The sequence below is a fragment of the Pseudomonas sp. TH43 genome, from assembly GCF_016650635.1.
Lineage (GTDB): Bacteria > Pseudomonadota > Gammaproteobacteria > Pseudomonadales > Pseudomonadaceae > Aquipseudomonas.
Genome location: NZ_JAEKFI010000004.1, coordinates 1,782,501 through 1,840,171, shown reverse-complemented (window position 1 = coordinate 1,840,171; position 57,671 = coordinate 1,782,501). Strand labels below are relative to the sequence as shown.

Annotated in this window: 32 protein-coding genes and 3 rRNA genes (2 of these 35 cut by a window edge); 11 read left to right on the top strand and 24 right to left on the bottom strand. The window is 60.4% G+C overall.

Features of this window, described 5'->3' with window-relative positions; genetic code table 11:
* The 3 genes from JFT81_RS24730 to JFT81_RS24720 form a co-directional block, all read right to left on the bottom strand.
* Positions 1-2,288, bottom strand: the 5' portion of a protein-coding gene (locus tag JFT81_RS24730) for an Ig-like domain-containing protein (protein ID WP_201229701.1). The gene continues 4,102 nt to the left of window position 1, outside the view; only the first 2,288 of its 6,390 coding nucleotides appear in the window; it begins with the start codon at positions 2,286-2,288; its stop codon lies off the left edge, out of view.
* Positions 2,289-2,344: 56 nt separating this feature from the next.
* Positions 2,345-3,190, bottom strand: coding sequence for a sulfotransferase (locus JFT81_RS24725; RefSeq protein ID WP_201229700.1), 846 nt, complete (start codon positions 3,188-3,190; stop codon positions 2,345-2,347).
* Between the two features lie 150 nt (positions 3,191-3,340).
* Positions 3,341-4,921, bottom strand: a complete 1,581-nt coding sequence (locus tag JFT81_RS24720) for a glycosyltransferase family 39 protein (protein ID WP_201229699.1) — start codon at positions 4,919-4,921, stop codon at positions 3,341-3,343.
* Between the two features lie 240 nt (positions 4,922-5,161).
* On the opposite strand from JFT81_RS24720, the gene JFT81_RS24715 reads away from it, so the two are divergent.
* The gene (locus tag JFT81_RS24715) at positions 5,162-5,749 is read left to right on the top strand and encodes a tail fiber protein (protein WP_201229698.1); all 588 of its coding nucleotides are present in this window, start codon (positions 5,162-5,164) and stop codon (positions 5,747-5,749) included.
* Between the two features lie 53 nt (positions 5,750-5,802).
* Positions 5,803-6,114, top strand: a complete 312-nt coding sequence (locus JFT81_RS24710; RefSeq protein WP_201229697.1) for a hypothetical protein — start codon at positions 5,803-5,805, stop codon at positions 6,112-6,114.
* Between the two features lie 100 nt (positions 6,115-6,214).
* On the opposite strand, the gene JFT81_RS24705 is transcribed toward JFT81_RS24710, so the two are convergent.
* Genes JFT81_RS24705 through JFT81_RS24690 form a run of 4 tightly spaced genes read right to left on the bottom strand, consistent with a single transcriptional unit; the run spans position 6,215 to position 10,912 of the window.
* Positions 6,215-6,709 (bottom strand): GNAT family N-acetyltransferase, encoded by a 495-nt coding sequence (locus JFT81_RS24705; protein WP_201229696.1) that lies wholly within the window; start codon positions 6,707-6,709, stop codon positions 6,215-6,217.
* Between the two features lie 10 nt (positions 6,710-6,719).
* Entirely contained in the window at positions 6,720-8,816 is a 2,097-nt protein-coding gene (locus JFT81_RS24700; protein WP_201229694.1) for an efflux RND transporter periplasmic adaptor subunit, read from the bottom strand.
* Complete coding sequence (locus tag JFT81_RS24695) at positions 8,817-10,136, bottom strand: HlyD family efflux transporter periplasmic adaptor subunit (RefSeq protein WP_201229692.1); 1,320 nt, start codon at positions 10,134-10,136, stop codon at positions 8,817-8,819.
* Positions 10,133-10,912, bottom strand: a complete 780-nt coding sequence (locus JFT81_RS24690) for an efflux RND transporter periplasmic adaptor subunit (RefSeq protein ID WP_201229690.1) — start codon at positions 10,910-10,912, stop codon at positions 10,133-10,135. The genes JFT81_RS24695 and JFT81_RS24690 overlap by 4 nt, the downstream gene beginning before the upstream one ends.
* A gap of 486 nt (positions 10,913-11,398) precedes the next feature.
* Here JFT81_RS24690 and JFT81_RS24685 point away from each other — a divergent pair, with 486 nt between their 5' ends.
* Positions 11,399-12,088 carry an NYN domain-containing protein gene (locus JFT81_RS24685; RefSeq protein ID WP_201229688.1) on the top strand — a complete coding sequence of 230 codons (690 nt, stop codon included), beginning with the start codon at positions 11,399-11,401 and terminating at the stop codon, positions 12,086-12,088.
* On the opposite strand, the gene JFT81_RS24680 is transcribed toward JFT81_RS24685, so the two are convergent.
* The 11 genes from JFT81_RS24680 to JFT81_RS24630 form a co-directional block, all read right to left on the bottom strand.
* The gene (locus tag JFT81_RS24680) at positions 12,069-13,625 is read right to left on the bottom strand and encodes an efflux transporter outer membrane subunit (RefSeq protein ID WP_201229687.1); all 1,557 of its coding nucleotides are present in this window, start codon (positions 13,623-13,625) and stop codon (positions 12,069-12,071) included. The genes JFT81_RS24685 and JFT81_RS24680 overlap by 20 nt on opposite strands.
* Positions 13,622-14,692: an HlyD family secretion protein gene (locus tag JFT81_RS24675; RefSeq protein ID WP_201229686.1), complete on the bottom strand. Its 1,071-nt coding sequence runs from the start codon at positions 14,690-14,692 to the stop codon at positions 13,622-13,624. The genes JFT81_RS24680 and JFT81_RS24675 overlap by 4 nt, the downstream gene beginning before the upstream one ends.
* A gap of 27 nt (positions 14,693-14,719) precedes the next feature.
* Entirely contained in the window at positions 14,720-16,258 is a 1,539-nt protein-coding gene (locus tag JFT81_RS24670; protein WP_201229685.1) for an MFS transporter, read from the bottom strand.
* 227 nt (positions 16,259-16,485) lie between these two features.
* Positions 16,486-17,403, bottom strand: coding sequence for a LysR family transcriptional regulator (locus JFT81_RS24665; protein WP_201229684.1), 918 nt, complete (start codon positions 17,401-17,403; stop codon positions 16,486-16,488).
* A 173-nt stretch (positions 17,404-17,576) separates the two neighbouring features.
* Positions 17,577-18,443, bottom strand: coding sequence for an ABC transporter permease (locus JFT81_RS24660; RefSeq protein ID WP_201229683.1), 867 nt, complete (start codon positions 18,441-18,443; stop codon positions 17,577-17,579).
* A 20-nt stretch (positions 18,444-18,463) separates the two neighbouring features.
* Complete coding sequence (locus JFT81_RS24655) at positions 18,464-19,324, bottom strand: ABC transporter ATP-binding protein (RefSeq protein WP_201229677.1); 861 nt, start codon at positions 19,322-19,324, stop codon at positions 18,464-18,466.
* A gap of 5 nt (positions 19,325-19,329) precedes the next feature.
* Positions 19,330-20,355 (bottom strand): ABC transporter substrate-binding protein, encoded by a 1,026-nt coding sequence (locus JFT81_RS24650; protein ID WP_201229676.1) that lies wholly within the window; start codon positions 20,353-20,355, stop codon positions 19,330-19,332.
* Positions 20,356-20,373: 18 nt separating this feature from the next.
* Positions 20,374-21,270 (bottom strand): TauD/TfdA family dioxygenase, encoded by an 897-nt coding sequence (locus tag JFT81_RS24645; protein ID WP_201229675.1) that lies wholly within the window; start codon positions 21,268-21,270, stop codon positions 20,374-20,376.
* Between the two features lie 369 nt (positions 21,271-21,639).
* On the bottom strand, positions 21,640-23,007 hold the full coding sequence (locus JFT81_RS24640) for an HlyD family type I secretion periplasmic adaptor subunit (protein WP_201147924.1): 1,368 nt from the start codon (positions 23,005-23,007) through the stop codon (positions 21,640-21,642).
* Positions 22,997-25,153: a type I secretion system permease/ATPase gene (locus tag JFT81_RS24635; RefSeq protein WP_201229674.1), complete on the bottom strand. Its 2,157-nt coding sequence runs from the start codon at positions 25,151-25,153 to the stop codon at positions 22,997-22,999. The genes JFT81_RS24640 and JFT81_RS24635 overlap by 11 nt, the downstream gene beginning before the upstream one ends.
* Before the next feature lie 34 nt (positions 25,154-25,187).
* Entirely contained in the window at positions 25,188-26,540 is a 1,353-nt protein-coding gene (locus JFT81_RS24630) for a TolC family outer membrane protein (protein ID WP_201229673.1), read from the bottom strand.
* 357 nt (positions 26,541-26,897) lie between these two features.
* On the opposite strand from JFT81_RS24630, the gene JFT81_RS24625 reads away from it, so the two are divergent.
* Both JFT81_RS24625 and JFT81_RS24620 read left to right on the top strand, forming a co-directional pair.
* Positions 26,898-43,136, top strand: coding sequence for a LapA family giant adhesin (locus JFT81_RS24625; protein WP_201229672.1), 16,239 nt, complete (start codon positions 26,898-26,900; stop codon positions 43,134-43,136).
* A gap of 148 nt (positions 43,137-43,284) precedes the next feature.
* The gene (locus tag JFT81_RS24620) at positions 43,285-43,623 is read left to right on the top strand and encodes a hypothetical protein (protein WP_008087037.1); all 339 of its coding nucleotides are present in this window, start codon (positions 43,285-43,287) and stop codon (positions 43,621-43,623) included.
* A gap of 210 nt (positions 43,624-43,833) precedes the next feature.
* On the opposite strand, the gene lapD is transcribed toward JFT81_RS24620, so the two are convergent.
* Positions 43,834-45,780 carry a cyclic di-GMP receptor LapD gene (lapD, locus tag JFT81_RS24615; protein ID WP_201229669.1) on the bottom strand — a complete coding sequence of 649 codons (1,947 nt, stop codon included), beginning with the start codon at positions 45,778-45,780 and terminating at the stop codon, positions 43,834-43,836.
* Between the two features lie 14 nt (positions 45,781-45,794).
* Positions 45,795-46,487 (bottom strand): cysteine protease LapG, encoded by a 693-nt coding sequence (gene lapG, locus JFT81_RS24610; protein WP_201148189.1) that lies wholly within the window; start codon positions 46,485-46,487, stop codon positions 45,795-45,797.
* Between the two features lie 194 nt (positions 46,488-46,681).
* Between lapG and JFT81_RS24605 the strand changes: the two genes are divergently transcribed.
* Positions 46,682-47,392: a GntR family transcriptional regulator gene (locus JFT81_RS24605; RefSeq protein WP_201199441.1), complete on the top strand. Its 711-nt coding sequence runs from the start codon at positions 46,682-46,684 to the stop codon at positions 47,390-47,392.
* Positions 47,393-47,493: 101 nt separating this feature from the next.
* Here the strand turns inward: JFT81_RS24605 and JFT81_RS24600 are convergent, their stop codons facing one another.
* Positions 47,494-49,374: a methyl-accepting chemotaxis protein gene (locus JFT81_RS24600; RefSeq protein ID WP_201229668.1), complete on the bottom strand. Its 1,881-nt coding sequence runs from the start codon at positions 49,372-49,374 to the stop codon at positions 47,494-47,496.
* Between JFT81_RS24600 and JFT81_RS24595 the strand changes: the two genes are divergently transcribed.
* From JFT81_RS24595 to JFT81_RS24575, 5 genes are all read left to right on the top strand, one after another.
* Positions 49,354-49,632, top strand: coding sequence for a hypothetical protein (locus JFT81_RS24595; protein WP_201229667.1), 279 nt, complete (start codon positions 49,354-49,356; stop codon positions 49,630-49,632). The two genes, JFT81_RS24600 and JFT81_RS24595, sit on opposite strands and share 21 nt — an antisense overlap.
* Positions 49,633-49,686: 54 nt before the next feature.
* Positions 49,687-50,187, top strand: a complete 501-nt coding sequence (locus tag JFT81_RS24590; RefSeq protein ID WP_201229666.1) for a sigma-70 family RNA polymerase sigma factor — start codon at positions 49,687-49,689, stop codon at positions 50,185-50,187.
* Positions 50,187-51,188, top strand: a complete 1,002-nt coding sequence (locus tag JFT81_RS24585) for a FecR family protein (protein ID WP_201199438.1) — start codon at positions 50,187-50,189, stop codon at positions 51,186-51,188. Before JFT81_RS24590 ends, JFT81_RS24585 begins: the two co-directional genes overlap by 1 nt.
* 88 nt (positions 51,189-51,276) lie before the next feature.
* Positions 51,277-53,781 (top strand): TonB-dependent siderophore receptor, encoded by a 2,505-nt coding sequence (locus JFT81_RS24580; RefSeq protein ID WP_201229665.1) that lies wholly within the window; start codon positions 51,277-51,279, stop codon positions 53,779-53,781.
* A gap of 76 nt (positions 53,782-53,857) precedes the next feature.
* The gene (locus tag JFT81_RS24575) at positions 53,858-55,036 is read left to right on the top strand and encodes a PepSY domain-containing protein (protein WP_201229664.1); all 1,179 of its coding nucleotides are present in this window, start codon (positions 53,858-53,860) and stop codon (positions 55,034-55,036) included.
* Between the two features lie 72 nt (positions 55,037-55,108).
* Here the strand turns inward: JFT81_RS24575 and rrf (JFT81_RS24570) are convergent.
* The 3 genes from rrf (JFT81_RS24570) to JFT81_RS24560 form a co-directional block, all read right to left on the bottom strand.
* Positions 55,109-55,224: ribosomal RNA gene (rrf, locus tag JFT81_RS24570) — 5S ribosomal RNA — on the bottom strand.
* A gap of 105 nt (positions 55,225-55,329) precedes the next feature.
* Positions 55,330-55,445, bottom strand: a 5S ribosomal RNA gene (gene rrf / locus JFT81_RS24565).
* 171 nt (positions 55,446-55,616) lie between these two features.
* A 23S ribosomal RNA gene (locus JFT81_RS24560) occupies positions 55,617-57,671 on the bottom strand (it continues 839 nt past the right edge of the window).

Below are 57,671 nucleotides of genomic sequence, written 5' to 3'. Positions count from 1 at the left end.
TCGGCGCTGCTGACGTTGGTCAGCGTACCGTTGGCAATCGTCAGGTCGGCGTTGGTGAAACCGCTCACTGCCTCGCTGAACGTGATGGTCACCAGCGAGGTGTCGCCGATTTTCAGGGCGGTGTCTGCCATCACGATGGTTGCGGTCGGTCGCTGGGTATCGATCGCGTAATTGTTGGAGTTGGTAGTGCCGACGCCTGCCACGCTGTCGGACACCGCCGTCACCCCGGTGTTGTCGAGGGTGATGAGGTTGGTGGTGTCGGTAATGTTGTTGGTCGGCGTAAAGGTTGCCGTCCAGGTGATACCGCCGTCGGCGCTGGACACATTGGTCAGCGTGCCGTTGGCAATGGTCAGGTCGGCGTTGGTAAAACCGTTTACGGCGCGGCTGAAGGTGATGGTCACCAGCGAGGTTTCGCCGATTTTCAGCGCGGTGTCGGCGACCACGATGGTGGCGGTCGGCGGCTCCACGTAAGCGGTGTTGAGCGTACCGCCGCTGGTGTAGATCGCCGCGTAGGCCAACGGAACAGTACCCGACACACCGCCACCGAGTTCCGTGCCGCCGGCGCCGCTGCCGGCAGCGTTGCCGCTGAGGGCGTTGAAGTTGGCGGCGGTGATCAATACCGTTCCGCCCTGGTTCCAGATCGCGCCGACGCCGCGCCCGCCATCGCCGCCGTTCAGATTGTTGCTGCCCAGACCGCTGCCGCCGCCACCACCGCCGCCTGCGCCGATGTTGTTGCTGATGACCGAGGTGCCGACGATTTTCAGGGTGCCGGTCGAGGCGTTGTAAATACCGCCGGCGGCATTGCCGCCGACGCCACCGACCTTGTCCCAGCCAGAACCGCCACCACCGCCGCCAATGGAAATGGTGCCGTTGCTGGCCGTGCCGCCATTGCCACCGTTGCTGTAATCGGCCGTGCCAACCCCGCCGACGCCGCCCGTCGTGGAGCCACCGCGACCGCCCATGTGCGTTGCGTCGTAACCGCCACCGTAACCGCCAACGCCGCCGCTGCCGGCCTGACCGCCCAGTGTGCCGGTGCCGGGCCCGGCAGTGCCGCCATGGCCGCCACCCTGACCGCCAAGGCCGCCGCCGCCGCCCCCACCGCCGCCATAGTTGGCGCCCGTGACACCACCGCCACCGCCACCGCCCGCCGCTGCGTTGCCGGTGACCGAGACGTTGTTCAGCGTGAGAATACCGGCGTTGAAAATCCCGCCGCCCATGGCGCCGGTCGCCCCGTAGCCGCCATTGCCGCCGTTGCCCGAAACCAGGCCGCGAGTGATCACCAGACCATCAAGTGTCACGGTGCTGCCAGACGTGACTTCCACCACGCGAGTCTTGTATTGACCATCGAGGGTCACATCGGCGACGCCGTCATTGTTCAGGTCGCCATCGACGGTGATGTTCTTGTTGATCAGCAATTCGGAAGTCAGCTGCACGGTCATGCCGGAACTGAAGGTGACGATATCGCCGTTCTGCGCCGAAGCCAGGGCTGCGCGCAGCGAGCCGACCCCGGTGTTCGCATTGTTGGTAGCGGTCCACGTGGCCAAGCCCCACTGATATTCACTCATGGCCTTGGTCGACAGCACGTTGGCACTTTCGATGTTGCCGGTGGCGATCTCCAGATCCCAGTCGCCACCGACGCCGGTACGGTTGTTCGAAGCCGCCACATCGCGACCGGTCAGTTGCGCCAGCGAATCAACGAAACTCAAACCGCGATCGCCTTCAGCGGTGTAGCAGCCGTAGATCAGGATGTCGCCGCCGACATTCATGTCCTTGCCGATCTCGCCGAGGATCGCGCTGCGTTGCGCGACGTTGTCGGCAGACAGATAGCTGTTGCCCAGCCACAGATCACCGGCATTGCCGTGAGCAATGATCTGCACCGAACTGACGCCCTGATGCTGACTGAGGTAATCGGCGATCTGCTGCAAACCGTCCTTGCTCGCATCGAGCTTGACCACTTGCGTGCCGGGCGCGACGCCTTTGAGCAGGCTGTCGGCATCCTTCACCCGGGAGTCGACGAACACCACGCTTTGGCCCGGCACGGCGACGGGGCTGGCGGCCGGGGTGGCGTCGGCCTGACCGTGGGTGTCCTTGCTCGCCGCCGGATGATCGGTTGCCGGTGCCTTGGCGGCATCGGCGGTCGGGTGACTATCCGCTTGGGCGGCCGTATCGGCGACGGTTGCGGCGACCGCGCCATCGAACAGCATGCGTGGTTCCAGCGACATGATCATTGGCGCAGCCAGCGTCCGTTGGCCCCCGGATACCCGCGACTTTTGCTTGCTCCACCACATGCTGCTCACCCGAAATCGAACGACTGTACGTAACGCATCAATGAAAAACGCCGCGATCAACTGAGCGCGGCGTCGGACTTCATACGAATGACATTGGCGGCGCTGGCTGAGCCATCGAGCCAAAAGGACAAATCCGCGTATTGCTTGAACAGGTCAGGCGGCAGGATAGTGCGGCGCGACTGCAGGGCGACCTTGGGTTTGACCTTGTGCAGGCCAGCCACGCCAAGGGCCTGATCGAATTCCGGGGCGTCATAAGCCAGGTGTTCGAAGTCGTGTTCGAACCACGGCTCGCCGATGAACTCGTAGACCAGCCGCAGCACCCGCTCCGGGGCCTGGGTCAGCAAGTCGTAGTCGATGATCAACAGCGAGTCGGCATGTTCGCCGTAATAGGCTTCCTTGAGCGCCGCCCAGGCAAAACCGACCAGCCGATTGCGCTGGGCCAGGGTTTCGCAGCGGCTATAGACCGTGTTGCGTTCAACGGCATCGCCGAACAACTTGGTGTTTTCATAGGGATTGGCGCGGTACAGCCGCTCGAGGCTGTCCATTACCCAAGCGACGTTGCGCACACAGGCAATGACCCTGGCCTTGGGAAACAGGTCGTTGATCGCCGGCAGTCGGGCGCTCCACTGCCGGTTGGTGTCGAACACCACCGGTTTGTCGACCTTGTCGGCGTAGAAGGAATCGAACAGACCGCGCAACAGACGACGGCGCATCTGGGTGTCGATGACGGCGCCGAATTCGCTGCCGGCACTGCATTGCTCGAGGACACTGGAGAACAGCGAACCGACCGGGCTGGTCATGCCGGCGTGAAAGCGCGGGTTCTGCAAAAGGATCGCAGAAAGCAGGGTCGAGCCTGAGCGCGGCAAGCCGGAGATAAAGTGGAACTGTTGCAATCCCTTCACCGTAATCGGAAGTCCTTTTGTCCGACAAAGCGTAGTTCAACGGCAACCCTGCGACTAGTAGTGTTTTGACATCAAATCAGAGCAAAAAGAACTAAAAGGTTAATTTTTAATCGCGAATTTTTAGGTGAAACGTTTTTGTTTCGGCATACCTCATTCGCCGCTCGAATTCGCCGTGAATAATCGCGCCTGCACGCCCCCGGCGTGGACTTCTGCGCGAACCTTCCACGCCGCGGGCAATGGCAGAAACTCTGCCGGCTCGTCGAGCGCGCCGATCAGCCAGACCCGAGGACTGCCAGCCACTTCGGCAAGGCTGTCGAGATAGACGTCGGCGGTTACCAGCGTGCCAAATCCATAATCGTTCGGCCGCGTCGAGTGACCATCGGCGGCGGGTGGCGTGAAGAGGCGCACGTGCGCGCCGGTGCGGTCGTAGTAGACGTAACTGAGGTACCAGAGCATGTCGCTGGTGATGATTTGATCGCCAGGCTGAAAATGCAGATTGACGTAATTCACCACCCGATCTAGCTGATCATTGCTGTCGACCGTGGCGTTGTTGCTGACTCCCACCCACTCGACCCCGACCAGCGACATCAGCACCGCCAACGCCAACACCCGCACGCGGCTGTACAAACGGTCGATGGCCAGCGCCGCCAGCAACGGCAGGCCCAGCGCATAGGCGGTCAGATAACGCTCGATGAACACTGGCGTGATGAACGACACCGCAAACACCAGCACCAGCGGCAGGCCGGTGTACAACGCCAACAAAACGCTGCCACGTGACACGCTGCGATCGCGGATCACCGCCACCGCCGCCAAGGCCAGCAGCGCCAACGGTAATGCGGCGAAAACCGCCACGGGCAAATTCTCGCCATCGTCCTGAATCAGCCAGGACCAGATCATTGACGGCAGCGAACTCAACGTCACCGGCGGTTCCCAGCCCACATCGCCGCCAACTTTGAGCTGCTCCATGTGCTGCGTCAGATCGAGCAGGTTGGGTAACCAGGGCAGGTACAACACGACAATCGCCAGATTCGCCAGCCACCAGGCCGGACGTTGGATGTGGCGGAATCGATAACCGCGCTGCACGCGGATCACGCCCAGATAAATCCAGTGACACAGCGCCGCCAGCACGGCGAAGTAATGGGTGTAAAACGCGGCGCCCATCAACAGCGCATAAAACACCAGGTAACGATGCCGTTGCGGACGCCGGATCCAGTAGACCAACGCCAGTGTCGCGGCGAGCAGCAGCAAGCCCAGCAGCGAGTACATGCGCACTTCCTGGCTGTAGCGCACCGCCGTCGGCAACAGCGCCAGCAGTAAACCGGCGAGCATCGCCGCGCGGCGAGTGGCCAGTCGATCCACCAGCCAGATGCCCAGCCCGACGGCCGCAATGCCTGCCAGTGCGCTGAGGCTGCGGATCGCGAGAATGCCGTCGCCGAACAGCTCGATCCAGCCGTGCAGCAACATGAAGTACAGCGGCGGATGCACGTCGAACGCCGCGTGGTGCCAGATCTCGCCCAGCGAATATTGCGCCAGCAACAGGCTCGAACCCTCATCGCCCCACACCGCGGCGGCCGTCAGATCGTAAAAGCGTACGGCCGCCGCCAGTAGCAGGATCGGCAACAGCCAGTGTTCTCTGACCCAACGAATCACGCGCAAGCTGCCAAACCACGACCCTGGCGTCGCGTGTGGATCCTGGGTGTCGCCCACCGGCGTTACTCTGTTTACCGCCATTGCTGCCTCTCGCCGCGCCACGACACTACGACCGTATGAATCCGTAAACCTGCCAGTCACTTTAGGTCAGTCGCACAAGAATCGTCGATGCCGGTTTGCGCTTTCACGACATCCGGCAACCTTGCCGATCCGCGTCTACGCTCTGGCGTGGCGTGACCTGGCCACGGAGTGCCAAGGCAACAGCAGCAGCCTGAACCCACTAGCGGCCCGCCAACAACCAATCAGAAGGATGAGGACTTTATGGACGTTTACATGGGCACTGTTCTGACGTTTGCCTTCAACTATGCGCCCAGCGGCTGGGCCTTGTGCAACGGTCAGATCATCGGAATCAACCAGAACCAGGCGCTGTTTGCATTGCTGGGGACGGTGTATGGAGGCAACGGCCAGCAAACGTTCGGGTTGCCCAACCTGCAAAGCCGCCTGCCGATCTGCCAAGGCAACGGCCCCGGCCTGACACCGAGGGTGATGGGGGAAATTTCTGGCGCCGAGCAAGTCACCGCCACCCTCAGCAACTTGCCGACCCACACCCACACCCTGGCCGGGCTCACGGCCACCACCACCGTGCAACTGGCCAACCCGGCCAGTAACCCGGCGGGCGCGCCGACTGCGACCAACGCCTACATCGGCGCTTCTGGTACCGGGCCGGGCCTGGCGAATATTTTTTCCGACGCTCAGGGCGCATCTCCGGTACCGCTCAAAGGCGCAGCCACCACCATCAGCGGGACCATCACGCCGACCGGCAATGGCCTGCCCCTGCCGATCATGAACCCGTATCTGGTGCTCAACTTCAGCATCGCCCTGCAGGGCATATTTCCTTCGCGCAACTGACCGATCGCCGGGGGATCTTCTCCCCCGGCCTCCCAACTGGCTGGAGCGAGACCATGCTGCAAACGGTTCAAAGCCAACATTTCCAGGCATTGCTCGGACGGATCGGCACCCTGCACCTGCCCGACGGCACTGCGTTGCAATTTCACATCGAACACCTTGAAGAAAAGCCCTTGGCGAAAATGCGCTACAGCGAGCGCATGCCGTTCAGCGTCGAACTGAGCAGTCTGGAACCGACTGAGTTTGTCGACGGCTTGTGTGCCCTGGAGTTACCGGAACTGGGGCGAATGCAGGACATCTTCGTCTCGCGCGTCCCCCCGATGGGCCGGGACCCCGCGCTGGGTTACTTCCACATCACCTTTAACTGACTCGTTTCGTGTAGGAGCTGCCGAAGGCTGCGATCTTTTGATTCTGTTTTTTTAACAACAAGATCAAAAGATCGCAGCCTTCGGCAGCTCCTACAGGGGATTATTGGGGGTACCAGACGAGGCGTTCGGCGGCGGGGTTGCGCTCTTCGACGGCGAAACCCAGCGCCAGGTAATGTCGGCGCGCGTGGGGGTTGCTGGTCCAGACCACGGTCGCTACCGGGCAGCGGATCTGTTGCGCGGCCTTTTGTACGCCTTGCAGCACCGCTCGGCCGAAGCCCTGGCCGCGCGCCTGCGGGATGAACGCCAGGTACAACACGCGAATCTCGTTGGCGCCGAAATCGGTGCTCAGCGCGCCGATGGCGGTGCCGAGTTTTTCCACCACGTAGTGCATGGCGTTGGGGTAGTTGTCGCCCATGCCCTGCTCTTGCACCTGAAACTGCTGGACGACGACTTGCTGCACGTGTTCCGGCTCGCCGTCGATCCATTGCAGATCCGGCCGCGCCGCTTGATACAGACTTTGCAAAAACGGCCCGTCGGTTGCCCGCGAAGGCCGTACCACCAATCCCTCTGCCGCCACTGCTGCGTTGTCCGTCATCCTGCTCTCCCTAAAAACCGCTTTCCCTGACGCCCAGTGCCGCCACCCGGCGCCACGCCACACCCAGCAGCGATTCGCCGCTGCCCTGCAACACCACCACGCCGCGCAATGGTTGCGTCGGGGTCGAGGCCGTCGTCAATGCACTCAGGCGCACGCCATATTGCGCCTGCACCGGCTCCGCGCGTTGCTGTTGATCGCGACGCACGGCGATCGGCCCGTGGTGATCAGAGGTCAACGCCTCCTGATCGACGTAAGCCACGCCATTGGTGTCGATTTCATTCAATTGCACAGCGAGCGCCGGGTGCATGGGATCGTCGGCGATGAACCGACCATTGGCGCCGGGTTTGACCCGCCACAACTCGGCTTCGGCCAGATATCCGCGCAGGCGTGCACCATCCTCGACGACCCGGGCCAATGCATCCTTGGTCGACAGCCAGCGCCCGACGCTCAGGTTCGGCAGCAGATCGCGCACGCTGCCGGCATGTGGTGCGCGCAGTAGCAGCCGTTCGCGCTGGGCGCTCAAGCCGCGGTACTCGGCCACCGCTTCTGCCAGGCGTTGCTCGACGATGCCGGCGTCCGCGGCGGTTTCACTGCGACCGGCCTGACGGCGCATCAGCAACTGCTGAACCTGGATTTCCCGGCGAACAATCGCCAAGCGCGACTCGAGATCCGGCGACTCCAACTCAATCAGCACATCGCCCTGTGCGACCTTCTGCCCATCAGCCGCCCTCAGCGCTTTGACCCGCGCCGCTGTCGGCGCATGCAGCGCACTGGCGCGCCCGGCCTCAAGCATCGTCGGCAACTCCACCGAACTGCGCCACGGCACGATCAGCACCAGCAACAGACCGAGCAACGCCGCAGCACTGAGCAACACGCGTGGGCCGTGCGCCTGCTCTCGACGGCTCCACCACTGGCGCCACTCACGCATGATCGGCAGAAAGATGAACCACACCAGCTCCACCAGCATCAGGAAGATCCCCAACACTTTGAAGAACAGGTGATAGACCGCCAACGCGATCCCGAAAAACAACGCTGCACGCCACAACCACGAGCCATACCCCCAGATCAGCAAACGCCGTTGCATCTTCGGCGACCAAGGCTCCGGCGCGGGTGCGCCATAACCGAACAAAAACTCGCGTAAACGCCAGCGACACAGGGCAAACGCCCGGCCCTGCAAGTTGTCGACTTCCCAGAAATCACTGATCAGAAAATAACCGTCAAAGCGCATGAAGGGATTGAGGTTGACCACCAGCGTGGTGATCCATGTCGCACTGGCGAGCATGAACGCCGCCGTGCGTCCCGGCCCGTCCGGCAACAACGACCATGCCAGCAACGCGATACAGGCCAACAACAATTCGGCCAGCACCCCGCCAGCACCGATCAGCAATCGCGCGCGCCGATCATTGACCCGCCACGCATCGCTGACATCGGTGTAGAACATCGGCAACAAAACCATGAACGCCACGCCCATGCTCTGCACCCGACACCCTGCGCGTTTGGCCATGAATGCATGACCGAACTCATGACAGAGCTTGGCAAAGAACAACGCCACGCCAAACGCCAACGCGCCGCCAAGGCTGAACAGGTGCGGAAACGTCCCGACAAAACGCTGCCAGTCCCGCGAGACCAGAAACACGCCCAATGCCAATGTTGCCGGCAAACCGTAGCGCAGCAAGCGCGGGCCAACGCGTTCCAACCACGGCCAGGCGCGATTGAGAAACGCATCCGGGCGCCATAGCGGGATGCGGAAAAACAGGTATTGATGCAGCAGGATTTGCCACAGGCTCTGCTTCTGCGCCAAGGCCTTGAGCCGGTAACTGGCGCGCTGCTGATCGTCCATGGCGCTGATCAAATCGTGACCGCGCAGAAACTCCAGCAACTGCTCAAGCTCAGTGCCGTCCAGCAGTAGGCCCGGTTCGCGATTGGCCGCGCGCAAGACTTGCTCGGCATCGCCCAGTGACCAGTGGCGCAACAGGCGCATCGCCGCCGTGCCTAGTTTGAAATAACGCCCACGCACCGGATCGGCCAACGTCCAGCGCGGCGAGCCGTCCAATGCCGGCGCCGCGGGCGACAATTGCAGGTCGGCACGCAGGCTCGGCAGATGCATTTACAGGCCCACGCTCTGACGCAGGCCGGCCAGTGGCCGACGCAGCAGGTACAACGCCAGCGGTGCGCGATCGCCGAAGATTTTCGCCGTGCCGCGCAGGCCGATGCGCGGTGGGGCATCGTTGAAATTGGCGTCCAACCGGTACGCAAGCTGCCCGCCGGCGGTCGGTTGCGCCTCGTAGGCCGAGCGCTCCAGCGTGGCGAGGTGGCGCTTCAGCGGATCGCTGTCGAGAAACAGCGAGATTTCGGCCCCCGGTTCCAGCGAGATCGCGTCGCCCACCGCCAGTTCGATGCGCAATTCGGCCTGGTTCGGATCGGCAATTTCCATCAAACGTTCGCCGGTCTGCACCGGTTTGCCGGTCAAGCGTTCGGCATCGGCAAACACTGCGATGCCGTCGCGTTCAGCGCGCACTTCACTGCGATTGAGCAACTCGCGGGCGTAGTCGCGTTCGGCGCGTTTCTGCTCGGCGCGGGCGGCGAGCAAATCCACGCGTGAACTGGATTCCGCATCGGCAAACGAGCGCTGGGAATTGGATTTCAGTTCCGCCTCGGCCACGCCCAATGCGCGTTCAGCGACATCGGCCTGAGCCTTGAGCGTGGTGCTTTCGAACCGCACCAGGACGTCGCCGGTTTTCACCGTCTGATTGGGTTTGACCAGAAACTCGGCGATCACTCCGTCCAGCGGCGCTGCCACCACACGACCGCCCAGCGGCACCACTTCGGCCGGCGCCAGCACCGATTGGCGCACCGGAATCAACAACCCGAGCAACAGCACCGCAACCAGCGCCACCTGACGTTTGCGCGTCCAGCGCAGTCGCCACGGCTTGCGCGGTTGCAGCGCCAGCCAGGCATGGCTGTAGGTGTCGCCGAGTTGCGATAACAGCACTTGTTCGGAGGGATTCCACGGCACATCACGCGCCAGCCACAAGCCGCCGAATACCTGCGCGTCGCGACCAATCAGCGGCAGCCAGAACACCTGCGCGGCGGACAGACTGCGCCAGTCGGCCTGGAGGCTGTCGCTCAGCAATTCGGGGGCAATCACTCGCGCCTGCTGGAGCACATCCTGCTTGAACAACTGCGCCACGGCCTGCTCGACGAACGCCACAAACGGCGCATTCGGTTCGACCGCGCTGACGCCGGTCACCGCTTGCACCTTGCCGGCAATCAACAACGCGGCATGACGAAAACCGAACAGCGACTGGCCGTCATTGACCAGACTGTAGGCCAGTTGCGCAGTATCACGGGCAGCGCGGGTCTGGCGTTCAAGATCGAGAAACCGCGCGAATACCTGCTCGGCGCCGCCGCTCACCGGGGCGTTCACTTAAGCTCCGGGAAACGTGCCGTGCCGCTCATGCCGGCCAGCAAACCTTTGGCTTCGGGGAGTGTTGCGACCAGCAACAGCGTCTGGCTGCCCTCGTCGATTCGTGCACCAAGACGCTTGACGGTGGCGTCGATCGGCTGACCGGTTTCATCGGGAACGAAGCTGAAGGTCTGACCGGGCTTGAGCCTGGCCATCCAGCGCGACGGCACCAGCAAGTGAATTTCCAGGGTGCGATTGTCGACGACATCGAGCAGCGGCGCGCCGGCCGGCACGCTTTCATAGCGCTGAACCTTGCGTTCCACCACTTGCCCATCGAACGGCGCGATCACGCTGCAACGTTTGACCTGCACCTGATAAACCTGAGATTGCGCCTGGGTCTCGCTGACCTTGGCCTCGGCCCGCGCCACTTCGAAGCGGCCAACAGAGTTGAGCGCGGCCAGTTGTTTGTTGTGCGCCAACTCTTCACCGGCGCCACGATTGGCGGCCTGTGCGGCATTGAGCTGGGCCTGATAGGCCGAACAATCGAATCGCGCCAGGGTATCGCCCTTTTTGAACGACTCGCCCTCACTGAACGGCAACTCGACAATCCGCCCCGACAACTCGCTGGCCAGCGTCGCCTGATCCCGAGCGCGCAACACACCCCGCGCCTCACTGCTCGCGGTGGCCGTGCCGGACGCCGGGTTATCCAGCAGCGGATCGTCTGGCCCGGGCGTTTGCGCCTGAACTGCACACGTAACTAAGGTCAATCCGACAACCCAACCACGAAAACGCTGCATAACCGCTACTCCCTGACGGATGTGCGGAGTCTACGACAGCGGAAGTTAGCGTCAAGCGAAAGGCCATCACTCCATGGAAATGTAATGTTTCAAAAGAGAGGGCTGCTTCATGGTTGTTTAAGAAAGGTAGGCAAACCCCGACTTCCTACACGAGTTGAGGAAGCTACCAATTGCTCATTGCGAAAAGGGTGATAGACAAGCGACCTAAGAGAATGAACGCAGGGCAAATGTACCTCTCCCTGCAACAACCTCTAATACAGAAGCCCCTAAATGGCTTGACCCCGGTTGGTATCAGCAACCAAAACTGGCGAGCCGGTGCTGGAGATAAACCAGCGGAGTGAGCCTGCAATTATTTGGTGGTTGACCTGCATGACGCGCTCAATCTAGGATTGCCTTACTCAACCCCGTACGTAGCGATTCAGTTCGCTGGCAGTTGGGGTGAAGAAACCGGCTTAGGCCGGTTTTTTCGTTTCTGAGGAATGATTTGTGCGCACTGCTTTTTTTGTCGATGGCTACAACTTGTTCTATGGGTTGCTCGCTGGAACCCCCTATAAATGGCTAAATCTCGAACGTTTGTTGGTTCATGTGGCGCACATCGAAAACCCGCAAAACGCAGTTGTCTCGATTGACTATTTCACCTCATCAATAAAACCCGAACTCGCGACATTGGGCCGAATTTCAAAAGAGGCCCAAGACACTTACATAAGGGCACTGCGCACGACCAATGTCAGAGTGCATTTTGGCCGACATCACCTTGAGCAGGCTAAAGCACCTAGATTCATCGACAAAAACACCAAGGCCTCACGTCAAGACAAGGTCGACATCTGGAAGCTTGAAGAAAAGGAAACCGACGTTCATATAGCGATCAGCATGTATCGCACTGCCTGCCAGCAAGTGATGTTCCCAATGCAAGAGCGTGTCGAACAACTCGTACTGGTTTCAAGTGACACCGATATCACCCCCGCATTGAGAGCAGTACGCGCAGATTTCCCTCACCTGATCGTTGGCGTCATCCTTCCCCACAGGGCAGGTTTGAACCGGCCCACTCCAGGCTCCCTGAAAGATCACTCTCACTGGCTGCGAAGGGTAATCACTGCGGAAGAATTGCTCCTTAATCAGTTTCCAAACCGAGTGCCCACGCACAAGAAACCGGCGATCAAACCGGATTACTGGTAGCAAGTTTCGCTATCGGATAAACCGACTCCCAGCCCCCGCCCAGCGCTCGGTACAACCCCACCATCGCCAGCGAAACCCCCGTCGAGCTTTCCACCCACTGCTCCTGCGTGGCCAGTAACGCGCCTTGCACAGTGAGGACGTTGACGAAATCGACCACGCCTTCGACGTATTGCTGTTGCGCGGTGCGCAGGGCGATCTGGTTCTGGCGCACGGCTTCGGCGAGGCTGTCGCGGCGGCGTTGGCTGGCGTTGTAGGCGGTCAGTTGATCGTCGATTTCATGCCAGGCGCGCAGCACGGTTTGCTGGTAGCCGATGGCGGCTTCCTGCTGTTGGGCTTCACGCAACTGCAACATGCCGCGCAGTCGTCCGCCGTCGAACAGCGGCAAGCTGAATTGTGGGCCGATGCCGAAAGCACGCGAGCCCCAGGAGCCGAAATCACTGAGCTGCATGGCCTGCGAGCCGAGGTTGCCGGACAGCGTGATGCGTGGATAGAAATCACCTTTGGCCACGCCGATGTTGGCAGTGGCGGCGTGTAGTCGCGCTTCGGCCTGACGGATGTCGGGGCGGCGCTCGGCTAGTTGCGACGGTAGGCCGATAGCGACTTGCGGCGGCGACTGCGGCACGGCGGCGTCTGTGGATAACTCTCTGGCCAAGGCTTGCGGCGGCTCGCCCATCAACAGGCTGATCGCATTGATCAGTTGCGATTGGCGTTGCTCCAGCGCCGGCAGCCGCGATTCGATGGCGGCGACTTGCGCGGCGGCTTCGGCGACGTCCAGATCAGTGGCCACGCCATCGTTCAGACGCAGTTGCGAAAGCTTGAGGCTGTGGCGGGCGACGTCGAGATTCTGCTCGGTGACGGCGCGGGTGTTTTGCACGCCGCGCAGTTGAATGTAGTTCTGCGCGGTGTCGGCGAGCACAGCCAACAGCACCCCGCGACGGTCGTTTTCGGCGACTTCGAGGTTGGCGTCGGCGGCTTCGGTTTCACGGCGCACGCGTCCCCAGAAATCCAGCTCCCATGAGGCGGAGAAACCGGCGTCCCACAGATTGAAAGCGGAATCGCCATTGTTTCCGGAAGGATCGGTAAGGCCTTCGCCGCTGTTGCGTTTGCGCGCGTAGCTGCCACTGGCGGCGGTGTTCGGGTAACGATCAGCGCTGATCACCTGACGCGCAGCGCGGCTTTGTTGCAGGCGGCTGCCGGCCAGTTGCAGGTCGAGGTTGCTCTTCACGGCGCGCTGGGTCAGGGCCGAAAGTTGCGAGTCGTTGAAGACTTCCCACCAGCGTTCGTTGAGGGGTTCGCTGACGGTTTGGCCGGGGGCGGATTTACTCGGTTTTGCCCAGTCGGCGATTTGCGTGGCTTCGGGCTTTTGGAAGTCAGGCCCCACTGTGCAGGCGCTGAGACTTATTGCGAGCAAAGCAGCCAAAGTGAGTTGCTGCCATTGGCCTCTCCGCGAGCAGGCTCGCTCCCACATTTTGGAATGCGCTGCCCCTGTGGGAGCGAGCCTGCTCGCGAAGGCGTCAGTTCGGTCAATATGAATCATCGCTGAGTTACCTCACGCACCGACGTCGCCGAACTGCGAGTATCGATACTCGCCTCCACCGACATCCCCACCCGCAGTCGCTCGGCCAGTGGCTGCCCCGGCTCCAGCACAATCTTCACCGGAATCCGCTGTACCACTTTGGTGAAGTTGCCGGTGGCGTTGTCCGGCTTCACCGCCGCAAAGGTCACGCCGGTGGCCGGAGCGATACTCTCGACGCGGCCACGCAGGGCTTCACCGCCGAGACTATCGACGTGCACTTGCACTTGCTGCCCGGGCTGCACATCGGTCAATTGCGTTTCCTGAAAGTTGGCCACCACATAGGCCTGCTGCAACGGCACCACCGCCAGCAGCTTGCTGCCCGGCGTCACATAGGCGCCAACACGCACGGCACGCTCGCCGACCATGCCGTCCTGCGGCGCGGTGATGCGCGTGTAGGAGAGTTCGAAACTGGCGATTTCCAGCGCCGCTTGTGCGTGCTTCAAAGTGCCTTCGGCGGCATTACGCTGCGCGGTGAGGACTTCGACCTGCTTGCGCTCGGCGGCCAGTTTTGCGCTCGCGGTGTCCAGCCGCGCGGAGGCCTGATCGATGCGCGTACGGGCCTGTTGCGCGTTCTGCACGGTGCCGGCACCGACGCCTGCCAAATGGTTGTAGCGATTCAATTCCTGCTGGGCGAAGGCCATTTCAGCCTTGGCCGACACTACCGAAGCCTGTGCCTGAGCGATCACCGAAGTCTGGCGCTCCAGCGTCGCTTTGGCGTTCTGCAACTGCGCACGGGCGACCAGTGTCTGCGCATCAGCCGCTTCGGCGGCAGCACGCAAATCGCGGTCATCAATCAACGCCAGCAACTGCCCGGCCTTCACCCGCTGGTTGTCCTCCACCAGCACTTCCTTGATGAAGCCGGCCACACGCGGCACCACCAAGGTGAAATCAGCGGAGACGAAAGCGTCATTGGTGTTCTGCTGCGTACGTTTGCCAAACAGGCCGGGCACTGCCAGATACAACAGCACGCCCACCGCCAACGCAGTGGCAACGGCCACCGCGAGTTTTTGCTTTGCTTGAGTCGTCATAAAAACCTTCATTGTTCAGTACCGCAATCAGGTCGGTGCGCGCGGTGGAAAGATCCGCGTCGGCAGCCAGAAAATCAGCAAGATCAGCGTCACTGCGACGCCAGCCATGCACACGTAGAGATCAGAAGACGTCAGCACCACGGCCTGTTCGTGCAGGCGATGAGCAAGGCCCGGATCGCTGCGGTCGGCCAACGGTGAGTTGCCGAGGCTGTCGACCAGCATGGTCGAGTGAAAATGCAGACGCGCCGTGGTCAGCGCCTCGAGCACCCCGGTGGCGACGACCGCCGCCAGACCTTTCACAGTGTTGAACCATGCCGAGGCAAACGGCCCGTCCATTGGCTGAATGCTGCCGGTCGAGAGCATCAACAACGGCAACACCGACATCGGCTGGCCGAAAATCTGCAGCCATTGCAGGACGTAGAAATTGTCGCGAATCCATTCCGCGGTCAGCAGCGACCCGCCCAGGCAGGAGAGCGTCAGCATGCTCAAACCGATCCCCAGCACCCAGCGGCAATCGACCCAGCGCAAGTTGCACAGCGCGGCCACCAGCGGCAGCGCGAGCAACTGCGGCAACGCCGCGATCAGCATGATCGGCGCGGTCTGCACCGGGCGATAACCCTGCACTTGCGCCAGATAGCTCGACGGAATCAACACCACCGCTTGCAGCACCACCAGCACGCCGGCCAGGGTCATCAGCGCGAACGAGAGGTTGCGTATGCCGAGCATCTGCATTTTGAAAAACGGAATCGGCTGCGACCACTCGTTGATCAATAAAGCCACCAACAGCAAAGATCCACAGCCGAGCAGCGCGCAGATCAGATTGGACTCAAACCAGTCCAGCCGATTGCCCTGCAACAGGCCGATCACCAGCATGCAGATCGCCGGAAAACCCAGCAGCAGCCCTTTCCAGTTAAACGTTTTGAGGCGTTCCAGGCGCAGCGGATCCTGCGGAATGCCGTAAGCCACCATGACCATGGCAATCAGGCACGGCCCGATGATTTGCCAGAACGTCCATTGCCAGCCGAAGTATTCAGTCCACAACCCGGCCAGCGGTGTGCCGAGGCCAGGGCCGAAAGTGGCCGTCAGCGCGTAACCGGCCAAGCCATAGAGTTTGAAATTCGGCGGCAGGAAGCGCAGCGCGACGGTCATCAGCATCGGCGGCAATGCACCGCCGGCCAGGCCCTGCAGGGTACGCATCAGCAGCAGGCTTTCGTAATTCGGGGCGAACGGACAGAGCACGCCGAGCAAGGTGAACAGACTGATCGCGCAGAGGGTGAAGCGGCGCAGCGAAAAGGTCACCGAGCACCACGGCGCGAAGGCCATGGCCGCGACCGACGTCGCGGCGTAAAAGGACACCAGCCAGGTGCCTTCGTCGTAACCAATGTTCAGCGCGCCGCGAATGTCGGCCAGGGCAACCTTGGTCACCATCTCGTTGAGGCCCGACACCAGCACTGCCAGCAGCACGCCGACCAGACCAACGATGATCCGCGCCCCGAACACCGGTGGCGCAGCCGCCGTCGCCGGGTTGGCCGCAGCGATGGGCGCCGTGACCGTCAGGGATGTCATGAAATAGCTACTCCGGGAGGAAAAATACCGGAGCATCTTAGTCGGGCTTTGTACTGACTAAAATTGACTTATTGGCAGTTTATAAGTGCGTCTGACGCAACGATGATGATCCCTGTGGGAGCGGGCTTGCCCGCGATAGCGGTGGATCAGTCACTAAAGATGTTTCGGCTGCTGGCCTCATCGCGGGCAAGCCCGCTCCCACAGGGATTCGTGGTACTCACAACTACCTAAGGTTGGGCAGCCAGCCACGTTTCGTCGCAGCAGGACTTGAGGGTTTCGCGCAGCCAGCGATGCGCCGGATCCTTGTCGAAACGCGGGTGCCAAGCCTGGGTCAGCATCAACGTCGGCAACGGGATCGGCAGGTCAAACGAGCGCAGCTTCAGGCCTAACCGCCGCACGCTGAGCAACGCCTCCTTGGGCACCGGCAAGATCAGATCGGAATCAGGCAAGGCAAACATCGCTGCATGGAAACTCGGCGCAATCACCGCCACCCGCCGCTCCAGGCCCAAAGCGTTCAACGCCGTATCGATAGGGCCGCGAGCAATGCCACGGCGGGACATGCTGATGTGAGAAAACCCGGCGTAACGTTCCGCGGTGATTTCGCCGTCGAGCAGCGGATGATCCTCGCGCACCAGGCCAACGAAATGGGTGGAAAACAGATTCTGCACTTTGACTTCCGGGCTGACGGGGCGAGTGTTGCTCACGCTCAGGTCTATCCGCCCTTCACGCAGCGCTTCATCGTCGCCATCACCTTCCGGGACAAAGCGCAGCTCACAGTGCGGCGCCATTTGATCGAGGGTGTCGAACAGTTTGCCGCCGTACACGCCAATGAAAAAGTCATTGGCGCGGATGCTGAAGCGTCGGCGCAAAGTACTCAGATCGACGTCGTCAGCCGAGCGGAACAGCAGCGCAGCCTGCTCGACCACATCGCGAACCTGCTCACGCAGCTCCAGCGCTTTGGGCGTCGGCACCAGCCCCCGACCGGCGCGCACCAGAATCGGATCACCGATGGCTTCGCGGATTCGTGTCAACGTGCGGCTCATCGCCGCCGGGCTGAGGTTCATTCGCCGCGCGGCACCGACCACACTGCCCTCGTCGAGCAAGGCGTCGAGGGCGACCAGAAGATTCATGTCCGGGAGTTGCATGTTGAGCACTCATGGCGGATCTGGATTGATCTACGCGCAATGCTAACAAACATTCAGCTAATGAGGCGGTGGCCGGTTGGACGCTTTCGCGAGCAGGCTCGCTCCCACATGGGAATGCATTTCAAATGTGGGAGCGAGCCTGCTCGCGAATGGCCGGGTCGAGGCGCGACAAATCAGCGCTGCATACCCCAGCGTTTAACGGTCACCCGCTCCAGCGTGTCGAACACCAGGTTCTCCACCAGCAAGCCGATCAGGATCACCACCGCCAACCCGGCAAAGACTTTGTCGGTGTACAGCTCATTGCGATTCTGGAAGATGTACCAACCCAGTCCACCCTTGCCGCTGGTCGCCCCGAACACCAGTTCAGCCGCGATCAACGTGCGCCAGGCAAACGCCCAGCCAATCTTCAGCCCGGCAAGAATCGACGGCAGCGCCGCCGGAATCAGGATGAACAGCACAAAGCGCATGCCCTTCAGCCCGTAATTGCGCCCGGCCATGCGCAAGGTTTCCGACACACCGAGAAACCCCATGTAGGTGTTCAGCGCCAGCGCCCACAGCACCGAATGCACCAGTACAAAAATCAGACTGTTCTGCCCCAGCCCAAACCACAGCAGGGCCAGCGGCAGCAAGGCAATCGCCGGCAGCGGATTGAACATCGAAGTCAGCGTGCTCAGCAGATCCCGTCCAAACTGGGTCGAAACCGCCAGCGTGGTCAGGGCAAACGCCAACACGATACCGATCAGATAGCCCTTGAGCAGCACCACCAGCGATATCCACACCTTGCCCAGCAATTCACCGCTGAGCAGACCGTCGTATAGCGCATGGCTGGTTTGTACAAAACTGGGCAACAGCAGATCGTTGTTCTGCACCCGGGCAACGATTTCCCAGATGACCGCGAGCAAAATCAGGATCAGGCTTTTACGCAGCCAACCTTGTTGCCACAGCCGTTGGCCCAGCGGTAATTCGCGCTCGACCGGCACGCTGGTCAGCGGCTCCAGCACGGTTTCGAACTCTTGTCGTACAGATGATGAATGGCTCATCGGGCAATTCTCCAGGCCGCTCAATAAGCGATGCGAATATCGTTGAAGTCGTGGTCGAGCTCGGCTTCCGGCGACTGGCCTTCGTCGAACAGCAGCCGATGGATGCGCCGCGCCGATTCCTGAAACGCCACGCCGCCAAGGCTTTGCAAGTTGTATTGATGGCTGTGCACCTCTGCCCTTACCCGCCCCGGATGCGGGGACAGCAACAAGATGCGATTGCCGACCACCAGCGCCTCTTCAATCGAGTGCGTGACGAACAACAGCGTGAAGCGCACTTCTTCCCAGAGCAGCAGCAACTCTTCCTGCATCTTGCGGCGGGTCAGCGCATCCAGCGCGGCGAACGGCTCATCCATCAGGAGAATTTTCGGCTGCATTGCCAACGCCCGGGCAATCGCCACGCGCGCTTTCATGCCACCGGACAGCGTGTGCGGGTAAGCATCGGCGAACGCCGCCAGACCGACTTTTTCCAGATAGTGCAGCGCGCGCTCTTCGGCTTGTTTTTTCTTCAGCGTGCGCGAGGCCAGCAGCGGGAACATCACGTTCTGTTTGACGGTTTTCCACGGTGGCAGCTGATCGAACTCCTGAAACACCACAATCCGGTCCGGCCCCGGCGCGTCGACGCGCTGACCTTGCAGACGAATCTCGCCTTCGCACGGCGCAATGAACCCTGCGACGGCTTTGAGCAACGTCGATTTGCCGCAACCGGAAGGGCCAAGGAGCACGAAGCGATCCTGCTGATCGACTTCGAAACTGACCTGGTGAGTGGCCCGCACCACCCGTTGCGGCGTGCGGTATTCAAGGCTGACTTGATCCACCGCCAGCAGCGCTTGCGCAATGGCGATCGGGTTGCTGGCCGCGTGGCCTGGCAAAGGGGCGTTCATGTCGGTCAGCTCCCTTGCAGCGGTTTGGCATCCTGGAAGAAGTAGTCCTTCCACGACTCAGGCTTGTTCTTGATCGCGCCGACGCGGTAGAGGAATTCGGCCAGTGGATAAGTGTTTTTCGGCGTGACGCTGAATTCGAACTGCGGGTTGTCGATGATTTTCAGCAGCGCGGCACGGTCGATCTTGGCTTTGGTCACGCGGATGTAAGTGTCGGCCGCCGCGCCTTTATCGTTCTGCGCGAATTGCGCGGCTTCGGTCAGCGCTTCGACGAAGGCTTTGTAGGTTTTCGGATTGTCGTTGCGGAATTTCTCGGTGGCGAACAACACGGTCGGCGAGTTCGGACCGAGCACGTCGTAGGAATTGAGCACGACATGCACGTTCGGGTTTTCCAGCGCCTGATCCTGGAACGGCGGATTGGAGAAATGCCCGGTCAACTCGGTGCCACCGGCGATCAGCGCCGCAGTGGCGTCCGGGTGCGGAACGGCGATGGTGTACTTGTCGAGGCGATTGAATTCCTTGTCGCCCCACTGCTTGGCCGCTGCGTATTGCAGGAAACGCGATTGCACGGAGACGCCCACCGCCGGCACCGCAATGCGATCCTTCTCGGTGAAGTCAGCAATGGTTTTGACCTTGGGATTGTTGCTCACCAGGTAGTAAGGAAAGTTGCCCAGCGAGGCCACGGCTTTGACGTTCTGCTTGCCATGGGTGCGATCCCAGATGGTCAGCAACGGCCCGACGCCAGCGCCGGCAATGTCGATGGAGCCGGAGAGCAACGCATCGTTGACGGCGGCGCCACCTGACAGCTGCGTCCAGTCGACCTTGATATCAAGGCCTTCCTGCTTGCCGTACTTTTCGATCAGGCCCTGATCGCGCACTACGTTGAGCAATAAATAGACAATGCCGAACTGTTCGGCGATACGGATTTCACCTTCGGCGTGGGCCACGGTCGGCGCCACCAGGCTGCCGGCGATCAGGCTGAAACCGAGACCGATGGCGGCGGTCAGCGGTGCAAATGGAAGACGTTTGGACATGATCGAATCTCCGGCGAATCAGAAAGGCGCGTCGCCCTGAATGGTCGTGCGAAACAGCTTGCGGCGCAGGTGCGCGGGGCAGCCGGCAGCGAGATGGATCAGCGAACGGTTGTCCCAGAACACCATGTCGTGGGGCTGCCACTGATGGCGGTAGATGTTTTTCGGCAGCACGCTGTGGGCGTAGAGCTCGGCGAGCAGTTGTTGGCTCTCGTCCTCTGGCAGGCCGACGATGCGCGTGGTGAAACCTTCACTGACGAACAACGCCTTGCGGCCGTTTTCCGGGTGGGTACGCACGATCGGGTGCACCACTTCGGCGACTTGCGCCAACTGCTCGGGCGTCAGGGTCGGACGCCAGTTGCCCTCGAATTTGGTTTCGCTGTAGCGCGCGGTGTAGGAATGCGCGGCAGAGCGCCCTTCGACCGCTTTGCGCAGCGCTTCGGGCAGGTTGTCCCAGGCTTTGTGCATGTCAGCGAACAAGGTGTCGCCACCTTCGGATGGCAGTTCCTGCGCGTGGAGCATCGAGCCGAGACTTGGCAGCTCTTTATAAGAGAGGTCGGAGTGCCAGAATTTGCCAGCATCGCCGAGGCCGATGTTCTGGCCGTTTTCGACGATGTTGGAAACGATGAGGATTTCCGGGTGATTGGCCAGCAAGAACTGCTTGAGCACATGGATCTGCAACACGCCGAAGCGGCGGCTGAAGTCGATCTGCTGTTGCGGGGTGATGCGTTGGTCACGGAACACCACGACATGGTGATCCAGATGCGCGCGGTGAATGCGCGCAAAATCCTCGTCGCTGACCGGACGGGTCAGGTCGAGGCCGATGATTTCGGCACCGACAGCACCGCTGAACGGAAGAATCTCGAAGGCTTGCGGCGCGGCGCTCGCGGCGCTTGGGGAAGCAGTAGCTGCGGACATCTTTCAATCTCCCACGCACGGCGCGCTCATGGGCGCGCGCGTCGATCAGAAACTCACGCTGGATTGCGTGTTGGTTCAGGTCGTGCGGCGCGCCGATTGGTCGGCAGGTACGCAGGGGAGTGACTTTATAGCTATAAGAATTGGAAATTAAATACCGTTAGCGAATAACGATATGGCGAATGGTGAGGAATGAACTGGATGGTGAGTGACAGTTTTTGTCACTTATGGGCAGGATGTGGCGAATGGGGCGGACGCCTTCGCGAGCAAGCTCGGCTCCTACAGGGCGGGGTTGAACGCAATTTTGCGTTCGACACATAACCTGTAGGAGCCGAGCTTGCTCGCGATGAGGCCGGCAGCAGCGCTGAAAATCTAGCGTTCGTGCAACGCCTCGGCCCGTGCGCGGATGATCGGCTTGAGCAGGTAGCTCAGCACCGACTTCTTGCCGGTGATGATGTCCACCGACGCAACCATCCCCGGGATGATCAGCAACGGCTTGTCATCCGTACCCAAGTGGCTGCGCTCAGTGCGCACCTTGATCACGTAGTAGGTGGTTTTCTTGTCTTCGTCGGTGATGGTGTCAGCGCCGATCTGCTCCAGCTGGGCCTTCAGCCCGCCATAAATGGTGTAGTCATACGCGGTGAATTTCACTATCGCTTCCTGCCCCGGATGCAGGAAGGCAATGTCCTGTGGACGGATCTTCGCTTCGACAAGGAGGGTGTCGTCCAGCGGGACGATTTCGACCATGTCGCTACCCGGCTGGATCACGCCGCCAATGGTGTTGACCAGCAACTTGTTGACGATGCCGCGCACTGGCGAGGTGACTAACGTACGGCTGACACGATCTTCCAGGGCCTTGCCGGTCGCACTGGCCTTGTTCAGGTCGGTGCGCGCTTCGTTAAGCTGGGTCAGCGCTTCGCTGCGAAATTTGCCGCGGGTTTCATCAATTTTGCGCTGCACTTCCTTGATCGCCGATTCCGCACGCGGGATTGCCAGCGTGGTGGCGTCGAGCTGCCCACGGGTTTCCACTTCGGCACGCTTGAGCCGCAGCACTTCAACCGGGGACACCGCGCCCTGCGCCACCAGCGGCTCGGACATGTTGATTTCCTGACGCTGCAAGCCGAGTTGCTGACGATACTGCGCTTGCTTGGAGCCGAATTCGCGCAGCTCTTGCTGACGCTGAATCAACTGCTCCTGCAAGCCACCGATCTCGTCGTGCAGTTGCTGACGGCGGCTGATGTACAGCGATTCTTCGCTTTTCGCCTGACCCGGCACGGCTTTGAGCACGTCCTCGGGGAAATTCAGCGGACGGTCGTCGACCTCGGCGCTCAGACGCTCGACGCGCAGCAACATCGACAGCCGATCGGCTTCGGTTTCGCCGACGTTGGAGGCAAAACGCGTGTCGTCGAGACGAATCAGCGGCGCGCCGGCCTCGACGATCTGACCTTCCTTGACGAACAGCTCAGAGACGATGCCGCCCTCAAGGTTCTGGATCTTCTGAATCTTCGACGACGGAATCGCCTTGCCGTCGCCCTTGGTCACTTCGTCGATCACGGCGAAGTTGGCCCACAGCATCAGGAATACGAAGAAGCCGATGATCGCCCAGATGGTCAAGCGCACGACGCGCGGGGCGTCCTCGATCAGTGCCTTGTTGACCTCCGGCAGTGGCTGGCCCTGCAGCGAGGCAGTGCCCTTGAAGTAGCGACGGATCGAATCCTTGAAACCCGACTTAAGCAACACTGATCTGCCCCTTCTTCAACGCTTCCATCACCGCGGCTTTCGGGCCGTCAGCGAGAATCTGTCCACGGTCGATCACCAGCAGACGATCCACCAGCGACAACAGCGATGCCCGGTGCGTCACCAGCACCACGGTCTTGTTTTCGATCACCGCCGCGAGGCGTTGCTTGAGGCGTTCTTCGCCAGTGTTGTCCATGGCGCTGGTCGGCTCGTCCATCAACAGGATCGGCGGATTGAGCAGCAGCGCCCGGGCCAGTGCGACGTTCTGCCGCTGACCACCGGAGAGGTTCTGCCCGCGCTCGCCGACTTGCAGCTCATAACCTTGCGGGTGCAGACGGGCGAATTCATGGACGCCGGCCAGTTCGGCGGCTTGCAGGACGAGTTCGTCTTCGACATAACGCGCGCCGGAGACCAGGTTGTCACGCAGGGTGCCGGCCAGCAGCTGGATGTCTTGCGGCACGTAGCCGATGTTGTAGCGCAGCTCGCTGACGTCGATCTGGCGGATATCCACACCGTCGACCAGCAACGCACCGTCGTCCGGTTGATACAGGCCGACCAGCAGTTTTGCCAGCGAACTCTTGCCCGAACCACTGCGGCCGATGATGCCGATCTTCTCGCCGGGACGAATCACCAGGTTGATGTTCTTCAGCGCCGGGTTCTGTTGTTCCGGGTAGGTGAAGTTGAGCTGGCGGCACTCGATGGCGCCTTGCAGAACCTTGCGGCTCAATGGGCGTTCTTCGAAGTTGCGCTCTTGCGGCAGCTCCATCATCTGGTCGACCGAGGTCATAGTCACGCGGGCTTGCTGGTACCGGGTCAGCAGACCGGACAGCGACGCCAGCGGACTGAGCGCGCGACCACTGAGCATGTAGCAGGCAATCAGACCGCCCATGCTCAAGTGGCCGTCGATGATCTGGTACACGCCGAAGACAATCATGATCACCCCGGCCAATTGCTGGATCAGCAAGGTGATGTTCATCGCCAGGCCGGAGAGCATTTTCACCCGCAGTTCGAGGCGGCTAAGGGTACCGATGGTCTGCTCCCACTGATATTGGCGTTCGCTCTCGGCGTTGTTGACCTTGACCGCGTCGAGGCCGGCGAGGGTTTCGATCAGGCTCGACTGGCGCTCGGCGCCGAGGGCCATGGTGCGTTCCATGGTTGCCACCAGCGGCTTCTGCAAGGCGTAGCCGATCAGCAGGGCAATCGGGAACGCCAGCACCGGAATCCACACCAGATGCCCGCCGAGAATGGCGATGACGATGAAAATCAGGATGGTGAACGGCAGGTCGATCAGGCTGGTCAGGGTCAGCGAGGCAAGGAAGTCGCGCAGGCTCTGAAACTCGTGGATGTTCTGCGCAAAGCTGCCGACCCGCGCCGGGCGGTATTTCATCGCCATGCCGACGATGCGCTCGAACAGCGTCGCGGAGATGATCAGGTCGGTTTTCTTCCCGGCCAGATCCAGGCACAAGCTACGCAGACTCTTGAGGATCAGGTCGAAAATGTACGCGCCAGTGATGCCCAGGGCGAGTACCCACAGGGTTGCTTCGGCCTGGTTCGGTACCACGCGGTCATAGACGTTCATCACGAACAGCGGCGCGGCCATGGCGATGATGTTGATCAGGAAACTCGCCGCGATCGCATCAGCGTACAGCCAGCGCGAACGCTTGAGGGTATCGCGGAACCACGAGCGCGCACGCGGAATCAGCGTGCCGTGGTTGACGTCGAATTTGTGTTGCGGCTGGGCAAAGAAGACCTTGCCGATGTAATCGTCGGCCAACAATTCACGACTGACCAGCGACTCGCCACCGTCGGCTTCGCTGAGCAGAACCCGCGCTTCGTTGTCACCCTGCCAGCCGAGCAGGACGGCGCTGCGGCCATCCTTGAGCAGCAACAACGCCGGCATGGCGATCGCCGGAATTTCTTCCAGCTTGCGCTGCAACACCCGACCTTGCAGGCCGGCGCGAGCCGCCGCTCGGGGCAGCAACTCGATACTGAGGCGTTGTTTGGGCAGCGGCAGGCCGGTGGTCAGCATCGCCGCGCTGGCGGGCTTCTGGTGCAGCATGCAAAGGGCGAGCAGACCATCCAGTAACGGATCGTCGTGCAACGCGCGTGGATCATGACTGAGATGAACTCGACTGACTTCTGATTCCACGCTCGACACTCTTTGACAGTTGAAAAGGGATAACTCAATTCATCCCAGGCAGCTGAACCTTGGGCTTCACGTCGTTCTGCACAACGGATGCCAACGGTGCGACCACTCCCTGGCTTCTGAGCAACTCGCCCATGGTCGCCTTGATTCGGTACTGAGTAAATAACTGAATGTTTTTGATTTCAGCCAAACGACGCGATGCGGTGAACAACTCGTTTTCGCTGTCGAGCAAATCGAGCAGGGTGCGCTCGCCGAGGCTGAACTGACGCTGGTAAGCGGTGCGCACCGCGGTGCTGTGATCGACGTACTGCTGAGCGATCGGTACCTGCGCGTTGGCGTTGTTCAAGGCGTTCCAGGCCAGGCCCAGCTCTTCATTCAACTGGCGCAAAGCATTGTTGCGGATGTCCAGCGCCTGGTTCGACAGGTACGACTTGGATTCCAGATCAGCCTTGTTGCTGCCGCCCGAATAGAGGTTGAAGCGCATGCGCAACATGGCCTGCCATTCATTATTGTGGCCGTTCTGACCATCCAGATCGTTGTCGGCAGTGCGGCCCAGTTCGGCGTCGAAGCGTGGGTAGAAGGTCGACTTGGCGGTTTCGTACTCCTTCTCGGCTGCAGCGATGTCGGACTCGGCCGAACGCAGGATCGGGCTGTTTTCCAGCATCTGCGTGCGAGCTTCATTCAAGTTGGCCGGCATCATCGCCATGAACGGCGCCGGACGCTCCAGTTGATCGGGCATCTGGCCAACGGCGCTGAGGAAGTTGGTTTCCGAGTCGGCCAGATTGGTCTGCTCGGTGATCAGGTTGTTACGGGCCTGGGCCATCCGCGCTTCGGCCTGATCGAGGTCGGCACCGCTGCCGACGCCGCGCTGGGTGCGCAGCTGGATCTGGTCGTAAATGCGCTGGTGGCTCTTGAGGTTTTCCTCGGCCAGACGCACGAACTCACGGCGAGTCAGCACGTCCAGATACACCTGGGCAACGGTCAGCGCGGTGCGCTCGGAGGTGCCAAGCAAAGAGTAGGCACGAGAGTTAACGGTGGCTTGTTGACGCCCGACTTCGCTGGACGTGGCAAAACCGTCAAAAACCATTTGCGAGAGACGTAAACTTGACTCGCCACGGTTCAGCGTTTCGTAGTGATTGCCGCCAGCGTTAGCGCGGGTGGTCACGCTGTCGGTGCCTTCACGGCCATAACCGCCGAGCAGATCAACCTTCGGCAGGTATCCACCTTTTGCCGCTCTTAACTGATAATCCGCGGCCAAACGACTGTTGACCCCTGCCTGGATTTCCGGATGGACATCCAACGCCTGCTGCATGGCTTCTGGTAAGGATTGTGCTTGTACGAATGAGGCGGCGAGGGCGAACGGTAGGGCCTTGAACAGGTGCAAACGCATGATAAAAATTTCCCAGAACTTCTTGTCTTGAATCACAGCAAAACGTGGCGCTGCGTCGGATGATGGCAACCAGATTGACCGTATGTCGGAAAGTTCAAAACAGGAACTGGATCACACGCTGAAGGACAGGTCGCCGCGGAAATATCAATGTGACATTAGTGGGGCGATTGTTTAGGATGGCACCCAGAAGGTCAATAGTTTGGCATAAAGTTAATAGCGAAAGAATATAGCCAAATTATTGACGAGTAACCGCGTCAAAATTGATTCGAAAATTTTTAAAGTACGTCCAGACTGAATCGGCACCCATGCCATCAGGTCCATGGAAGTCAACTGAACGTGACACCCGGAGAGTCTTCAATGAGCAGTGTTGTTGCCATCGTCAAAAGCATTGTCGGTCAGGTATTCGTGGTGTCCCCAGAGGGCGTGCGCCGCGTACTCGTTGAAGGCGATCGCCTGTTTGTCGGCGACCAGATCGACACCGGCCTCTCCGGCGCCGTGTCGCTTGAACTGGCTGATGGCCGCACCCTCGACCTGGGTCGCGAAACCCAATGGAGCGCCAACGCGCCCGACTCCAGCACTGACCTGGCCGAAGCCACCGCGCAGGCTGCGCCGTCGGTAGCAGAACTGCAGCAAGCCATTGCCGCTGGTGCCGACCCGACTACCGCCCTTGAAGCCACCGCTGCCGGCCCTGCGGCTGCGGGTACTGGCGGTGCGGCTGGTGGTGGCCACAGTTTCGTGATGCTCGATGCCACGGCTGGCCGTGTTGACCCAACCATTGGTTTCCCGACTGCTGGCATCAACTCCGGCGCACAAGCCGCGCAGAACATTACCGGTGGCCAGACCACCGATACCACCACCAACGCCCTGCGTGAGTCGACCCTGAGCCTCAGCGCCACGCCGACCATCACTGAAGCTGGCGGCGTGCTGGTGTACACCGCGACCCTGACCCAGGCACCGCTGACCGACCTGACCATCACCCTGTCCAACGGCGCCGTGATCGTGATTCCGGCCGGATCCACCACTGGCACCGTCAACGTGCCGCTGGCACCCAACGACACCGTTTATAACGATCCGACCCAGATCGACGTGACCGTTACCGGCACCACCGGCGGCAACGGCATCACCGTGACGCCACCGACCACGCCGGCCACGACTCAGGTCACCGACACCATCGACACCACCACCGTCACCCTGACGGCGGGGCCGAGCGTCACTGAAGGCGGCCAGATCACTTACACCGCGACCTTGACCAACCCGGCGCAAACGCCGGTCACCGTGACACTGTCGAACGGCTCGACCATCACCATCGGCGCGGGCCAGACCACTGGCACCGTCAACGTGCCGACGCCGGCCAATGACGTCTATAACAACGGCAGCACCGTCACCACCACCATCACGGGTGCCACTGGCGGCAACTTCGAAAACCTGGTGCCGAACCCGACACCGGCGGTGACCACCATCACCGATTCGATCGATAACACCGGCCTGACCCTGACCGCCACGGGCACAGTGGTCGAAGGTGGCCAGATCACCTACACCGCGACCCTGACCAATCCGGCACAAACGCCGGTCACCGTGACCCTGTCGAACGGCTCGACCATCACCATCGGCGCGGGCCAGACCAGCGGCAGCGTCAACGTGCCGACTGCACCGAATGACGTCTACAACAATGGCGGCACTGTCAGCACCACGATTACTGGTGCAACCGGCGGCAACTTCGAAAACCTGGTGCCGAACACCACGCCAGCGACCACCACCGTTACCGACTCGATCGACACCACCAGCGTCAGCCTCACCGCGACCGGCACGGTTGTCGAAGGTGGCCAGATCACCTACACCGCGACCCTGACCAACCCGGCGCAAACCCCGGTCACCATCACCCTGTCCAACGGCTCGACCATCACCATTGATGCTGGCAAGACCACCGGCAGCGTCAACGTGCCGACTGCGCCGAATGACGTCTACAACAATGGCGGCACCGTCAGCACCACGATCACTGGCACTAGCGGTGGCAACTTTGAAAACCTGGTGCCGAACACCACGCCAGCGACCACCACCGTTACCGACTCCATCGACACCACCAATCTGTCGCTGACGGCGACCGGCACTGTCGCCGAAGGTGGTTCGATCGTTTACACCGCGACGTTGACCAACGCCGCACAAACCCCGGTGACCGTGACCCTGAGCAACGGCTCGGTGATCACCATCGACGCGGGCAAGACCACTGGCACCGTGACCGTTCCGGCGCCTGCCGACGACGTCTATAAGGACGCCGGCAAAGTCGAAGTCTCCATCAAGGACGCCAGCGGCGGTAACTTCGAGAACCTTGTTCCGAGCACCACGCCAGCCGTGACCGACGTGACCGACACCATCGACACGTCGACCGTGAAACTGAGCGCCGATACGTCGGTGGCTGAAGGCGGCACTGTCACCTACACCGCCACCGTGGGCGCGCCAGTCACCGGTTCGCCTGTCGTGGTGACGCTGGCCAATGGTCAAAGCATCACCATTGAAGTGGGTAAAACCACCGGCACCGTGACCACCACTGCGCCGAACGACGCGCTGGTCGGCAATGCACCGCTGACCAACTCGATCACTGGCGTGACCGGTGGCAACTACGAAGACCTCGTGGCCGACAAGACCCCGGTTTCGACGGCCGTTACGGACGTCGCCGACACCACCAACCTGACGCTGAGCGCGACCGGTTCTGTGGCCGAGGGCGGCTCGATCATTTACACCGCGACGCTGACCAACCCGGCCGGCACGCCGGTCACCGTGACCCTGTCGAACGGCGCCGTAATCACCATCGACGCAGGCAAAACCACTGGCACCGCAACTGTTCCAGCGCCAGCCGACGACGTCTATAAAGACGCCGGCAAAGTCGAAGTGACCATCAAGGACGCTACCGGCGGCAACTTCGAGAACCTCGTACCGAGTACTGTTCCCGCCGTTACCGACGTCACCGATACCATCGACACGACGACGGTCAAACTGACTGCCACCGAATCTGCTGCTGAAGGTGGCACCGTCACCTACACCGCCACCGTCGGCGCACCCGTTACCGGTTCGCCTGTCGTAGTGACCCTGGCCAACGGCCAGAACATCACCATCGAAGTGGGTAAAACCACTGGCACCGTGACCACCACCGCGCCCAACGATGCATTGACCGGCCACACCCCTTTGACCAACGCGATCACCGGCGTAAGTGGCGGCAACTACGAAGACCTGGTGGCTGACAAAACCCCGGTCAGCACCACCGTCACCGACACCGTCGACACCACCAACCTGACGCTCAGCGCCACCGGTACCGTGGCCGAAGGCGGTTCGATCGTTTACACCGCGACCCTGAGCAACCCGGCCGGCACCCCGGTCACCGTAACCCTGAGCAATGGCTCGGTGATCACCATCGAAGCGGGCAAAACCACGGGCACCGTGACCGTTGCGGCACCTGCCGATGACGTCTACAAAGACGCCGGCCCGGTTGAAGTGACCATCAAGGACGCCACCGGCGGCAACTTCGAGAACCTGGTGCCAAGCACCGTTCCGGCTGTGACCGACGTCACTGACACCATCGACACCTCGACGGTGAAACTGACCGCCACCGAGACGGCTGCTGAAGGTGGCACCGTCACTTACACCGCGACTGTCGGCGCGCCAGTCACCGGTTCGCCAGTGACTGTCACGTTGGCCAACGGCCAGAACATCACCATCGAAGTCGGCAAGACCTCCGGCACCGTAACCACCACCGCACCGAACGACGCGTTGAACGGCCATGCGCCGCTGACCAACGCGATTACAGAAGTGAGCGGCGGTAACTACGAAAACCTCGTCGCCGACAAAACCCCGGTCAGCACCACCGTTACCGACACCGTCGACACCACCAACCTGACGCTCAGCGCCACCGGTACTGTGGCTGAAGGCGGTTCGATCGTTTACACCGCAACCCTGACCAACCCGGCCGGCACCCCGGTGACCGTGACCCTGAGCAATGGCTCGGTGATCACCATCGAAGCGGGTAAAACCACCGGCACTGTGACCGTTGCAGCGCCAGCCGATGACGTCTACAAAGACGCCGGCAAAGTCGAAGTGACCATCAAGGACGCTACCGGCGGCAACTTCGAGAACCTGGTGCCAAGCACCGTTCCGGCCGTGACCGACGTTACTGACACCATCGACACTTCGACGGTGAAACTGACCGCCACCGAGACTGCCGCTGAAGGTGGCACCGTCACTTACACCGCCACTGTCGGTGCGCCAGTGACTGGCTCGCCAGTTGTCGTGACCCTGGCCAACGGTCAGAACATCACCATCGAAGTCGGCAAAACCACCGGCACCGTGACCACCACTGCACCGAACGATGTGCTGGCCGGCCATGAACCGCTGACCAACTCGATCACCAACGTCAGCGGCGGCAACTACGAAAACCTGGTCGCCGACAAAACTCCGGTCAGCACCACCGTCACCGACACCGTCGACACCACCACCGTTTCGCTGACCGCCACCGGCAACGTCAACGAAGGCGGGCAGATCGTCTACACCGCGACGCTGACCAACCCGGCCGGCACCCCGGTGACCGTGACCCTGAGCAACGGTTCGACCATCACCATCGACGCCGGCAAGACCACCGGCACCGTGACCGTTGCGGCACCGGCCGATGACGTCTACAAAGACGCCGGCAAAGTTGAAGTAACGATCAAGGAAACCACCGGCGGCAACTTCGAAAACCTGGTGGCCAACCCAACGCCAGCGGTCACCAACGTTGCCGACACAATCAACACCACGCACCTGACCCTCAGCGCTGAAAGCTATGTGCTCGAAGGCACGTCGATCACCTACACCGCGACCCTGACCAACGCCGCGCAAACCCCGGTGACCGTCAACCTGAGCAACGGCCAGACCATCACCATCGAGGCCGGTAAAACCGCCGGTTCGGTGACCATCGCGGCGCCGAGCGATGACGTTTACAAAGACGTCAGCAAGCTCACCGTGACCATGACCGATGCCACAGGCGGCAACTTCGAGAATCTCGATGTCAGCAAAACCCCGGTCAGCACCACCGTCAATGACACCATCGACAAAACCACACTGACCCTCAGCGCCAGCGACACCGTCAGCGAAGGTGGCCAGATCACCTACACCGCGACCCTGAGCAATCCGGCCGGCACCGCCATGACCGTGACCCTGGCCAACGGCGCGGTGATCAACATCGCCGCCGGCGCGACCACCGGCTCGGTGAACTTCGCTGCGCCAGCAAACACCCCGTACATCGATGGCGGCAAAGTGCAGACTGCGATTGCCAGCCACAGCGGCGGCAACTTCGAGCAGGTCGATGCCAACCGTTCGGCAGTGGTCACCACCGTCACCGACACCGTCGACACCACCAATATCAGCCTGAGCGCCACCGGTTCGGTCGCCGAGGGCGGCTCGATCGTCTACACCGCAACCCTGACCAACGCAGCCGGCACGGCCATGACCGTGACCCTGAGCAACGGCGCGGTGATCAACATCGCCAAAGGCGCGACCACCGGCACCGCGACCGTTGCGGCGCCGGCGGATGACGTCTACAAGGACGCCGGCCAGGTCGATGCAAGCATCACCAAGACCACCGGCGGCAACTTCGAGAATCTGGTAGTCGACAAGACTCCAGCGGTCACCAACGTGACCGACACCATCGACAACAGCACTGTTTCGCTGACCGCTACTGCCAGCGCCGCTGAAGGCGGCGTGGTGGTTTACACCGCGTCCGTGACCGCGCCAGTGACCGGTTCGCCGGTGGTTGTGACCCTGTCCAACGGCCAGACCATCACCATCCCGGTCGGCGCCAGCAGCGGCAGCGTCAACTTCACCGCACCGAACGATGCACTCGCCGGCGGCAACACGCTGAGCGTGAAAATCGACGGCACCAGCGGCGGCAACTACGAAAACCTCGTGGCCGACAAAACCCCGGCCGTGACGACAGTCACCGACACCATCGACACCACCAACCTGTCGCTGACAGCGACCGGCTCTGTGGCTGAGGGTGGTTCGATTGTGTACACCGCGACACTGACCAACCCGGCAGGTACGCCGGTGACCGTGACCTTGTCCAACGGCGCCGTGATCACTATCGAGGCCGGCAAAACCACTGGCACCGCGACCGTTCCGGCACCGGCCGATGACGTCTATAAAGACGCTGGCAAAGTTGAAGCGACCATCAAGGACGTCACCGGCGGCAACTTCGAGAATCTGGTGCCAAGCGCCGTTCCGGCGGTGACTGAAGTCACTGACACCATCGACACCTCGACCGTGAAGCTGACGGCCGAGACCTCGGTGGCCGAGGGCGGCACCGTTACTTACACCGCCACTGTGGGCGCGCCGGTTACCGGCTCTCCAGTTGTGGTAACTCTGGCCAACGGCCAGAGCATCACCATCGAAGTCGGCAAGACTACCGGCACCGTAACCACCACTGCGCCTAACGACGCCTTGGTTGGCCAGGCACCACTGACCAACTCGATCACCGGCGTCAGCGGCGGCAACTACGAGAACTTGGTGGCCGACAAGACCCCGGTTTCGACAGCTGTTACGGACGTTGCCGACACCACCAGTCTGACGCTGAGCGCGACCGATTCTGTGGCCGAGGGCGGCTCGATCGTTTACACCGCGACCTTGACCAACGCTGCTGGTTCGCCGGTGACCGTGACGCTGTCGAACGGCGCTGTCATCACCATCGAAGCGGGCAAAACCACCGGCACCGTGACTGTCGCGGCACCGGCCGATGACGTCTACAAAGACGCGGGCAAGGTCGAAGCCACTATCACAGGCGCCACTGGCGGCAACTTCGAGAACCTCGTTCCGAGCACGGTTCCAGCCGTCACCGACGTCACCGATACCATCGACACCACCAGCGTCAAACTGACTGCCACCGAGTCTGCTGCTGAAGGTGGCACCGTCACTTACACCGCCACTGTCGGCGCGCCGGTTACCGGCTCTCCAGTTGTGGTAACTCTGGCCAACGGCCAGAACATCACCATCGAAGTCGGCAAAACCACTGGCACCGTGACCACTACAGCGCCTAACGATGCGTTGACCGGTCATGCTCCGCTGACCAACTCGATCACTGGCGTGACTGGCGGCAACTACGAAAACCTCGTTGCCGACAAGACTCCGGTTTCGACCACTGTCACCGATACCGTTGACACCACCAACCTGTCGCTGAGCGCTACTGATTCGGTGAACGAAGGTGGCCAGATCACTTACACCGCGACCCTGACCAACGCCGCCGGAACCCCGGTGACCGTGACGTTGAGCAATGGCGCGACCATCACCATCGACGCCGGCAAAACCACTGGCACCGTGACCGTCGACGCGCCGAAAGATGACGTCTACAAAGACGCCGGCACGGTTGAAGCGACCATCAAGGGCGCGACCGGTGGCAACTTCGAAAATCTGGTCACCAGCGGCACTCCGGCGGTGACCACCGTCAACGACACCATTGATACGTCCACCGTGTCGCTGACCGCCACCGCGAACGTCGCCGAAGGCGAAACCGTGGTCTACACCGCGACCGTGACCGCACCAGTAACCGGTTCGCCAGTCGTGGTGACCTTGTCCAACGGCCAGACCATCACTATCGCCGTGGGTGAAACCACTGGCAGCGTAAACTTCGTCGCGCCGAACAGCCCTCTGGCAGGCGGTAGCTCGCTGAGCGTGACCATCGACGGCGCCACTGGCGGCAACTACGAAAAACTGGCTGTCGACGGCAAGTCCGCCGACACCTCCGTTTCGGATACCGTCGACACTACGAACTTGAACCTGACCGCCAGTGACTCGGTGGCTGAGGGTGGCTCGATTGTTTACACCGCGACGCTGACCAACCCGGCGGGTTCGCCGGTGACCGTTACTTTGTCGAACGGCGCAGTGATCACCATCGAAGCGGGCAAAACTACCGGCACTGTGACCGTGGCCGCTCCGGCTGACGACGTTTACAAAGACGCGGGCAAAGTCGAAGCGACCATTTCGACGGCCACGGGTGGCAACTTCGAGAACCTGGTGCCGAGCACTGTTCCGGCGGTGACCAACGTTACCGATACCATCGACACGACTACCGTCAAACTGACCGCGACCGAATCGGCGGCTGAGGGTGGCACGGTCACTTACACCGCGACTGTTGGCGCGCCAGTGACTGGCTCGCCGGTCGTAGTGACCTTGGCCAATGGTCAGAACATCACTATCGAAGTCGGTAAAACCACCGGTACCGTGACCACCACCGCACCGAACGACGCATTGACCGGCCACGCACCGTTGACCAACGCGATCACTGGCGTGAGCGGCGGCAACTACGAAAATCTCGTTGCCGACAAGACTCCAGTTTCGACCACTGTCACCGACACCGTCGACACCACCAACCTGTCGCTGACCGCTACGAACTCGGTCGCCGAGGGCGGTTCGATTGTTTACACCGCGACGCTGACCAACGCTGCTGGCTCGCCAGTCACCGTGACTCTGTCGAACGGTGCTGTCATCACCATCGAAGCGGGTAAAACCACCGGCACTGTGACCGTTGCTGCTCCGGCTGACGACGTTTACAAAGATGCCGGCAAAGTCGAAGCGACCATTTCGACGGCCACGGGTGGCAACTTCGAGAACCTGGTGCCGAGCACTGTTCCGGCGGTGACCAACGTCACTGACACCATCGACACCACTACCGTCAAACTGACCGCGACCGAATCGACGGCTGAGGGTGGCACCGTCACTTACACCGCGACTGTTGGTGCGCCTGTGACTGGCTCTCCGGTCGTCGTGACTTTGGCCAATGGCCAGAACATCACCATCGAAGTCGGCAAAACCACTGGCACCGTAACCACCACCGCTCCGAATGATGCGTTGACCGGCCACGCGCCACTGACTAACTCGATCACCGGCGTAACTGGCGGCAACTACGAAAATCTCGTTGCAGACAAAACCCCGGTTTCGACCAACGTCACTGACACCGTCGATACCACCAACCTGTCGCTGAGCGCGACCGGTTCTGTGGCCGAGGGCGGTTCGATTGTTTACACCGCGACGCTGACCAACGCTGCTGGTTCGCCAGTCACCGTGACTCTGTCGAACGGCGCTGTCATTACCATCGAAGCGGGCAAAACCACCGGCACCGTGACTGTCCCGGCTCCGGCTGACGACGTTTACAAAGACGCGGGCAAAGTCGAAGCAACCATTTCGACGGCCACGGGTGGCAACTTCGAGAACCTGGTGCCGAGCACTGTTCCGGCGGTGACCAACGTCACTGACACCATCGACACCACCACCGTTAAATTGACCGCGACCGAATCGGCGGCTGAGGGTGGCACGGTCACCTACACCGCGACTGTCGGCGCCCCAGTGACTGGCTCACCTGTTGTGGTAACGCTGGCCAACGGTCAGAACATCACTATCGAAGTCGGTAAAACCACCGGTACCGTGACCACCACCGCACCGAACGACGCATTGACCGGCCACGCACCGTTGACCAACGCGATCACGGGCGTGAGCGGCGGCAACTACGAAAATCTCGTTGCCGACAAGACTCCTGTCAGCACCAACGTCACCGACACCGTCGACACCACTAACCTGTCGCTGAGCGCGACCGGTTCCGTGGCTGAGGGCGGTTCGATTGTTTACACCGCAACCCTGACCAACGCTGCTGGTTCGCCAGTGACCGTGACTCTGTCGAACGGCGCAGTGATCACCATCGAAGCGGGTAAAACCACTGGCACCGTGACTGTTCCGGCTCCGGCTGACGACGTTTACAAAGACGCAGGCAAAGTCGAAGCAACCATTTCGACGGCCACGGGTGGCAACTTCGAGAACCTGGTGCCGAGCACTGTTCCTGCGGTGACCAATGTTACCGATACCATCGACACGACTACCGTCAAACTGACCGCAACCGAGACTGCCGCTGAAGGTGGCACCGTCACTTACACCGCGACTGTTGGCGCGCCAGTGACTGGCTCGCCGGTCGTAGTGACCTTGGCCAATGGTCAGAACATCACTATCGAAGTCGGTAAAACCACCGGTACCGTGACCACCACCGCACCGAACGACGCATTGACCGGCCACGCACCGTTGACCAACGCGATCACGGGCGTGAGCGGCGGCAACTACGAAAATCTCGTTGCCGACAAGACTCCTGTCAGCACCAACGTCACCGACACCGTCGACACCACTAACCTGTCGCTGAGCGCGACCGGTTCCGTGGCTGAGGGCGGTTCGATTGTTTACACCGCAACCCTGACCAACGCTGCTGGCTCGCCAGTCACCGTGACTCTGTCGAACGGTGCTGTCATCACCATCGAAGCGGGTAAAACCACCGGCACTGTGACCGTTGCTGCTCCGGCTGACGACGTTTACAAAGACGCGGGCAAAGTCGAAGCAACCATTTCGACCGCTACGGGTGGCAACTTCGAGAACCTGGTGCCGAGCACTGTTCCTGCGGTGACCAATGTTACCGATACCATCGACACGACTACCGTCAAACTGACCGCAACCGAGACTGCCGCTGAAGGTGGCACCGTCACTTACACCGCGACTGTTGGCGCGCCAGTGACTGGCTCGCCGGTCGTAGTGACCTTGGCCAATGGTCAGAACATCACTATCGAAGTCGGTAAAACCACCGGTACCGTGACCACCACCGCACCGAACGACGCATTGACCGGCCACGCACCGTTGACCAACGCGATCACTGGCGTGAGCGGCGGCAACTACGAAAATCTCGTTGCCGACAAGACTCCAGTTTCGACCACTGTCACCGACACCGTCGACACCACCAACCTGTCGCTGACCGCTACGAACTCGGTCGCCGAGGGCGGTTCGATTGTTTACACCGCGACGCTGACCAACGCTGCTGGCTCGCCAGTCACCGTGACTCTGTCGAACGGTGCTGTCATCACCATCGAAGCGGGTAAAACCACCGGCACTGTGACCGTTGCTGCTCCGGCTGACGACGTTTACAAAGACGCGGGCAAAGTCGAAGCAACCATTTCGACCGCTACGGGTGGCAACTTCGAGAACCTGGTGCCGAGCACTGTTCCGGCGGTGACCAACGTCACTGACACCATCGACACCACTACCGTTAAATTGACCGCGACCGAATCGGCGGCTGAGGGTGGCACCGTCACTTACACCGCGACTGTTGGTGCGCCTGTGACTGGCTCTCCGGTCGTCGTGACTTTGGCCAATGGCCAGAACATCACCATCGAAGTCGGCAAAACCACTGGCACCGTAACCACCACCGCTCCGAATGATGCGTTGACCGGCCACGCGCCACTGACTAACTCGATCACCGGCGTAACTGGCGGCAACTACGAAAACCTCGTGGCCGATAAAACCCCGGTCAGCACCACCGTGACCGACACCATCGACACCACCAACCTGTCGCTGTCCGCAACCGGCACCGTGGCCGAAGGCGGTCAGATCACTTACACCGCCACCCTGACCAACGCCGCTGGTTCGCCAGTCACCGTGATCCTGTCGAACGGCGCCGTGATCACCATCGACGCTGGTAAAACCACTGGCACCGTGACCGTTGCAGCGCCAGCGGACGACGTCTACAAAGACGCCAGCAACGTCCAGGCAACGATCAAAACCGCCACCGGTGGCAACTTCGAAAGCCTGGTGACCAGCACCGCTCCGGCCGTGACCAGTGTCACCGACACCATCGACACCACCACCGTGAAGCTGACCGCGACCGGCACCGCGGCTGAAGGCGGCAACGTCGTCTACACCGCCACCGTGGGTGCAGCCGTCACCGGTTCGCCTGTCGTCGTGACCTTGTCCAATGGTCAGCAGATCACCATCGACATCGGCAAAACCACCGGCACCGTGACCGCCATCGCGCCGAACGATGCGTTGACCGGTCACGCTCCGCTGACCAACGCCATCACCAACGTCAGCGGCGGCAACTACGAAAACCTCGTGGCCGATAAAACCCCGGTCAGCACCACCGTGACCGACACCATCGACACCACCAACCTGTCGCTGTCTGCGACCGGCACCGTGGCCGAAGGCGGTCAGATCACTTACACCGCAACACTGACCAACGCCGCTGGTTCGCCAGTGACCGTGACCCTGTCGAACGGCGCCGTGATCACCATCGAGGCCGGTAAAACCACTGGCACCGTAACCGTTGCAGCGCCAGCGGACGACGTCTACAAAGATGCGGGCCCGGTGCAGGCGACGATCAGCAACGCCACCGGGGGCAACTTTGAAAACCTGGTGCCGAGCACGACTCCGGCCGTGACCAACGTCACCGATACCATCGACACCACCACCGTGAAGCTGACTGCCACCGGCACTGCGGTAGAAGGCGGCAACGTCGTCTACACCGCGACGGTTGGCGCGCCGGTAACGGGTTCGCCTGTCGTCGTGACTCTGGCCAATGGTCAGCAGATCACCATCGACATCGGCAAAACCACCGGCACCGTGACCGCCATTGCGCCGAACGATGCGTTGACCGGTCACGCTCCGCTGACCAACGCCATCACCAACGTCAGCGGCGGCAACTACGAAAACCTCGTGGCCGATAAAACCCCGGTCAGCACCACCGTGACCGACACCATCGACACCACCAACCTGTCGCTGTCCGCGACCGGCACCGTGGCCGAAGGCGGCTCGATCACCTACACCGCGACGCTGACCAACGCCGCTGGCTCGCCAGTCACCGTGACCCTGAGCAACGGCTCGGTGATCACCATCGAAGCGGGCAAGACCACGGGGACCGTGACCGTTCCGGCTCCGGCTGACGACGTCTACAAAGATGCCGGCACCGTGCAGGCAACCATCACCGGCACCAACGGTGGCAACTTCGAAAACCTCGTGGCCGACAAGACACCAGCGGTGACCAACGTCACCGACACCATCGACACCACCACCGTCAGCATCACCGGCAGCACCTCGGTAACCGAAGGCCAGACCGCCAGCTACACCGTCAGCCTGAACCACCCGGCGCAAACCGAAGTGACCCTGAAAATTGTCTACAGCGGCACCGCCGCCGATGGTTCGGACTTCACCGGCGTGTACACCGTGAAGATCCCGGCAGGCGCCAGCAGCGCGCAGTTCAACGTCGCCACCATCGATGACAAGATCACCGAAGGCACCGAGAACTTCGTGGTCAAGATCGACTCGGCGACCGGTGGCAACTTCGAAAACCTCGCGGTCAGCAGCACCAATGGCAGCGTCAGCACTTCGATCATCGACAACGATGCCCCGCCGGTCATCGACCTAGACGCCAACAACTCCAGCGGCGCGACCGGTGCCGACTACAAGGTGACCTTCACCGAAAACACTCCAGGCGCGGGCGTGTCGATTGCTGACACCGACCTCACCATCACTGACCCGGACAGCACCATGCTCACCGGCGCCACCGTGATCCTGACCAACCGTCAGGATGGCGATGCGCTGAACCTGGGCAACAGCGTCAACGGCATCACGATCAATGCCAACAGCACCAACGGCACCGTGACCCTGACGCTGTCGGGCAACGCGACGCTGGCCGACTACATGCAGGCGATCAAGAACATCAGCTTCACCAACAGCAGTGAGAACCCGAGCACCGTGCCGCGGATCATCACTGTGACGGTGACCGATGGCGGCAACTACTCAAACGTGGCGACCACTACGGTCAACGTCGTGGCGGTCAACGATGCGCCGGTTGCGGCACCGACCAACGTTACCGGCACTGAAGACACACCGCTGATCCTCGGCTGGTCGACCTTCGGTGTGACCGACGTCGACAGCCCGGCCAGCAGCCTCGGCATCAAAATCACCCAACTGCCGGGTGAGGGCAAACTGCAGTATCTGGACGGCTCGACCTGGAAAGACGTCGCCAACAATCAGACCTTCAGCAAGGCGGACATCGATGCGGGCAAACTGCGCTTCATGCCGGATGCCAACGAGTCGGGCGTTAACGGTTACGGCGGCACCGGCATGGGCAACAACCAGGCCGACTACGCGCAGCTCAAGTTCCAGCCAACCGACGGCCAACTGCTGGGCAACACCGGCACCGTGAAGATCGACATCACGCCTGTGGCTGATGCACCGACCGTGAGCGTGGCCGACAACAGCGTGAAGTCCACCGGGCTGATCAAGGAAGTCTGGACCGGTCTGTCCGGTCTGGGCACCAGTGGTAGCGGTGCCGATTCGACCACGTTGAAAAACGTCATCGACGGCGCTGGCACCCCGAACTCCAGCGGTTCCGTGACCAATGTGCAGTCCGACGGTAGCGTTGCGGCAGGCACGGCGTCGAAGACTTCCGGCCTGATTTATCTGGAAGCCGGCAAGACCTACACCTTCAGCGGCATCGCCGATGACAGCTTGCTGATCACGATCGGCGGCAAGAGCGTGGCTTCGGGTACCTGGGGCGCGGGCGGCGCCATCAATGGCTCGTTCACCCCGACCACCAGCGGCTACTACACACTGGACATCTACCACCACAACCAGAGCGGCCCGGGCAGCTACGATGTGAACCTGTCGATCAACGGCAGCACGCCGATCGACCTGAGCAGCGCCGGCGTGCCGATCTACACCGGCGTGCAGGATCTGGTGAACTCGGGCGTGACCGTCTCCGATCTGCACGGCACCAACGGCGAAGGTTATTACGACGGCTACAAGCTCAACACGGGCGCCGAAGGCACCACCGTGAAGCTGTCGGCGATCACCACGGCACTGACCGACACCGACGGCTCGGAAACCCTGAGCGTGAAGATCAGCGGCGCACCAGTCGGCTCGGTACTCAGCGATGGCGCGGGTCATACCTTCACCGTCACAGCGACCAGCGGCGACGCCAACGTCACCGGCTGGAGTCTGGGCAGCCTGACCGTGACACCACCGCCGTACTACAACGGCCAGTTCAACCTGACAGTGACCTCGACCTCCACCGAACAGGTCGGCGGTTCGGCGAGCAGCACCGCGACCATTCCGGTCACTGTGGTGCCAGCGGTCTACAACGCCATCGTCGCCACCTCGGGCGATGACACCGTCACCGGCACCGACGGCAACGACATCATCGTTGCCGACATCGGCGGTCTGACCGTCGTGCCGGGCACCAACTACAACATCGCGTTCATGGTCGACAGCTCGGGCAGCATGAGCGCCTCGTCGATCAACGCGGCGAAGGACTCGTTGACGGCGGTGTTCAACACCCTCAAACAGAGCCTGGGCGGCAGCAATTCGGGGACGGTGAACATCTTCCTGGTGGACTTCGATACCCAGGTCAACAAGTCGGTGTCGGTGAACCTCAACGACCCGAACGCGCTGACCCAGCTCAAAGCGGTGCTGGACTCGATGGCGTCCGGCGGCGGCACCAACTACGAGGACGTGTTCAAGGCAACGGCCAACTTCTTCCAGAGCACTGAAGCCGTGGCCAACACCGGCGCGAAGAACCTCACGTACTTCATCACCGATGGCCAGCCGACCTACTACCAGAGCGGCGAGCAGACCAACCCGACGCTGTACGGCAGCGTGAAGTTCGACAGCGTGGTGACCACCAGCAACTACAAGCTGGGTGATACTTTCGGCACCTACATCGACAACACGCACTACCTGAGCATCAGCGCCAACGGCACTGCCCAACTGCAGACCTACACGAGCCGCTACGGCTGGTCGACGACCAACCTGGGCACGGTTCACGCTCAGGGTGACGGCACCTACGAGTTGTCGAATCTGGCGGGCACCGGTAACAGCACCACGACGGCCACCTCCGACAACTCGGCCAGCAGCTTCGCGCTGCTCAGCGGTCTGTCGAACGTCGAAGCCATCGGCCTGAACAATGGCGTCAGCCTCAACGATCTGAAGCCATACGATTCGGATAAAACACCGCAAACCAACATCGATCCGAAGGACCTGGCCAACTCGATCATCGGTCACACCGAAGCAACGCTGCCGGGTAACGACACCGTCAGCGGTGGCGACGGCAACGACATCCTGTTCGGCGATCTGGTGAGCTTCAACGGCATCGCCGGTGAGGGTTATCAGGCGATGCAGGCGTTCGTTGCGCAGCAGACCGGCGTCGACGTCAGCAAAGTCACCACCAGCAACGTGCACCAGTACATCACCGAGCACTATCAGGCGTTCGATGTGTCCGGCGCGCATGACGGCAACGACACGCTGCTGGGTGGCGCGGGCAATGACATCCTCTTCGGCTCGGGCGGCAACGACCTGCTCGATGGCGGCAAAGGCAATGACATCCTGCTCGGCGGCACCGGTAATGACACGCTGATCGGCGGTCAGGGCAACGACATCCTGATCGGTGGTTCCGGTGCCGACACCTTCGTCTGGAAGGCGGGCGACACCGGCAACGACGTGATCAAGGACTTCAAGGCCAGTGAAGGCGACCGCATCGACTTGCGTGATCTGTTGCAGGGCGAAACCGGCAGCACCATCGACAACTTCCTGAAGATCACCACGGTCGACGGCACGTCGTCGCTGCAAGTCAGCTCGACGGGCAAGTTCAACTCGGGTGACGCTGCAGCAGCGACACCGGATGTGACGATCAAACTGGAAGGCAACAACTGGTCGAGCGCCAACATCCACAACCTAATTGCCGGTAGCGATCCGACCATCAAGGTCGACCACAACAACAGCTGATGCGTGAACAAAACGGCCGCCCTTATGGGGCGGCCGTCACGTTTGCAGGCACCGAACCGGTGACGATTGCGTCGCCGCACCGCATACTCGCGCGCAGTTGGCTATGCTGCTGACAGCATGACGCTGGTTCATTTCTGAGGGATGCTCAATGTTTTACGTGCAACGCGATGCGCAAGGTCTGTTGATTCGCGTGGAAGCCGCGGCCTACGCCGAAGCCACGGAAACGCTGCCGGCCGACAGCCATGAAATCCAGGCATGGTTCGCCAACGAGGTCGTGGAAACCAGCCTGAAACAGCTCAAGCAGAGCGACTTCGAGATGATTCGGGTACTCGACGACCTGATTCAGGTGCTGACCCAGAAAGGCGTGATCCGCGTCACCGACCTGCCACCGGCGGCACAGGCCAAACTGATGGACCGGACTCAGGCGCGGGAAGCGTTGGGCGGGTTGAGTCAGTTGATTGATGATGAAGAGACAGGGTTGATCTGATCCGCTCAGAATCAAAAGCCCCTCACCCCAGCCCTCTCCCGGGGGGAGAGGGAGCTGACCGAAGTGTCTGGCGTCATACATCGACCTGAAAAACCGAGTCGATTATGGATTCGAAACAAGTTGCTCACGTCGGTGTATCTCCCGAATATCCCCCAATCAGTCCCCTCTCCCTCCGGGAGGGGGCTAGGGTGAGGGCCGTTTTTCAATGACTCAACGCCATGGCTTGGGCTCACCGAACAGCTGCCCCTGAACGCCATACAACCCCATCTCGCGAATCACCGCCAACTCCCCTTCCGTCTCGACCCGCTCGGCAATCAGCGGCAGATCGATGCTGTGCGCCGCACGCTGGATCGCCTCGATGAACAAACGCTTGTCACTCTCCTGATCGATCGCACGAATGTAGCTGCCATCGATCTTCAAGTACGCCAGCCCCAACCGCGCCAGGTTGCCGATCATGCTGAAACGTCCGCCGAAGCGTTGCAGGCTCAGCGAGAAGCTGAGCTCGCGCAGGCGCCGGGTCAGCTGTTCCAGCACTGCTTGCTCCGGCAACTGTTCCTCGCCGATTTCCAGGGTCAGGCGCGCGCCGAGGTTGGAATGCGCGCGCAAAATCTCGAAGACTTTGTTCAACGCCTGTGGATCGGCCAGGGTCGCTGAAGACAGGTTCAGCGCCAGCGAATCCTCGTGCTCTTTCATCTGTTCGAGCACGCGTTCGAGCATCAGGCGATCCAGCCGCGCGGTCCAGCCAAAACGCTCCAGCCACGGCAGGAAACGCCCGGCCGGGATGGTCTGGCCCTGATCATCGAGCAAGCGAGAGAGCACTTTGTAATGCAGCACCAGTTGCGTGTCCTGCGTGGCCACCACCGGTTGGAAATACAACTCAAAGCGCTGCTGACTCAAGGCCTGATCAAGCAAGCGATGCCAGGCGTGGTGATCGTCGCCAACGCCTGCAGTGAGGCTCTGATCGAGACACGCCCAATTCTGCTCGCCCTGGCCTTCGGCCTGCGCCAATGCCTGATCGCCAAGGCTGAGTACCGCTTGCGGCGAATCGCCATGAGCGAACGGCGCCAGACCAATCGACGCCACCGCCGCCACATCCGTCGCGCCCGTGGCGTGCAAACTGCCGAGCGCGGCGTCGAGGTTTTGCGCCAGTTGCAGCGCTTCTTCACGGACCAGTCCCGGCGCCAGCACGGCGAATTCACCGCCGCGAATACGGGTGACGAGATTCTGCGTTTCCGGGTACTTGGCGCACTCGCGCGACAGTTGTTCGCCGACCGCTTTCAACAGTTCATCGGTGCGCTGACCACCCAGACGCTGGTTGAGGCCGGCCAGATCCTTGACCCGCAACAGCAGCAGATAGCCAGAACTGGCCTGCTCCGGGTTACTCACCCGATTGTTCAACTGCATCTCGAAATAGCGTCGGTTGGCCAGCCCCGTGAGGTTGTCCTGATAAGACTCGGCGCGAAGTTTTTCACTGCGTTCGGCCTGCTCCTGAAACAGCGCCTTGAGCTTCTCGACCATCTGGTTCATCGCCTGCACCACGCGCCGCAGTTCCGGGGTGCGCGGCAGCTCCGGCAGGCTGAGGAATTCGCGACGGGCAATGGCGTGGGACTGCTTGACCATGTAATCCAATGGCTTCAACTGCCGGCGCAACAGCAACGCGCCGAGCACCGCACTCACTGCGCCGCAGATCAGCAGCCAGCCGAGGCTGCCCAACGCGCTTTGCCACAACTTGGCCACGGCAAACATCGGGTGGCTGACCACCTCGACCCTGGCGGCCTGCTCCCAGCCACGGCTGACCAGCGCGTCGCCACCGGCCGGTTCCAGGCCAATCAGTTTGACGAACCAGTCCGGCACATTGGTGACGGCCGGAATGCCGTTGCGCTCGACGATGGTCTGATCGGTCTTCAGATCGACGACGCGGATGCTCGCGTAGTAACCGCTGTCGAAAATCGAACTGACCAGCAACTCGACCATCGCCGGGTCATCGATATTCGGCGTCAACGACAGCGCCAGCGCCGTCGCGGCATCCTGAGCGTGGGAGCGCAACTGGTTGACGTACTGGGTACGCGAGCTCTCCAGACTGACCATGAAGCTGCCGGTGAAGGCAATCACCAGGAACAGACAGATAGCGATCAACAGCTGTTTGAACAAAGACATCTGAGCGCGTGCTCCTAGTTAATCGTTTCGACCGGGAAACCTTCGGCCTGCATTTTCTTCAACACATCCTGCCAGCGTGACAGGCGTTTGGTGTCGCCGACCTTCTTGTTGCCTTTGGCCCCCGGCAAATACAGACCTTCAGCATTGAAAGAGTAGACCGGCAGCAAATCGGTTCGCTGCGACGCCGGCTGGATCGGATCGATCAGGCTGTCGAGCACCAGCGGCATGGCATCGGGGGTGGCATAGTAAGTCAGCACCATGTGCGCGCGGTTCTGGCGCAGTGCCTTGACGTAGGTGATGCGCAGCTTGTCACTGGAAACGCCTAGGTGACGCAGGCTGAAGTACTTGGCGATTGCATAGTCTTCGCAGTCGCCGGCGCCCTTCCACAGTGCTTCGATGGGGGTTTCCCAATAATCGACTTCGCCCCATAGATCGATGTCTTCGACGTAGCGCATCTGTTTATTGAAAAACAGGTTAACCACTTTGAGCTTTTCCATCTCGCTGACCTGTTTCTGCGTGGCCAGCAGATTCTGCCAGGCATCGATGCGCTGCTGCCCGGCGCCCAGCGGTCCGTAAAGCGCCGTGGCCTTGCGGCTGATCGCGGAAAAATCCCAATCGGCATGCAGACCGCCCAGCATGACGCCGGCCAGCAGCAGTGCGCAGCCTAGCCAGCGCAGAGTCCGGGGGATCGCGAAACGTACCGCCACAACAGGTTTCCAGGGGGCAGGAGGGAAAGCGTTTGATGGTGAAGCTTAGCCGGGTAAAAAACAATGGCACCCTGAGATCATCGGTGCCGCGCTAAACTTGTGTAATACGGTATTCCTTTACACGATTTGACAACCTGTAGATCAATCACTAGCTTCTTTGGATCCAATCAAGTCGGAAGACAGGGGGCGTTTTCGTGACACAGAAGCCCAAACCGCTGCACAGCATCAAAGTCGATGGGCCGATTCCCGCACATTTGGCCCGCGCGATCATTGAAGAAACCCTGCGCGCAGCAATCCTCGACGGTCGCCTGCCATGCGGCACGGCCCTGCGCCAACAAGATCTGGCCGACCTGTTCGGCGTCAGCCGCATGCCGGTGCGTGAAGCCCTGCGCCAGCTCGAAGCGCAAGCGCTGCTGAACGTCACTGCGCACAAAGGCGCCGTGGTGGCGGCGTTGATTCAGGACGATGCAACGCAAACCTATGAGCTGCGGATCCTGCTGGAATCCGAAGCGCTGCGTCAGTCGATTCCGTTGCTTGCGGCTACCGATATCGAGCGCGCTGCCAACCTGATCGATGAACTCGAAAACCAGCAGGACTACAGCGAAATCGGCCGGCTCAATCGTTTGTTCCACATGACGCTGTACAGCAAGGCACCCAACAAGCGTCTGTTGCGCCTAGTGGAAGACGGCCTTAATGAAGAGGAGCGTTTCCTGCGCTTCAACCTTGAAGCCATGGGGCTGGGCAAGATTTCTCAGGATGACCACCGCGCCATGCTGCAAACGGTGCGTGATGGAGATGTCGAGGGATCGGTGACGTTGCTGGTGCAACACCTCAACCGGGGCGTCGAGGTGATCACGCGCTTCCTTGCCAGCCCTGCCGGGCAAAGCCGCAAAACCACACGCTAGGATCGTCAGCAGGCTCACGCCTACAGTGACCGGGAAACCCGATTCACGTGTAGGCGTGAGCCTGCTCGCGATGAACGAAAACGCGGTCTCGCGTTTGAAAATCAGATCTTGAAGCTGTCCACCAACTGCTTCAGGCGATTGGCCTGTTGCGACAACGCATCACAATCCTTCAACGTTTCGTTGAGGTTGGCCACGCTCTGCTGGTTCAACAGGTTGATCTGATTAACGTCGACGTTGAGGGTTTCCACCACCGCGGTCTGCTCTTCGGTCGCTGCAGCCACCGACTGGTTCATGCCGTCGATTTCGCCGATGCGCTGGGTCACGCTGACCAGACGCAAACCGGCCTGGTTGGCCACTTCAACGCTCTGCTCGCTGGACGCCTGACTGGCGTTCATGGTGCTCACCGCTTCACGCGAACCGACCTGCAAGGACGTGATCATCTTGTGGATCTCTTCCGCCGATTCCTGCGTGCGATGAGCAAGATTACGCACCTCGTCCGCCACTACCGCAAAACCACGACCGGCTTCACCGGCACGCGCCGCTTCGATCGCTGCGTTGAGCGCCAGAAGGTTGGTCTGCTGAGAGATGCCTTTGATCACATCAAGAATGTGGCCGATGTTGTCAGTGCTCGCATTCAGCGTTTCGATCTGGGTGCACGACAGGCTGATCTTCTGCGACAACTCGGTCATCGCCAGGATGGTTTGCTCAACCACCTGACGGCCGTCATCGGCCTGTTCGCTGGCGCCGCTGGCGTGCTGCGAAGCGTCGGCGGCGTTGCGGGCGATTTCCTGAGTGGCAGCACCCAGTTCGTTGATCGCGGCTGCGACGCTGTTGGTGCGCGCACTTTGCTCGTCCGAACCAACGATAGAGGCGTTGGACGAGGCCATTACGCGTTGCGACAGGTCATGAACCTGACGGGTTGCCGAAGACACCTCGCTGATCGATGCGTGAATACGCTCAACGAACTGGTTGAACGAACTCCCCAATTCAGCGAACTCATCTTTGCCTTCCACGACCAGACGACGGGTCAGATCACCTTCGCCCTGAGCAATGTCCTGCATCGCACGACCCATGGTGGTCAGCGGACGCATCAACACCGTGATCAGCAGGCTCAGGAACACGGCAATGGCGGCTACCGCTACGAACATCGCAATCAGCGCCGAGGTACGGAACTGGCTGAGTGCCGCGTAGGCTTTGTCGCGATCAATCGACAGACCGATGTACCACTCGGCATTCGGCAGACCGGTGACCGGGGTGAACGAGAGGATACGTTCCTGGCCATTGAGCACCACGTTCTGGTTGCCCTTTTCTATGCGCACGCTGGAGTTCGGGTAGATGTCCTTGAGGTTCTTCATGACCTGATCTTTGTCCGGGCTGACGATCACCTGACCGTCAGCGCTGACCAGGAACGCATGGCCGAGGCCACCGAAATCCACCGAGTTGATGATCTTCACCAGAGTTTCCAGGCTCAGGTCACCCCCCACCACACCCAGCAACTCGCCGTTTTTTTTCACCGGCATGGCGATGGTCACCACCAGGCCACCGACCGCAGCCATGTAAGGCGGGGTCAGCATGGTTTTGTCGGCGACTACCGCTTGCTTGTACCAAGGGCGCTGACGTGGGTCATAACCATCCGGCATCTTCGCGTCAGGACGCTGGGTGAACACACCGTTGGCTTGACCGACGTAAGTGAACTGAAAGTTCGAGGTAAAGGCCGGTTGATCGACCAGGCCCGGGAAGTCGGCGTCCTTGCCCTGATGAGCAACGTTCTGCGCGAGGTTTTCCAGTACCAGAATTCGCCCGCTCATCCAGTTCTGCACGCTGCTGGCGGTCAGATCACCGGCCTGCTGCACAGAAGACTGAAGGTTCTGGCGAATGGTGTTTCGCTGCAGATAGTCGTTGTAGAGGGTGAACAGCGCGAACGCCAGGACCACGACGCCCGAGGCGGCCAACAGGATTTTATGGCTGAACTTGAGATTCATTTCATGGGACTTCTTATGCCAAAAGTGGGGATGCGTTCCGGATGCAACATTCCATGTACAGCGCAGGCAGCGTTCTTCAGGCCGCTCTACTTTGGTGCACGCATGTCTCACCAGTCTGTCGGCACGTTGGCGGGAAAACTTAGGGCTGCGATTCAAATGCACGGTATTTCTCGCAGATTCCCGCCGAACGGTGATCCAGAGCATCCGCGGCCTGATTTTTTAGGACTGATGTTCGAGCGGCAGTTGCAAATCCTGTAACCCTTGATAACAATGCGACTAATTATCATTTGTGACGTTCGGGCTGTCGCGTTCATGTCCTCTCCTGAGTTTGCAGTGCAGGCGCTCTACAGTAATCATCATGGCTGGCTCAATGCCTGGCTGCGCGCCCGGCTGGGTAATGCCGCGGATGCGGCTGATCTGGCGCAGGACACTTTCGTGCGTCTGCTGCAACGCACCGAACGCCTCGAACTCAAAGCGCCCCGCGCCTTCCTGCGAACCATTGCGCGCGGCCTGGTAATTGATCACTGGCGCCGCGAAGAGATCGAACGCGCCTATCTGGAAACCATCGCTCACTTGCCCGAGGCCGAGACGCCGAGCGCCGAATCCCGAGCCCTGGTGATCGAATTGCTGGAAAGCATCGCGCGTATGCTTGAAGGACTGAAGCCGAAGGTACGTCAGGCATTTCTGTTGGCGCAGTGCGAAGGTTTGAGCCACAAGCAGATTGCCGAGCAGATGAGCGTTTCCTTGCGCACGGTGGAGCGTTACGTCGCCGATGCGCTGTATCACTGTTATGTGCTGCGGTATGAAAGCTGATGCCTGTGGATAACCTCTCACTCGGCCGACGCGCCGAACCGCAGCAAAAAGTGGTCAAGCAGGCCATTCACTGGTTGCTGCGCCTGCGTAATAACCACGGCAATACACGGCTCAATCGTCAGTGTGAACAGTGGCGCGCCGAACATCATGAGCATGAGTTGGCCTGGCAACGGGTGCAGTCGTTGCAGGCAGAATTGAGCAATAACCTGCGCGCGGTGCCCGGTGCGCAAGTAGCGTTCAACACTTTGGAAAACAGCGCTCAGGGCTTGGGTCGTCGTCAGGCCTTGAAGCTGTTGTCCGGGGCATTGCTGATGGGCTCGGCCGCCTGGCTAGCGAAAGACACTGCTGCCTGGCAGCAGTGGAGCGCCGATTACGCCACGGCAACCGGCGAGCGGCGCAGTTTCCAGTTACCGGACGGCACGCGGATCGAGCTCAATACCGCCAGTGCGGTGGATCTGGATTACACCGCGCAACAACGGCTGATCAAACTGACCCGTGGCGAAATCATCGTCACTTGTGGCGGCGCAGATGAGGGCGCCTCGTTCGACCGACCGCTGCGCGTACAAAGTCGCCACGGCATCTACGAGCCGCAAGACGCGCGGTTCATCCTGCGTCAGCAAAGCGATTGCACGCGGCTCAGCGTCACCAGTGGCCAAGTGGCCATTCACGCCGGCGGGACTTCCATCGAGGCACTCGCCGGGCAGAGTTATCTGATCGATCACCATCAAATACGCCCGGCGCCGGCGCTGGATATGGATGTCGGCGCGTGGGTCGATGGCATGATCGTCACGCGCAATATGCGTCTGGGCGATTTTCTCAATGAAGTCGGGCGTTATCGTCAGGGCTTTCTGAACTGTGCGGCGAACGCCGCTGACTTGCGCCTGTCCGGCGTATTTCGGCTGGAGGACACCGATAAGCTTTTGGCGATTCTGCCGCAGACCTTGCCGGTGCAACTGCGCTATCGCACCCGCTGGTGGGTGAGCCTGGAACGTACGGTTTGAAATTTTTTTGGCGGGTTTTTGCAGTCGGTCCGGCTTAGTCAGTAAGCACTTCAACTCAAGCGTTTGCGACTTCCTACGGAAACCTACAATGACTGTCCGCGCCACCGGTAAGAACCCTCTGAATTTCACTGTCGAATCGGGCTTGTTGCGCCACGCCGTCCGGGCTGCGCTGTTTTCCACCGCACTGGGCGTCGGTGTGCTGCCGAGCCTGAGCCTCGCGGCCCCTACCAATGCCAGTGAATTGAGCCATCGCTACAACATCGTTGCCGGGCCGTTGGCTGAGGCGCTGAATCAGTTCGCGCGCCAGGCGGGCATTACCTTGTCGATGACGCCGCAGCAGACGCAGGGCCGGCAGTCGCCGGGTGTACAGGGGGAATACTCGACTGATCAGGCACTAAGCCATTTGCTCGGAGGTTCCGGTCTGGAGGCAATCAGTCAGGATGGCAGCAGCTATATCCTGCGTCCGCTCGCCGAAACCGAGGCGCTGGCCTTGCCGACCACCGACATCAGAGGCTTCGCCCTCGGCAATGCGTTGGGCAGCATGGACGGCTACAACGCGACACACAGTCAGATCGCCACCAAAACCAGTACCGCACTGCTGGAAACCTCGCAAAGCGTGTCCGTGGTGACGCGCGAGCAAATGGACGATCAAGGCTCGCAAACCGTTTCACAAGCGATGCGTTATACCCCTGGTGTGCTGACCAATCCGTATGGCGCCACGCACCGTTACGACTATGTGGCAATGCGCGGTTTCAACGACGGTTCGGTGGATAACATCTACCTCGACGGCCTCAAGTCGATGGGCGATAGCGGCACCTACAGCACCATGCAGGTCGACCCGTATTTCCTCGAGCGCGTAGATATTCTCAAGGGCCCATCGTCGGTGTTGTATGGCCGCAGTTCACCGGGCGGTCTGGTCGCACTGACCAGCAAGAAGCCTTTGTATGAGGCCTACCATCAGGTTCAGGCCACGGTCGGTACGCAGGGGCAGCGCGGGGTCGGTTTTGACTTCAGCGGCCCGGTCGATGACGAAAAGCACATCGCCTATCGCCTGATCGGTTTGACGGATCAGTCCGACACGCAATTCGACCACAATAAAGAAAAGCGCTTTGCACTGGCGCCGACCGTCAGCATCGATTTCAACGAAGATACTTCGCTGACACTGCAGGCCTATCTGCAACACGATCCGGATGGCGGCTACCACGGCGGCGTGCCGGCAGATGGCACGGTCCATCAACGCAATGGCAACCGAATCTCGCCGCACTTCTTCGAGGGTGAGCCGAGCATTGATGGCTACTCGCGTGATCAGCAGTCGTTCGGTTATCAATTCGAACACCGCTTCAACGACGTCTTCACCGCGCGGCAGAACTTCCGTTACCTGGACTCCAAAGTGAGCATGGATCAGGTCTACGCCTATGGCTGGACCACGCCAACCAGCAACGAGCTGAATCGCTACTACACCGGCGGTGATGAGCGTCTTCATGCGTTCATCGTCGACAACATGCTCCAGGCGGAATTTTTTACCGGCGCGACCAAACACACGGTACTGATGGGCGCGGACTATCAGCGGCGTAAAACCGTGGTTGACTGGACCAGCGGCGGCCTCGCACCGATCAACGCGTTCAACCCGGTGTATGGCAATTCGGCAATTGATATGTATGGCGAGACCAGCTATCTGCGTCGCCTGGAGCAGACCGGGGTGTACCTGCAAGACCTGATCGAAATGGACAAATGGCGCTTCTCGCTCGGCCTGCGCCAGGACTGGGTCGAGACGTCGGATGAAAACCGCATCGCCGAAGCGGGCCGTCCGGTCGGTACCGAGATCAACGACCGTCGCACCAAATTGACCGGCCGCGCCGGAGCTTTGTATCTGTTCGATAACGGCTTGGCGCCTTACATCAGTTACTCCGAGTCGTTCAACCCGAACTCGTACGCCGACAGCGCTGGTAATCCGTTGGCGCCGACCGATGGTACGCAGTGGGAAGCGGGCCTTAAATACCAGCCGCCGGGCACTGACAATCTGTTCACCGCCTCTGTGTTCCGCATTGATCAGGAAAACCTGGCGACCAAACTGCCGCAGGAAAACTTCTATCGCGCTGTCGGCGCTGTGCGCTCCCAGGGGCTGGAACTGGAAGCGCACATGCAGTTGACCGACAACCTGAAAGTCCTCGGCAGCTACACCTTCACCGACATCGAATATTCGAAGTCGATGGTCAGTACGCTGAGCACCGCGACCGATGTGATCGAAAACAAAGGCAACTCGCCGACGCAGGCGCCGCGACACATGGCGTCATTGTGGGCGGACTACAAGTTCGACAGCGCAGCGCTGGATGGCCTGCGTCTGGGCGGCGGCGTGCGCTATGTCGGCTACAGCTGGGCGGATGCGGAAAACACCCTGAAAGTACCGTCTTACACACTGTTCGACGCCTCGATCGGCTATGACCTGGGCAAGGTTGGTTTGAAGGGCGTGGACGTACGCCTGAATGCGAACAACCTGACCAACGAGTCTTATGTGGCTTCCTGCGCCAGTCTGAACTTCTGCTACATGGGTGAAGAGCGCAATGTCGCGGCAACGGTCAGCTACCAGTTCTAAACGTTTGTCCTGTGCATAAAAAAGCCAGCCCCTGAAGTTCGGGGGCTGGCTTTGTCGTCTCTGTGGGGAAATTTTCATGCGCGCGTTTTTAGTGTTGTTGCATCGCTATATCGGCTTGGCGACCGCGGTGTTTTTGTTGCTGGCCGGAATCACCGGAAGCATTCTTGCTTTCAATCATGAGCTGGATGAATGGTTGAATCCGCAGTTCTACTCAGCGCCTGCTCAGGGATCACGATTGCCACCGGGCGAACTGGTTGATGCGGTGCAGTCCGCGCATCCGAAGTTGCAGGTCTGGTACATGGAGTATCCGCATGAGGCTGGCCATACGGCGCTGCTGGCAGCGGTGCCGCGTAATGATCCAGCAACTGGCAAGCCGTTTGATGAGCGTAATCAGGTGTTCTATCTGGACCCGGTGAATGCGCAGCAGAAAGGTCAGCGTTACTGGGGTGAGTGCTGTTTTCAGCGGGAGAATTTCGTCCCGTTCATTCTTGAGTTTCATTACAACCTGACATTGCCGGGCAACTGGGGATTGTGGTTGATGGGGTTGGTTGCCATCGCTTGGGTGATCGATTGCTTTGTAGCGTTATGGCTGACGCTACCGCGTGGAAAGCCGTTCTGGAAGAAGTGGTCGACGGCGTGGAAGGTCAAGGGCGGGCATGCTTATCGGCTTAACTTCGACCTGCATCGTGCGGGAGGATTGTGGTTGTGGCTGTTGTTGCTGCCGATCGCCATCAGCAGTGTGGCGATGAACCTGCCGAGTCAGGTGTTCAAGCCTGCTGTGTCGCTGTTTTCACCGATTGAGCCGAGCGTGTATGAGGCCCGAGGACGAATGCCTCCTGCGGAGTTAGGCGTGACGCAATTGAGTTATCAACAAGCATACGAGAGGGCGTTACAGGAGGGGAGACGATTAGGACTGACAGCGGCAATCGGGGAGCTGTATTACAGCTTTGAGTACAACTTCTACGGTGCCGGATTTGGCCAACACGATACGGATGCACATGGCAAATCCTGGTTGTTCTTTCACGGCACGGACGGTCGGTTGTTAGGGCAGGAAATCGCAGGACAGGGAACGTTGGGGGAGCAGTTCTATCGGTTGCAGTTACCGATACATGGAGGACGGATCATTGGCGTTGCAGGGCAAGTAATGATCGCGGTGTTAGGTATTTTGATTGCGGGATTGTCAGGGACTGGCGTCTATATCTGGTGGCGCAAATGGCAGGCTCGACGTATCAGCAAGGCACGCAAAGCAGTTTGATGATGGATTTATACTGACCCTGAAATGACAAAACCCCTGTCTGCGTTAGCAGACAGGGGTCTCGGAATTTAATCTTGACGATGACCTACTCTCACATGGGGAAACCCCACACTACCATCGGCGATGCATCGTTTCACTACTGAGTTCGGGATGGGATCAGGTGGTTCCAACGCTCTATGGTCGTCAAGAAATTCTGTATCTGGCTCGTCAACACGGTAACAAGCCAGCAAAAACGGTTACTTCTACTAAAACAAAACCCCAACTGCTTTCGCAATTGGGGTTTCGGAATTTAATCTTGACGATGACCTACTCTCACATGGGGAAACCCCACACTACCATCGGCGATGCATCGTTTCACTGCTGAGTTCGGGATGGGATCAGGTGGTTCCAACGCTCTATGGTCGTCAAGAAATTCGGGTACCGAATCGTGGCCAGATGGCCTCGCTTCAGCAAATTGGGTATGGGATAGTTTTCGGTGTTTTGTGCTGCCTTTTTAGGGGCGGTCGAACTTTCGGTTCGTTTCGTCTTCACACACCGCAATCTGATGCTCTTTCGAGTAGTCAAATTGCTTGGGTGTTATATGGTCAAGCCTCACGGGCAATTAGTATTGGTTAGCTCAACGCCTCACAGCGCTTACACACCCAACCTATCAACGTCGTAGTCTTCGACGGCCCTTCAGGGAACTCAAGGTTCCAGTGAGATCTCATCTTGAGGCAAGTTTCCCGCTTAGATGCTTTCAGCGGTTATCTTTTCCGAACATAGCTACCCGGCAATGCCACTGGCGTGACAACCGGAACACCAGAGGTTCGTCCACTCCGGTCCTCTCGTACTAGGAGCAGCCCCTCTCAAATCTCAAACGTCCACGGCAGATAGGGACCGAACTGTCTCACGACGTTCTAAACCCAGCTCGCGTACCACTTTAAATGGCGAACAGCCATACCCTTGGGACCGGCTTCAGCCCCAGGATGTGATGAGCCGACATCGAGGTGCCAAACACCGCCGTCGATATGAACTCTTGGGCGGTATCAGCCTGTTATCCCCGGAGTACCTTTTATCCGTTGAGCGATGGCCCTTCCATACAGAACCACCGGATCACTAAGACCTACTTTCGTACCTGCTCGACGTGTCTGTCTCGCAGTCAAGCGCGCTTTTGCCTTTATACTCTACGACCGATTTCCGACCGGTCTGAGCGCACCTTCGTACTCCTCCGTTACTCTTTAGGAGGAGACCGCCCCAGTCAAACTACCCACCATACACTGTCCTCGATCCGGATAACGGACCTGAGTTAGAACCTCAAAGTTGCCAGGGTGGTATTTCAAGGTTGGCTCCACGCAGACTGGCGTCCACGCTTCAAAGCCTCCCACCTATCCTACACAAGCAAATTCAAAGTCCAGTGCAAAGCTATAGTAAAGGTTCACGGGGTCTTTCCGTCTAGCCGCGGATACACTGCATCTTCACAGCGATTTCAATTTCACTGAGTCTCGGGTGGAGACAGCGCCGCCATCGTTACGCCATTCGTGCAGGTCGGAACTTACCCGACAAGGAATTTCGCTACCTTAGGACCGTTATAGTTACGGCCGCCGTTTACCGGGGCTTCGATCAAGAGCTTCGCGTTAGCTAACCCCATCAATTAACCTTCCGGCACCGGGCAGGCGTCACACCCTATACGTCCACTTTCGTGTTTGCAGAGTGCTGTGTTTTTAATAAACAGTCGCAGCGGCCTGGTATCTTCGACCGGCATGAGCTTACGGAGCAAGTCCTTCACCCTCACCGGCGCACCTTCTCCCGAAGTTACGGTGCCATTTTGCCTAGTTCCTTCACCCGAGTTCTCTCAAGCGCCTTGGTATTCTCTACCCAACCACCTGTGTCGGTTTGGGGTACGGTTCCTGGTTACCTGAAGCTTAGAAGCTTTTCTTGGAAGCATGGCATCAACCACTTCGTCATCTAAAAGATAACTCGTCATCAGCTCTCGGCCTTAAGATCCCGGATTTACCTAAGATCTCAGCCTACCACCTTAAACTTGGACAACCAACGCCAAGCTGGCCTAGCCTTCTCCGTCCCTCCATCGCAATAACCAGAAGTACAGGAATATTAACCTGTTTTCCATCGACTACGCTTTTCAGCCTCGCCTTAGGGACCGACTAACCCTGCGTCGATTAACGTTGCGCAGGAAACCTTGGTCTTTCGGCGTGGGTGTTTTTCACACCCATTGTCGTTACTCATGTCAGCATTCGCACTTCTGATACCTCCAGCAAGCTTCTCAACTCACCTTCACAGGCTTACAGAACGCTCCTCTACCGCATCACCCGAAGGTGATACCCGTAGCTTCGGTGTATGGTTTGAGCCCCGTTACATCTTCCGCGCAGGCCGACTCGACTAGTGAGCTATTACGCTTTCTTTAAAGGGTGGCTGCTTCTAAGCCAACCTCCTAGCTGTCTAAGCCTTCCCACATCGTTTCCCACTTAACCATAACTTTGGGACCTTAGCTGACGGTCTGGGTTGTTTCCCTTTTCACGACGGACGTTAGCACCCGCCGTGTGTCTCCCATGCTCGGCACTTGTAGGTATTCGGAGTTTGCATCGGTTTGGTAAGTCGGGATGACCCCCTAGCCGAAACAGTGCTCTACCCCCTACAG

Excerpts from the sequence above, each read along its gene's own strand:
- JFT81_RS24720 (WP_201229699.1), bottom strand. The coding sequence starts at position 4,921 with ATGGCGGTAAACAGAGTAACGCCGGTGGGCGACACCCAGGATCCACAC.
- JFT81_RS24715 (WP_201229698.1), top strand. The coding sequence starts at position 5,162 with ATGGACGTTTACATGGGCACTGTTCTGACGTTTGCCTTCAACTATGCG.
- JFT81_RS24710 (WP_201229697.1), top strand. The coding sequence starts at position 5,803 with ATGCTGCAAACGGTTCAAAGCCAACATTTCCAGGCATTGCTCGGACGG.
- JFT81_RS24705 (WP_201229696.1), bottom strand. The coding sequence starts at position 6,709 with ATGACGGACAACGCAGCAGTGGCGGCAGAGGGATTGGTGGTACGGCCT.
- JFT81_RS24700 (WP_201229694.1), bottom strand. The coding sequence starts at position 8,816 with ATGCATCTGCCGAGCCTGCGTGCCGACCTGCAATTGTCGCCCGCGGCG.
- JFT81_RS24690 (WP_201229690.1), bottom strand. The coding sequence starts at position 10,912 with ATGCAGCGTTTTCGTGGTTGGGTTGTCGGATTGACCTTAGTTACGTGT.
- JFT81_RS24680 (WP_201229687.1), bottom strand. The coding sequence starts at position 13,625 with ATGATTCATATTGACCGAACTGACGCCTTCGCGAGCAGGCTCGCTCCC.
- JFT81_RS24675 (WP_201229686.1), bottom strand. The coding sequence starts at position 14,692 with ATGACGACTCAAGCAAAGCAAAAACTCGCGGTGGCCGTTGCCACTGCG.
- JFT81_RS24670 (WP_201229685.1), bottom strand. The coding sequence starts at position 16,258 with ATGACATCCCTGACGGTCACGGCGCCCATCGCTGCGGCCAACCCGGCG.
- JFT81_RS24665 (WP_201229684.1), bottom strand. The coding sequence starts at position 17,403 with ATGCAACTCCCGGACATGAATCTTCTGGTCGCCCTCGACGCCTTGCTC.
- JFT81_RS24660 (WP_201229683.1), bottom strand. The coding sequence starts at position 18,443 with ATGAGCCATTCATCATCTGTACGACAAGAGTTCGAAACCGTGCTGGAG.
- JFT81_RS24655 (WP_201229677.1), bottom strand. The coding sequence starts at position 19,324 with ATGAACGCCCCTTTGCCAGGCCACGCGGCCAGCAACCCGATCGCCATT.
- JFT81_RS24650 (WP_201229676.1), bottom strand. The coding sequence starts at position 20,355 with ATGTCCAAACGTCTTCCATTTGCACCGCTGACCGCCGCCATCGGTCTC.
- JFT81_RS24645 (WP_201229675.1), bottom strand. The coding sequence starts at position 21,270 with ATGTCCGCAGCTACTGCTTCCCCAAGCGCCGCGAGCGCCGCGCCGCAA.
- JFT81_RS24630 (WP_201229673.1), bottom strand. The coding sequence starts at position 26,540 with ATGCGTTTGCACCTGTTCAAGGCCCTACCGTTCGCCCTCGCCGCCTCA.
- JFT81_RS24625 (WP_201229672.1), top strand. The coding sequence starts at position 26,898 with ATGAGCAGTGTTGTTGCCATCGTCAAAAGCATTGTCGGTCAGGTATTC.
- JFT81_RS24620 (WP_008087037.1), top strand. The coding sequence starts at position 43,285 with ATGTTTTACGTGCAACGCGATGCGCAAGGTCTGTTGATTCGCGTGGAA.
- lapD (WP_201229669.1), bottom strand. The coding sequence starts at position 45,780 with ATGTCTTTGTTCAAACAGCTGTTGATCGCTATCTGTCTGTTCCTGGTG.
- JFT81_RS24595 (WP_201229667.1), top strand. The coding sequence starts at position 49,354 with ATGGCTGAACTTGAGATTCATTTCATGGGACTTCTTATGCCAAAAGTG.
- JFT81_RS24600 (WP_201229668.1), bottom strand. The coding sequence starts at position 49,374 with ATGAATCTCAAGTTCAGCCATAAAATCCTGTTGGCCGCCTCGGGCGTC.
- JFT81_RS24590 (WP_201229666.1), top strand. The coding sequence starts at position 49,687 with ATGTCCTCTCCTGAGTTTGCAGTGCAGGCGCTCTACAGTAATCATCAT.
- JFT81_RS24585 (WP_201199438.1), top strand. The coding sequence starts at position 50,187 with ATGCCTGTGGATAACCTCTCACTCGGCCGACGCGCCGAACCGCAGCAA.
- JFT81_RS24580 (WP_201229665.1), top strand. The coding sequence starts at position 51,277 with ATGACTGTCCGCGCCACCGGTAAGAACCCTCTGAATTTCACTGTCGAA.
- JFT81_RS24575 (WP_201229664.1), top strand. The coding sequence starts at position 53,858 with ATGCGCGCGTTTTTAGTGTTGTTGCATCGCTATATCGGCTTGGCGACC.